Origin of the sequence: Streptomyces corchorusii (genome assembly GCF_001514055.1) — a bacterium.
GTDB lineage: Bacteria > Actinomycetota > Actinomycetes > Streptomycetales > Streptomycetaceae > Streptomyces > Streptomyces olivaceoviridis.
On sequence record NZ_KQ948369.1, the window covers coordinates 112,982 to 169,888 of the forward strand.

The 56,907-nt window shown below is 72.5% G+C and carries 52 protein-coding genes and 1 tRNA gene (2 of these 53 only partly in view); 25 read left to right on the forward strand and 28 right to left on the reverse strand.

Annotated elements, in window-relative coordinates; genetic code table 11:
* A protein-coding gene (locus AQJ11_RS36900; RefSeq protein WP_059266200.1) for a penicillin acylase family protein crosses the window boundary here: on the forward strand, positions 1-2,222 show its 3' portion. It extends 568 nt beyond the left edge of the window; only the last 2,222 of its 2,790 coding nucleotides appear in the window; its start codon lies off the left edge, out of view; it ends in the stop codon at positions 2,220-2,222.
* A gap of 18 nt (positions 2,223-2,240) precedes the next feature.
* Here AQJ11_RS36900 and AQJ11_RS36905 read toward each other — a convergent pair whose 3' ends face one another.
* Together AQJ11_RS36905 and AQJ11_RS36910 are read right to left on the reverse strand one after the other, a co-directional pair.
* Positions 2,241-3,542: a serine-threonine protein kinase gene (locus AQJ11_RS36905; RefSeq protein ID WP_208616707.1), complete on the reverse strand. Its 1,302-nt coding sequence runs from the start codon at positions 3,540-3,542 to the stop codon at positions 2,241-2,243.
* A 33-nt stretch (positions 3,543-3,575) separates the two neighbouring features.
* Entirely contained in the window at positions 3,576-4,796 is a 1,221-nt protein-coding gene (locus AQJ11_RS36910) for an exo-beta-N-acetylmuramidase NamZ family protein (protein WP_014671748.1), read from the reverse strand.
* Between the two features lie 166 nt (positions 4,797-4,962).
* Here AQJ11_RS36910 and AQJ11_RS36915 point away from each other — a divergent pair, with 166 nt between their 5' ends.
* Genes AQJ11_RS36915 through AQJ11_RS36925 form a run of 3 tightly spaced genes read left to right on the forward strand, consistent with a single transcriptional unit; the run spans position 4,963 to position 8,013 of the window.
* Positions 4,963-5,736, forward strand: coding sequence for an SDR family oxidoreductase (locus AQJ11_RS36915; protein WP_041665059.1), 774 nt, complete (start codon positions 4,963-4,965; stop codon positions 5,734-5,736).
* A complete protein-coding gene (locus tag AQJ11_RS36920) occupies positions 5,733-7,394 on the forward strand; it encodes a class I adenylate-forming enzyme family protein (RefSeq protein ID WP_059266230.1) in 1,662 nt (553 codons plus the stop codon). Before AQJ11_RS36915 ends, AQJ11_RS36920 begins: the two co-directional genes overlap by 4 nt.
* Before the next feature lie 25 nt (positions 7,395-7,419).
* Positions 7,420-8,013, forward strand: a complete 594-nt coding sequence (locus AQJ11_RS36925) for a TetR/AcrR family transcriptional regulator (protein ID WP_041665058.1) — start codon at positions 7,420-7,422, stop codon at positions 8,011-8,013.
* 43 nt (positions 8,014-8,056) lie between these two features.
* Here the strand turns inward: AQJ11_RS36925 and AQJ11_RS36930 are convergent, their stop codons facing one another.
* The 7 genes from AQJ11_RS36930 to AQJ11_RS36960 form a co-directional block, all read right to left on the reverse strand.
* Positions 8,057-9,271: an acyl-CoA dehydrogenase family protein gene (locus AQJ11_RS36930; protein ID WP_059266202.1), complete on the reverse strand. Its 1,215-nt coding sequence runs from the start codon at positions 9,269-9,271 to the stop codon at positions 8,057-8,059.
* A 5-nt stretch (positions 9,272-9,276) separates the two neighbouring features.
* Positions 9,277-10,299 carry a phosphotransferase family protein gene (locus AQJ11_RS36935; protein ID WP_058079946.1) on the reverse strand — a complete coding sequence of 341 codons (1,023 nt, stop codon included), beginning with the start codon at positions 10,297-10,299 and terminating at the stop codon, positions 9,277-9,279.
* 165 nt (positions 10,300-10,464) lie between these two features.
* Positions 10,465-10,764: a hypothetical protein gene (locus tag AQJ11_RS36940; protein ID WP_059266203.1), complete on the reverse strand. Its 300-nt coding sequence runs from the start codon at positions 10,762-10,764 to the stop codon at positions 10,465-10,467.
* A gap of 141 nt (positions 10,765-10,905) precedes the next feature.
* Positions 10,906-11,232: a DUF202 domain-containing protein gene (locus tag AQJ11_RS36945; protein WP_059266204.1), complete on the reverse strand. Its 327-nt coding sequence runs from the start codon at positions 11,230-11,232 to the stop codon at positions 10,906-10,908.
* Positions 11,229-11,621 carry a YidH family protein gene (locus AQJ11_RS36950; protein ID WP_014671740.1) on the reverse strand — a complete coding sequence of 131 codons (393 nt, stop codon included), beginning with the start codon at positions 11,619-11,621 and terminating at the stop codon, positions 11,229-11,231. Before AQJ11_RS36950 ends, AQJ11_RS36945 begins: the two co-directional genes overlap by 4 nt.
* Positions 11,622-11,642: 21 nt before the next feature.
* Entirely contained in the window at positions 11,643-12,158 is a 516-nt protein-coding gene (locus AQJ11_RS36955) for an NUDIX hydrolase (RefSeq protein ID WP_014671739.1), read from the reverse strand.
* A gap of 456 nt (positions 12,159-12,614) precedes the next feature.
* The gene (locus AQJ11_RS36960) at positions 12,615-13,511 is read right to left on the reverse strand and encodes a DMT family transporter (RefSeq protein ID WP_058083781.1); all 897 of its coding nucleotides are present in this window, start codon (positions 13,509-13,511) and stop codon (positions 12,615-12,617) included.
* A gap of 396 nt (positions 13,512-13,907) precedes the next feature.
* Between AQJ11_RS36960 and AQJ11_RS36965 the strand changes: the two genes are divergently transcribed.
* From AQJ11_RS36965 to AQJ11_RS36975, 3 genes are all read left to right on the forward strand, one after another.
* Complete coding sequence (locus tag AQJ11_RS36965) at positions 13,908-14,882, forward strand: hypothetical protein (protein ID WP_059266205.1); 975 nt, start codon at positions 13,908-13,910, stop codon at positions 14,880-14,882.
* Between the two features lie 116 nt (positions 14,883-14,998).
* A complete protein-coding gene (locus AQJ11_RS36970; protein WP_014671736.1) occupies positions 14,999-15,739 on the forward strand; it encodes a molybdopterin-dependent oxidoreductase in 741 nt (246 codons plus the stop codon).
* Positions 15,723-16,349, forward strand: coding sequence for a cytochrome b/b6 domain-containing protein (locus AQJ11_RS36975; protein WP_014671735.1), 627 nt, complete (start codon positions 15,723-15,725; stop codon positions 16,347-16,349). The genes AQJ11_RS36970 and AQJ11_RS36975 overlap by 17 nt, the downstream gene beginning before the upstream one ends.
* Positions 16,350-16,409: 60 nt before the next feature.
* Here AQJ11_RS36975 and AQJ11_RS36980 read toward each other — a convergent pair whose 3' ends face one another.
* Genes AQJ11_RS36980 through AQJ11_RS36995 form a run of 4 tightly spaced genes read right to left on the reverse strand, consistent with a single transcriptional unit; the run spans position 16,410 to position 20,178 of the window.
* On the reverse strand, positions 16,410-17,429 hold the full coding sequence (locus AQJ11_RS36980) for an L-idonate 5-dehydrogenase (RefSeq protein ID WP_059266206.1): 1,020 nt from the start codon (positions 17,427-17,429) through the stop codon (positions 16,410-16,412).
* A 14-nt stretch (positions 17,430-17,443) separates the two neighbouring features.
* Entirely contained in the window at positions 17,444-18,205 is a 762-nt protein-coding gene (locus tag AQJ11_RS36985; protein WP_059266207.1) for an SDR family oxidoreductase, read from the reverse strand.
* A 10-nt stretch (positions 18,206-18,215) separates the two neighbouring features.
* Positions 18,216-19,613 (reverse strand): GntP family permease, encoded by a 1,398-nt coding sequence (locus tag AQJ11_RS36990; protein ID WP_059266208.1) that lies wholly within the window; start codon positions 19,611-19,613, stop codon positions 18,216-18,218.
* 37 nt (positions 19,614-19,650) lie between these two features.
* Positions 19,651-20,178, reverse strand: coding sequence for a gluconokinase (locus AQJ11_RS36995; RefSeq protein WP_041665056.1), 528 nt, complete (start codon positions 20,176-20,178; stop codon positions 19,651-19,653).
* 139 nt (positions 20,179-20,317) lie between these two features.
* Here AQJ11_RS36995 and AQJ11_RS37000 point away from each other — a divergent pair, with 139 nt between their 5' ends.
* On the forward strand, positions 20,318-21,019 hold the full coding sequence (locus AQJ11_RS37000) for a FadR/GntR family transcriptional regulator (protein WP_014671730.1): 702 nt from the start codon (positions 20,318-20,320) through the stop codon (positions 21,017-21,019).
* Between the two features lie 6 nt (positions 21,020-21,025).
* Here the strand turns inward: AQJ11_RS37000 and AQJ11_RS37005 are convergent, their stop codons facing one another.
* Positions 21,026-21,403 (reverse strand): YchJ family protein, encoded by a 378-nt coding sequence (locus AQJ11_RS37005; RefSeq protein WP_079082574.1) that lies wholly within the window; start codon positions 21,401-21,403, stop codon positions 21,026-21,028.
* A gap of 174 nt (positions 21,404-21,577) precedes the next feature.
* On the opposite strand from AQJ11_RS37005, the gene AQJ11_RS37010 reads away from it, so the two are divergent.
* The 3 genes from AQJ11_RS37010 to AQJ11_RS37020 are packed head-to-tail and all read left to right on the forward strand — an operon-like array spanning position 21,578 to position 24,394.
* Positions 21,578-21,886, forward strand: a complete 309-nt coding sequence (locus AQJ11_RS37010; RefSeq protein ID WP_014671728.1) for a dsRBD fold-containing protein — start codon at positions 21,578-21,580, stop codon at positions 21,884-21,886.
* 11 nt (positions 21,887-21,897) lie between these two features.
* Complete coding sequence (locus AQJ11_RS37015) at positions 21,898-23,202, forward strand: phosphoribosyltransferase family protein (protein WP_059266210.1); 1,305 nt, start codon at positions 21,898-21,900, stop codon at positions 23,200-23,202.
* A gap of 31 nt (positions 23,203-23,233) precedes the next feature.
* Positions 23,234-24,394: a CapA family protein gene (locus AQJ11_RS37020; protein ID WP_059266231.1), complete on the forward strand. Its 1,161-nt coding sequence runs from the start codon at positions 23,234-23,236 to the stop codon at positions 24,392-24,394.
* Between the two features lie 10 nt (positions 24,395-24,404).
* On the opposite strand, the gene polX is transcribed toward AQJ11_RS37020, so the two are convergent.
* Positions 24,405-26,132: a DNA polymerase/3'-5' exonuclease PolX gene (polX, locus tag AQJ11_RS37025; RefSeq protein WP_059266211.1), complete on the reverse strand. Its 1,728-nt coding sequence runs from the start codon at positions 26,130-26,132 to the stop codon at positions 24,405-24,407.
* Positions 26,133-26,194: 62 nt separating this feature from the next.
* A tRNA-Leu gene (locus AQJ11_RS37030) sits at positions 26,195-26,282 on the reverse strand.
* A gap of 213 nt (positions 26,283-26,495) precedes the next feature.
* On the opposite strand from AQJ11_RS37030, the gene AQJ11_RS37035 reads away from it, so the two are divergent.
* From AQJ11_RS37035 to AQJ11_RS37045, 3 genes are all read left to right on the forward strand, one after another.
* Positions 26,496-27,821 (forward strand): M20/M25/M40 family metallo-hydrolase, encoded by a 1,326-nt coding sequence (locus AQJ11_RS37035; protein WP_014671724.1) that lies wholly within the window; start codon positions 26,496-26,498, stop codon positions 27,819-27,821.
* Positions 27,822-27,984: 163 nt separating this feature from the next.
* On the forward strand, positions 27,985-28,218 hold the full coding sequence (gene chpH / locus AQJ11_RS37040; RefSeq protein WP_014671723.1) for a chaplin ChpH: 234 nt from the start codon (positions 27,985-27,987) through the stop codon (positions 28,216-28,218).
* Between the two features lie 116 nt (positions 28,219-28,334).
* A complete protein-coding gene (locus tag AQJ11_RS37045; RefSeq protein WP_059266212.1) occupies positions 28,335-29,159 on the forward strand; it encodes a chaplin in 825 nt (274 codons plus the stop codon).
* Positions 29,160-29,235: 76 nt separating this feature from the next.
* Here the strand turns inward: AQJ11_RS37045 and AQJ11_RS47225 are convergent, their stop codons facing one another.
* Positions 29,236-29,424: a DUF5703 family protein gene (locus AQJ11_RS47225; RefSeq protein WP_014671721.1), complete on the reverse strand. Its 189-nt coding sequence runs from the start codon at positions 29,422-29,424 to the stop codon at positions 29,236-29,238.
* A 47-nt stretch (positions 29,425-29,471) separates the two neighbouring features.
* Here AQJ11_RS47225 and AQJ11_RS37050 point away from each other — a divergent pair, with 47 nt between their 5' ends.
* On the forward strand, positions 29,472-30,158 hold the full coding sequence (locus tag AQJ11_RS37050; protein WP_059266213.1) for a hypothetical protein: 687 nt from the start codon (positions 29,472-29,474) through the stop codon (positions 30,156-30,158).
* 144 nt (positions 30,159-30,302) lie between these two features.
* On the opposite strand, the gene AQJ11_RS37055 is transcribed toward AQJ11_RS37050, so the two are convergent.
* Positions 30,303-32,681: a helix-hairpin-helix domain-containing protein gene (locus tag AQJ11_RS37055; RefSeq protein WP_059266214.1), complete on the reverse strand. Its 2,379-nt coding sequence runs from the start codon at positions 32,679-32,681 to the stop codon at positions 30,303-30,305.
* Positions 32,678-33,661: an aldo/keto reductase gene (locus AQJ11_RS37060; protein ID WP_059266215.1), complete on the reverse strand. Its 984-nt coding sequence runs from the start codon at positions 33,659-33,661 to the stop codon at positions 32,678-32,680. Before AQJ11_RS37060 ends, AQJ11_RS37055 begins: the two co-directional genes overlap by 4 nt.
* A gap of 232 nt (positions 33,662-33,893) precedes the next feature.
* On the opposite strand from AQJ11_RS37060, the gene AQJ11_RS37065 reads away from it, so the two are divergent.
* Both AQJ11_RS37065 and AQJ11_RS37070 read left to right on the forward strand, forming a co-directional pair.
* Complete coding sequence (locus AQJ11_RS37065; RefSeq protein ID WP_059266216.1) at positions 33,894-34,949, forward strand: LLM class F420-dependent oxidoreductase; 1,056 nt, start codon at positions 33,894-33,896, stop codon at positions 34,947-34,949.
* Positions 34,950-35,227: 278 nt separating this feature from the next.
* The gene (locus AQJ11_RS37070; RefSeq protein ID WP_059266217.1) at positions 35,228-36,016 is read left to right on the forward strand and encodes a hypothetical protein; all 789 of its coding nucleotides are present in this window, start codon (positions 35,228-35,230) and stop codon (positions 36,014-36,016) included.
* 7 nt (positions 36,017-36,023) lie between these two features.
* Here the strand turns inward: AQJ11_RS37070 and corA are convergent, their stop codons facing one another.
* Complete coding sequence (gene corA / locus AQJ11_RS37075) at positions 36,024-37,019, reverse strand: magnesium/cobalt transporter CorA (protein ID WP_014671715.1); 996 nt, start codon at positions 37,017-37,019, stop codon at positions 36,024-36,026.
* A 62-nt stretch (positions 37,020-37,081) separates the two neighbouring features.
* On the opposite strand from corA, the gene AQJ11_RS37080 reads away from it, so the two are divergent.
* From AQJ11_RS37080 to mshC, 4 genes are all read left to right on the forward strand, one after another.
* A complete protein-coding gene (locus AQJ11_RS37080) occupies positions 37,082-37,768 on the forward strand; it encodes a histidine phosphatase family protein (RefSeq protein ID WP_014671714.1) in 687 nt (228 codons plus the stop codon).
* Between the two features lie 99 nt (positions 37,769-37,867).
* Positions 37,868-38,458 carry a DUF3090 domain-containing protein gene (locus tag AQJ11_RS37085; protein WP_014671713.1) on the forward strand — a complete coding sequence of 197 codons (591 nt, stop codon included), beginning with the start codon at positions 37,868-37,870 and terminating at the stop codon, positions 38,456-38,458.
* A complete protein-coding gene (locus AQJ11_RS37090; protein WP_014671712.1) occupies positions 38,422-39,246 on the forward strand; it encodes an SCO1664 family protein in 825 nt (274 codons plus the stop codon). Before AQJ11_RS37085 ends, AQJ11_RS37090 begins: the two co-directional genes overlap by 37 nt.
* Before the next feature lie 93 nt (positions 39,247-39,339).
* A complete protein-coding gene (mshC, locus tag AQJ11_RS37095) occupies positions 39,340-40,569 on the forward strand; it encodes a cysteine--1-D-myo-inosityl 2-amino-2-deoxy-alpha-D-glucopyranoside ligase (protein ID WP_059266232.1) in 1,230 nt (409 codons plus the stop codon).
* 83 nt (positions 40,570-40,652) lie between these two features.
* On the opposite strand, the gene AQJ11_RS37100 is transcribed toward mshC, so the two are convergent.
* The 6 genes from AQJ11_RS37100 to AQJ11_RS37125 form a co-directional block, all read right to left on the reverse strand.
* Positions 40,653-41,573 (reverse strand): PAC2 family protein, encoded by a 921-nt coding sequence (locus tag AQJ11_RS37100; protein WP_014671710.1) that lies wholly within the window; start codon positions 41,571-41,573, stop codon positions 40,653-40,655.
* Positions 41,574-41,714: 141 nt separating this feature from the next.
* Positions 41,715-42,386, reverse strand: a complete 672-nt coding sequence (locus tag AQJ11_RS37105; protein ID WP_014671709.1) for a FadR/GntR family transcriptional regulator — start codon at positions 42,384-42,386, stop codon at positions 41,715-41,717.
* Positions 42,387-42,546: 160 nt separating this feature from the next.
* A complete protein-coding gene (locus AQJ11_RS37110; RefSeq protein WP_058079928.1) occupies positions 42,547-44,163 on the reverse strand; it encodes a glycerol-3-phosphate dehydrogenase/oxidase in 1,617 nt (538 codons plus the stop codon).
* A gap of 47 nt (positions 44,164-44,210) precedes the next feature.
* Positions 44,211-45,749, reverse strand: coding sequence for a glycerol kinase GlpK (gene glpK / locus AQJ11_RS37115; RefSeq protein WP_014671707.1), 1,539 nt, complete (start codon positions 45,747-45,749; stop codon positions 44,211-44,213).
* 91 nt (positions 45,750-45,840) lie between these two features.
* Complete coding sequence (locus AQJ11_RS37120; protein ID WP_058079927.1) at positions 45,841-46,635, reverse strand: MIP/aquaporin family protein; 795 nt, start codon at positions 46,633-46,635, stop codon at positions 45,841-45,843.
* A gap of 359 nt (positions 46,636-46,994) precedes the next feature.
* Positions 46,995-47,759, reverse strand: a complete 765-nt coding sequence (locus AQJ11_RS37125) for an IclR family transcriptional regulator (protein ID WP_014671705.1) — start codon at positions 47,757-47,759, stop codon at positions 46,995-46,997.
* Between the two features lie 279 nt (positions 47,760-48,038).
* On the opposite strand from AQJ11_RS37125, the gene metH reads away from it, so the two are divergent.
* The 3 genes from metH (at position 48,039) to AQJ11_RS37140 (ending at position 54,401) form a co-directional block, all read left to right on the forward strand.
* Positions 48,039-51,551, forward strand: a complete 3,513-nt coding sequence (gene metH / locus AQJ11_RS37130) for a methionine synthase (RefSeq protein ID WP_059266218.1) — start codon at positions 48,039-48,041, stop codon at positions 51,549-51,551.
* A gap of 111 nt (positions 51,552-51,662) precedes the next feature.
* Positions 51,663-52,364, forward strand: a complete 702-nt coding sequence (locus tag AQJ11_RS37135) for an HAD family hydrolase (protein ID WP_059266219.1) — start codon at positions 51,663-51,665, stop codon at positions 52,362-52,364.
* Positions 52,365-52,796: 432 nt separating this feature from the next.
* Positions 52,797-54,401 carry an ABC transporter substrate-binding protein gene (locus tag AQJ11_RS37140; RefSeq protein ID WP_014671701.1) on the forward strand — a complete coding sequence of 535 codons (1,605 nt, stop codon included), beginning with the start codon at positions 52,797-52,799 and terminating at the stop codon, positions 54,399-54,401.
* Between the two features lie 123 nt (positions 54,402-54,524).
* On the opposite strand, the gene AQJ11_RS37145 is transcribed toward AQJ11_RS37140, so the two are convergent.
* The gene (locus tag AQJ11_RS37145; RefSeq protein WP_014671700.1) at positions 54,525-55,196 is read right to left on the reverse strand and encodes a response regulator; all 672 of its coding nucleotides are present in this window, start codon (positions 55,194-55,196) and stop codon (positions 54,525-54,527) included.
* 54 nt (positions 55,197-55,250) lie between these two features.
* On the reverse strand, positions 55,251-56,255 hold the full coding sequence (locus AQJ11_RS37150) for a RecB family exonuclease (RefSeq protein ID WP_079082575.1): 1,005 nt from the start codon (positions 56,253-56,255) through the stop codon (positions 55,251-55,253).
* Positions 56,256-56,445: 190 nt separating this feature from the next.
* Here AQJ11_RS37150 and AQJ11_RS37155 point away from each other — a divergent pair, with 190 nt between their 5' ends.
* Positions 56,446-56,907, forward strand: the beginning of a protein-coding gene (locus AQJ11_RS37155) for a site-2 protease family protein (RefSeq protein WP_059266220.1). The gene runs 1,131 nt beyond the window's last position; only the first 462 of its 1,593 coding nucleotides appear in the window; its start codon is at positions 56,446-56,448; its stop codon lies beyond the right edge, outside the window.

Sequence of the window (56,907 nt, forward strand, 5' to 3'; positions counted from 1 at the left end):
CCTTCGCCGGCGGCGCACCCGCCAACCAGGGCCTTGAGCAGCAGTTCTACCGCAACGCGCCCTACACCGAGGCCGACCTCCAGGCGCAGATCGACAACGCGGTCGCGAAGAACGGCGCCCGCGGCCAGCAGGCCCTCGCCGACGTCAAGGCCTACCTGGACGGCGTCAACGCCTACATCGACGCCTCCGACAGCGGCCGTTACTTCCCCGGCGAGTACGTCCTGACCGGCCACAAGGACTCGATCACCAACGCCGGCACCATAGAGCACTTCAAGGTCACCGACCTCGTGGCGCTCGCCTCCGTCATCGGCTCGCTGTTCGGCTCCGGCGGTGGCGGCGAGGTCGACAACGCCCTCTCGCTGCTCGCCGCCCAGGCCAAGTACGGCGTCGAGGAGGGCACCAAGGTCTGGGAGTCCTTCCGCGAACGCAACGACCCCGAGGCCGTCCTCACCGTCCACGACGGCCAGAGCTTCCCCTACGGCGCCAAGCCCGCCGACGCCCAGGGCCAGGCCCTGCCGGACGCCGGCTCGGTGACCCGGGAACCGCTGGTCCACGACCGCACCGGCAGCGCGGCCACCGCCGGCGCCACCAGCACCTCGGCCTCCGCCGCGAAGACCGCCCTCGGCTCCGCCCGGCGCGGCATGTCCAACGCCCTCGTGGTCAGCGGCAAGTACACCGCCAGCGGCCACCCCATCGCCGTCTTCGGGCCGCAGACCGGCTACTTCGCCCCGCAGCTGCTCATGCTCCAGGAGATCCAGGGCCCGGGCATCAGCGCCCGCGGCGCCTCCTTCGCGGGCCTGAGCATGTACGTCGAACTCGGCCGCGGCCAGGACTACTCCTGGAGCGCCACCACCTCCGGCCAGGACATCATCGACACCTACGCGGTCGAGCTGTGCCAGGACGACTACCACTACCTGTACCACGGCACCTGCACCGCCATGGAGAAGATCGAGCAGAAGAACGCCTGGAAGCCGACCACCGCCGACGGCACGGCCGCCGGGTCGTACACCCTGCGCGCCTGGCGGACCGCGTACGGCCCGGTGGAGTACCGCGCCACCGTGGGCGGCAAGAAGGTCGCCTACACCACCCTGCGCTCCTCCTACCTGCACGAGGCCGACTCGATCATCGGCTTCCAGATGCTCAACGACCCCGACTACGTCAAGGGGCCGAAGGACTTCCAGAGCGCGGCGCAGCACATCAACTTCACCTTCAACTGGTTCTACGCCGACTCCCAGCACACCGCCTACTACAACAGCGGTGACAACCCCGTCCGGGCGAGCGGCGTCGACAGCGAGTTCCCGGTGTGGGCGCGGCCGGCGTACGAGTGGCGGAACTGGGACCCGGCCACCAACACCGCCGACTACACCCCGCCCTCCGCGCACCCCAACTCCGTCGACCAGGACTACTACGTCTCCTGGAACAACAAGCAGGCCGAGGAGTACACGACCGCGTCCTGGGGCGACGGTTCGGTGCACCGCGGCAACCTGCTGGACGACCGGGTGAAGAAGCTGGTCGCGGCCGGCGGGGTCACCCGGACCAAGCTGGTGCAGGCCATGGCGGACGCGGGTCTCGCCGATCTGCGCGCCGAGGACGTGCTGCCCAAGCTGCTCAAGGTGGTCACCTCCTCGCCGGTGACCGACTCCACGGCCGCCGCGGCGGTGAGCAGGCTCCAGGCGTGGGTGGCCGCCGGCGCCAAGCGCACCGAGACGTCGGCCGGGTCCAAGAAGTACGCCGACGCCGACGCGATCCGCATCCTGGACGCCTGGTGGCCGCTGCTGGTCAAGGCCGAGTTCGAGCCCGGCCTCGGCAGCGACCTCTACACGGCGGTCACCGGCAACCTGCCGGTCGACGAGGCGCCGTCCGCCGGCCACGGCCCGACCGGTTCGCACGCCGGCAGCTCCTTCCAGTACGGCTGGTGGTCCTACGTCGACAAGGACATCCGGGCGGTGCTCGGGGAGTCCGTGCGGGGCGGCCTCGCCCGGAAGTACTGCGGCGGCGGCAGCCTCAGCGCCTGCCGGGACACCCTGATCAGCACCCTCAAGCAGGCCGCCGGCCTGACCGCCGCCCAGGTCTACCCGGGCGACGACCAGTGCTCGGCGGGCGACCAGTGGTGCGCCGACTCGATCGTCCAGCGCACCCTGGGCGGCATCAAGCACGGCAGGATCAGCTGGCAGAACCGGCCGACCTACCAGCAGGTCGTGGAGTACACCTCGCACCGCTGAGCCGCCACCGGCGGCGGGTCAGGCGATACGGCCCGCCGCCAGCACCACCCGCGCCAGTTCGGGGTGCACGATGTCGCTGTGCGCCCCGGACGGCGCGCCGCCGCGCCGGACCACGGCCGCCGCGTCCACGTTCACGCACCCCGACGCGGGCAGCCGGCCGCCGAGAGCCGCCGCCAGGTCGAGCCGCACGGTGCCCGGCACCGCCTGCGTCCCGTCGTGGCCCATGGCGCCCCAGCGGGGCCCGAGCACCGCCGCGATCTCGTCGCCCGCGCAGGCGCGGTCGTCCCCGGCGAGCCGGGAGGCCAGCGGATAGAACGTGCCGAGGGCCGCGTCGAAGTGCGAGTGGCAGCACACCAGTGGGCCGTCGACACGCCGTTGGAGGCCCTGGAGCGCGCCCGACCGGTCCGGGGCGTGCGGCAGCCGGGCCGCGAACGCGTAGTGCGAGAAGGCACCCTGGAGCAGGGTCACCGACTTCACCGCGTCCACCCCCGCAGGCAGCCCGCGCAGCGCGAACGCCACCAGCCGGCCGCCGAAGCTGTGCCCGACCAGGTGCACCCGCACCCCGGGCGCCGCCCCCGCCAACCGCCCCAGCAGCGGGCCGAGTCCCCGCTCGCCGACCGTCCCGGCCCGCCGCTTCATCTGGAGGTACGTCGCCTGCCGCAGCAGTTCCTTCGCGCCGTCCCACGGGTTCGGAAGGGTGAACCGGGGCGCGTCGCCGGACGCGTCGAGCGCGGCCAGGGCCTCGGCGAACTGCTCGCACACGGTCACCGGGTCGGCCCCGGACACGGCCGGTTCGCCGTCCTCGTCGGTGTCGGCCGCCACCCCCTGCCGGCCGTCGTCCGGCAGCAGCCGCACCAGCCGCACGAACTCGGTCAGACCCTCGGTGCCGCCCGGCCGTTCGTCCAGCATCCGGGCCAGCCGGTCCAGCACGGTCGTCCGGCCCGGGAACGCCTCCAGCAGGGCGCGCCGGGTGTCCTTGTCCAGCGCCGGGCGCGGTGCCGTCTGCGCCTCCACGGCCGCCACGGACCTCGGGAAGTCCGGGATCGGCTCGTCGCTGAACCGCATCGACGGCCAGATCACGCCGACGTACCCCAGCCGGGCCCTCGGGGCCAGCTTCGGGACCGGTGCGAAGAAGCGGCGGTACAGCGCGGTCGCGCCGGAGCGGTCGTTGTTCCAGCCGTGCGAGAAGACGATCAGGTCACGGACGCCGTGGTCCGTGACCTGCGCCGGCAGCCGGTCGCGCTGGGGGCCGTCCGCGTCCCCGTCCGCGTCGAAGGTCAGCTCCCAGTAGGGAGTCACACCCGTCCCAGGATCCGCCATGCCAGACCCCCAAGTTCCCGGAGGAGGAGCGCGCTACGTGTACAGGAGATACCCCTTGCGGACCCGCTGGAACGCGGCCAGCTCCTCCTGCCAGGCGCCCGTCACCTCGTCGGTGCCGGCGCCCGCGTCGATCATCGTGCGGACCTGGGCCGAACCGGTGAGCTTGTCGATCCAGTTGTCGGACCGCCAGGCGAAACCGCTCCACGCCTTCCGGGCGGTCACCAGCAGCGCGATCCCGGTGCGTACGGGGTCGTAGGCGGCCCGGTCGGTCACGTGGATCTGCACCCCGCCGACGGTCTTGCCCTGGAACTTGGAGAACGTGGGCGTGAAGTACGCCTCCCGGAACCGCACACCCGGCAGGCCGGCCTCGTTCGCGGCGGCGGCCCAGCGGCCGTCGAGGCCCTCGGCGCCGAGGAGTTCGAAGGGCCGGGTCGTGCCGCGCCCCTCGGAGAGGTTGGTGCCCTCGAACATGCAGGTCCCGGAGTACACCAACGCGGTGTCCGGCGTGGGCATGTTGGGGCTCGGCGGCACCCAGGGCAGACCGGAGGCGTCGTAGAACCCGGAGCGCTTCCAGCCCGACATGCGGACGGTCTCCAGCGGGACGGGCGTGGCCAGGAACTCGCCGTTGAACAGGCGGGCCAGCTCCGCCACGGTCATCCCGTGCGCCTGCGCGACCGGCTGCCGGCCGACGAAGGTGGCGAACTCCTTGTGCAGCACCGGGCCCCGCGCCTCGCGTCCGGTCACCGGGTTCGGGCGGTCCAGCACGACGAACCGCTTGCCGGCGAGCTGGGCCGCCTCCATGCAGTCGTAGAGGGTCCAGATGTACGTGTAGAAGCGGGCGCCGACGTCCTGGATGTCGAAGACGACGGTGTCGACGCCGGAGGCGGTGAAGACGTCGGCGAGCGGGCGGCCGCTCTTGAGGTACGTGTCGTACACCGGGAGGCCGGTCGCGGGGTCGTCGTAGCGGCCTTCGGAGCCGCCCGCCTGCGCGGTGCCCCGGAAGCCGTGCTCGGGGCCGAAGACCGCCGTGAGCCTGACGCGGGGGTCCCGGTGCATCACGTCGACGATGTGCTCGGTGTCCCTGGTGACGCCGGTGGGGTTGGTGACGACACCTACTCTCTGGCCGGAGAGGAGTGAGTAACCGTCGGCTTCGAGTCTTTCGAACCCGGTGCGCAGATGCTCGCGGTGCGGGGGCGTCGCTGGGAGGGCTGCCGTGGTTGCCGATGCGAGAAGGGTCCGTCGGGACAGGTGCATGGGACCTCCGGTGGGTGGGCACGTGCGGGCCGTCTGTGGTTGCTCGCGCAGTTCCCCGCGCCCCTTGAGGTTGGAGCAGTTCCCCTTCCTTCACACATACCGACCGGTTAGTCTGGCCCGACCAGAGCCGACGCGCGCCGCGCGAAAGTCGTGTCGAAGGAGACCGATGGTGGAAGCCGTGCAGGATGCGGGAGTGGTCGTCACCGGAGCCGGCGGGGGGATCGGGGCGGCGCTGGCCCGGCGGTTCGCCGCCGAGGGGGCGCGGGTCGTGGTGAACGACCTGGACGCCGGGAAGGCCGAGGCGGTGGCCGAGGAGATCGGCGGGACCGCCGTGCCCGGCGACGCCTCCGCGATCGTCGCCGAGGCCCGCGACGCGCTCGGCGGCACGGTGGACGTCTACTGCGCCAACGCGGGCGTCGCCTTCGAGGACGGCGACCTCGACGCCACCCTGGACGAGAAGACCTGGGCCGCGTCGTGGGACGTGAACCTGATGGCCCACGTCCGGGCCGTGCACGCGCTGCTGCCCGACTGGCTGGAGCGGGGCGGCGGACGGTTCGTCTCCACCGTCTCCGCCGCCGGGCTGCTCACCATGATCGGCGCGCCCTCCTACAGCGTCACCAAGCACGGCGCCTACGCCTTCGCCGAGTGGCTGTCGCTGACGTACCGGCACCGGGGGATCAAGGTCCACGCGATCTGTCCGCAGGGCGTCCGCACCGACATGCTGGCCGCCACCGGCAGCGCGGGCGACCTGGTGCTCCAGCCGACCGCGATCGCCCCCGAGGCCGTCGCCGACGCCCTGCTCCAGGGCATCGCGGAGGACCGCTTCCTGATCCTGCCGCACCCCGAGGTCGCCGGCTACTACCAGACGCGGGCCGGCGACCCCGACCGCTGGCTCACGCACATGAACCACCTCCAGCAGAAGTGGGAGGCCGCCCGATGACCGCCTCCCCGTACGCGGCCCGGCCCTGGCTCGCGCTGCTGACCGAGGGCCAGCGCGCCCCGGTCGACCCCGCCGACTCGCTCGTGCACGCCCTGCGCGACGCCGTCGCCGAGGCCCCCGACCGCACCTTCCTCGCCTACTTCGACGCCCGGCTCAGCTACCGGGAGGCCGACGAGCTGAGCGACGCCGTCGCCGCCCACCTCGCCGCGCGCGGCCTGGAACGCGGCGACCGGGTGGCCGTCGTCCTCCAGAACTCCCCGCACTTCGTGCTCGCCGTGCTCGGCGCCTGGAAGGCGGGCGCGACCGTCGTCCCGGTCAACCCCATGTACAAGTCGGGGGAGGTGGCGCACGTCCTGCGGGACGGCGAGGTGGCCGCGCTGATCTGCTCCGACCGGGCCTGGGAGGCGTACCTGCGGCAGACGGCCGCCGACTCGCCGGTGCGGATCGTGCTCACCGCCTGCGAACGGGACTTCCAGACCCGCGACGACCCGCGCGTGCTGGGCTTCGAGCGGCTGCCCCAGGCCCCGGACGCCGACGACCTGGTGGCCGTCGCCCGGCGGGGCGGCCGGGCCCCCGAGGGCCGCGCGCCGCGCCCGGACGAGATCGCGCTGATCAGCTACACCTCGGGCACCAGCGGCACGCCCAAGGGCGCCACCAACACGCACGCGAACGTCATGCACAACGCCGAGCGCCAGGCCACCGGGCTCGGCCTGCCCGAGGCGCCCGTCTACTACGCGCTCGCGCCGCTGTTCCACATCACCGGCATGGTCTGCCAGCTCGGCGCCTGTCTGAGCAGCGCCGGCACCCTCGTGCTCACCTACCGCTTCGAGGCCGGGGTCGTCCTGGACGCCTTCGCCGAGCACCGCCCGCACTACACCGTCGGACCCTCCACCGCCTACATGGCGCTCGCCGCCCGCCCCGACGCCACCCGCGAGCACTTCGCCTCGTTCGTGAACCTGTCGTCGGGCGGCGCCCCCGTGCCCCCGGCCCTGGTGGAGGCGTTCCGGGAGCGCTTCGGGCCGTACATCCGCGTCGGCTACGGCCTCACCGAGTGCACCGCCCCCTGCGCCTCCGTCCCGCCGCACCTGGAGGCGCCCGTGGACCCGGTCTCCGGGACGCTGTCCGTGGGCCTGCCCGGCGCCGACACGGTCGTGCGGATCCTGGACGAGCAGGGCGCGGAGGTGCCCTTCGGGCAGCACGGCGAGATCGTCGTCCGCGGGCCGCAGGTGGTGCCCGGGTACTGGCGGCGGCCGGACGCCACCGCCGAGACCTTCCCGGACGGCGAGCTGCGCACCGGCGACATCGGGTTCATGGACGAGCGGGGCTGGCTGTACGTCGTGGACCGCAAGAAGGACATGATCAACGCGTCCGGCTTCAAGGTGTGGCCGCGCGAGGTCGAGGACGTCCTCTACACCCACCCGGCGGTGCGCGAGGCGGCCGTCGTCGGCGTCCCCGACGGGTACCGTGGCGAGACCGTCAAGGCCTACATCAGCCTCCGTCCGGGGGCCGGGACGGACCCGGACGAACTCGCGGCGTACTGCAAGGAGAGACTGGCCGCCTACAAGTACCCGCGCCAGGTGGAGATCCTGCCCGACTTGCCGAAGACGGCGAGTGGGAAGATCCTCCGGCGGGAACTGCGTTCCCGCAGCAGCGAGTGACCTCATGGAAAGGCAGGTGGCGGCAGTGCCCAGGACGACGGACGGAGACGGGACGCCCGTCCCGCAGCGGCTGCTGGCCGCCGCCACCCGGCTCTTCGCCGAGCAGGGCTACGACCGCACCTCCGTGCAGGAGATCGTGGAGGCGGCCGGCGTCACCAAGGGGGCGCTGTACCACTACTTCGGCTCCAAGGACGACCTGCTGCACGAGGTGTACGCGCGCGTGCTGCGCCTCCAGCAGGAGCGGCTGGACACGTTCGCGAACGCCGACGAGCCGGTGGAGAAGCGGCTCAGGGACGCGGCGGCGGACGTCGTCGTCACCACGATCGAGAACCTCGACGACGCGATGATCTTCTTCCGGTCCATGCACCACCTGAGCCCGGAGAAGAACAAGCAGGTCCGCGCCGAGCGCCGGCGCTACCACGAGCGTTTCCGCGCGCTCGTGGAGGAGGGCCAGAAGGCGGGCGTCTTCTCCACGGCGACCCCGGCCGACCTGGTCGTGGACTACCACTTCGGCTCGGTCCACCACCTGTCGACGTGGTACCGGCCGGACGGCCCGATGGGCCCGCAGGAGGTGGCCGACCACCTGGCCGACCTGCTGCTGCGGGCCCTGCGGCCGTAGGGACCCCTGAGGTTCGACGACGGCCTCTGGGGTCCCCGCGGCCTCAGAGGTACTTCTTCAGCTCCCGGCGGGCCAGCGACCGCTGGTGGACCTCGTCCGGGCCGTCGGCGAGCATCAGCGTGCGGGCGCTCGCGTACAGCTCGGCCAGCGGGAAGTCCTGGCTCACCCCGCCCGCGCCGTGCAGCTGGATCGCCCGGTCCAGGATGCCGACCACCGCGCGCGGGGTGGCGATCTTGATGGCCTGGATCTCCGTGTGGGCGCCCTTGTTGCCGACCGTGTCCATCAGCCAGGCCGTCTTCAGCACCAGCAGCCGCAGTTGCTCGACGGTGACCCGGGCGTCGGCGATCCAGTTCTGGACCACTCCCTGCTGGGCCAGCGCCTTGCCGAACGCGGTACGGGTCACGGCCCGCCGGCACATCAACTCGATCGCCCGCTCGGCCATCCCGATCAGCCGCATGCAGTGGTGGATGCGGCCGGGGCCGAGCCGGGCCTGGGCGATGGCGAAGCCGCCGCCCTCCTCGCCGACGAGGTTCGACACGGGCACGCGCGCGTGGTCGAAGACGACTTCGGCGTGGCCGCCGTGCGAGTGGTCCTCGTAGCCGAAGACCCGCATCGCGCGCTTCACGGTGACGCCCGGCGTGTCGCGCGGGACCAGCACCATGGACTGCTGACGGCGGATGTCCGCCCCGTCCGGGTCCGTCTTGCCCATCACGATGAAGATCGCGCAGTCCGGGTTCATCGCCCCGGAGATGTACCACTTGCGGCCCGTGACGACGTACTCGTCGCCGTCCCGCTCGATGTGGGTGGTGATGTTGGTGGCGTCCGAGGACGCCACCTCCGGCTCGGTCATCGCGAACGCCGAGCGGATCTCACCGGCCAGCAGCGGCTCCAGCCACTGCTTCCTCTGCTCCTCGGTGCCGAACTGTGCCAGCACCTCCATGTTCCCGGTGTCGGGCGCGGCGCAGTTGGTCGCGGTCGGCGCGAGGTGCGGGGACCGGCCGGTGATCTCGGCGAGCGGCGCGTACTGGAGGTTGGTCAGCCCGGCGCCGTACCCGGCGTCGGGCAGGAAGAGGTTCCACAGCCCCTGCCTGCGGGCCTCGGCCTTCAGTTCCTCGACCACGGCCGGCGTGTCCCAGGGGGATGCCAGCCGCGCCCGCTGCTCCTCGGCGACCGCCTCGGCCGGGTAGACGTACTCGTCCATGAAGGCGAGGAGCCTGTCGCGCAGTTCCTCGGTGCGCGCGTCGAACGCGAAGTCCATGCCGGTCAGCCTTCCTGAAGGGTCGTGAGTCCGTGGTCGATGAAGACGGGCACGAGGTCGCCGATGCGGTCGAAGCCGCGGCCGACCGTCTGGCCGAGCGTGTACCGGTAGTGGATGCCCTCCAGGATCACGGCGAGCTTGAACCAGGCGAACGCCGTGTACCAGGAGACGGCCGAGACGTCCCGGCCGGAGCGGGCGGCGTACCGCTCGACCAGCTCCCGCGGGTCGGGGTGCCCCGGCGCCTCGGCGGTGGTGGACACGGGCGAGTCGGGCATGCCGAGCGGCAGGCTGTACATCACCAGCAGACCCAGGTCGGTGAGCGGGTCGCCGAGCGTGGACATCTCCCAGTCGAGGATGGCCTTGATCGTGTCGTCGTCCCCGATCAGGACGTTGTCCAGGCGGTAGTCGCCGTGGACGACCGCCGGGGCGGGGGAGACGGGCAGCCGGCGGCCGAGGGCGGCGTGCAGCTCGTCGATGCCCGCCAGCTCGCGGTTGCGGGAGGCGTCCAGCTGCTTGCCCCAGCGGCGCAGCTGCCGGTCCAGGAAGCCCTCCGGGCGGCCGAAGTCGGCGAGACCCACCTCGGCGGGGTCCACGGCGTGCAGCTCGACCAGCGTGTCCACCAGGGACAGCACCGCGTTCCGGGTGCGCTCGGCGCCGAGCGGGGCGAGCTGGTCGGCGGTGCGGTACGGCGTGCCCTCCACGAACTCCATGACGTAGAAGGGCGCCCCGAGCACCTCCTCGTCCTCGCACAGCAGCAGCGGGCGCGGGACCGGCACCCGGGTCGGGTGCAGCGCGCTGATCACCCGGTGCTCGCGCCTCATGTCGTGCGCGGTGGCCAGCACATGGCCGAGCGGCGGCCGGCGGACGACCCACTTCGAGGTGCCGTCCGAGAGCGCGTAGGTGAGGTTCGACCGTCCGCCCTCGATCAGCCGTCCGGTCAGGGGGCCGTTCACCAGACCGGGGCGCTCGCGGTCGAGCAGGGCGCGCAGCCGGTCCAGGTCGAGACCGGGCGGGTGGTCGGCGCTCATACATCACTCCTACGAACCGGCGAACAGGACTGCACTCATGATGCCGACCGGTCGGTATGCCGTCCAGTGCGCGCGGTGAAGATCGGGCGGAAACGTGACCGGGGCCACGACAGGCCGACGGCCCCCGGCGCGCCGCCCGGGAGCCGTCGCCTGCGCCTCCATCGGTCAGTGGTCGTCCCAGTGGTCCCCGTGCTCGGCGTGCCGGTGCCCGCCGTGCAGATAGTCCACGTGGTCGCCGTGCGGCACCTGCGCGTGGCCGCACTCGTCGTGGTGCACGTGCTCATGGCCCTCGTGGACGGCGTGCCCGGCCGGCTCGCACTCGTCCCAGTGGCCCTCGTGCTCCCGGTGCAGATGGCCGTCGTGGACGTAGTCGACATGGTCGCCGTGCGGCACGGCGTTGTGTCCGCAGTCCGGCCCGTGGCGGTGCGCCGCGTGCTCGGCGTGTTCCTGGTGAAGGGTGGTCATGGTGCTCACCTTCGGGAGGTACGGGGTGCCTGACGTCGGCAGGCTGTCATGCGAAAACCGCGTACCGGGACATCCCGGTCGCGTGGCGCACGAGTACCCCGGAGGGATGACGGCACCAGGGGCAGGGGAGCCGGACGGGTCCTAGAGCACCAGTACGGCCGCGCACACCGCCATCGCCACCGCGCACAGCACCGCCGCCGTCGCCTGGCGCGGGGCGAGAGCGGGCGGTGGGGTGCCGGCCGCGAGGGCGTGGATGCGCAGGTGGGCGACCCGGAGGAAGGCCAGGCACAGCCCGCAGCACAGCGCGCACACGACGATCCCGGTGGCCGAGGCGCCGCCGTGCAGCGCCGCCCTCACGGCCAGTACGGCGGCCACGGCGGCCGACAGGGTCGTACGCCGCCAGGCCAGCCGGGTGCGCTCCGGCTGGAGCCCGGGATCCCGCCCGGCGCCCGCCTCCCCGGCACTCACCCCTCCCCCCGCACCAGGACCACGAGCACCATCGCGACGGCCACCACCGCCACGACCAGGCTCAGCAGCGCGGGGAAGCGGGACGCGGGCAGGTCCTCGCCGCGGCGCATCGCGCGCTCGCAGCGCACCCAGTGGTTCACCGCGCGCAGGGAGCACAGGACCCCGGCCGCGAGCAGGGCCAGCGCGAGCCCGACCCGCCAGGCCCAGCGCAGGTCCGGGAGGAACTGGTCCACCGCGAATCCGCCGCCGATCAGCGCGAGCGCGGTGCGCAGCCAGGCGAGGAAGGTGCGCTCGTTGGCCAGCGAGAACCGGTAGTCGGGCGTCCCGCCCTCGTCCCGCACCCGCTCCGGCGCGAACCACAGCCGGATGTTCCGTACGAATTCGCTCACGCGGCCGACCCTACCCGGCGGTCACCGGCCCGCCCGGAACGCCCGCAGCCGCTCGTAGGCCGCCAGCCCGTCCGGCACCCACTCCCACGTGCCGAGCCGCCGTTCGACCTCCTCCTCGGGCAGGAAGGCGTGCCACTGGACCTCCTCCGCCTGCGGCCGGACCGGCAGCTCGCAGCGCACCTCGTACACCGCCGACCACCAGCTGTTCCCGGCGCCGTCCTCGTAGAGGAACTTGAAGAGGAACTCCGGCTGGGGCAGCCCGGTCACGCCCAGCTCCTCCTCGGCCTCCCGCAGCGCCGCCTCGTCGTAGGACTCGCCCGCGCCGACGACCCCGCCGACGAACAGGTCGTACAGGGAGGGGAACACCAGCTTGGTCGCCGTGCGCCGGTGCACGAAGAGCCGGCCGGCCGCGTCGCGGGCCTCGATGAACACACAGCGGTGGCGCAGCCCGCGGGCGTAGGCCTCGCCGCGCGGGTACCGGGCGACGACCCGGTCGTGCTCGTCGACGATGTCGAGGATCTCGTCAGCAGGATTCATACCCGTCATCCAAGCAGGGCCGTTGGGGGCGGCCCCGGCCGTCTGGTGTGGGCGGGGTCGTTTGGGGTGGGCCGGGCCGTCTGGTGTGGGCGGGGTCGTTTGGGGTGGGCCGGGCCGTCTGGTGTGGGCGGGTTTGTCTGAGGCGGGTCGCGCCGTCCGGGCGGGCTGCCGTCTGGGGCGGGCCGCGCCGTCTCGGGCGCGCACGGCCGTACGGCCGGGGCAGGGCCTGCTTGCCTGGGCAGGAGCGGATCACGCAGGCAGGAGCGGCTCATCCAGGCAGGGTCGGCTCGCCCAGGCGGATCGGCTCATGCAGGCGGGGTCGGCTCACCCGGGCAGGGTCGGCTCATCCGGGCAGGGTCGGCTCATCCGGGCAGGCGGCTCATCCAAGCAGGCGGCTCATCCAGGCAGGGCCGGCTCGCCCGGGCAGGACCGGCTCGCCCGGGCGAGCCGGTCGGCTCAGCGGCGCTGGAGGTCCCGGGCTTCCGGGTCCGTCTCCGCCGTGCCGCACGGCATCGCGGGATGCAGCCCGAGCAGCACGATGCCCGCCACCACCGCCGCGAGTCCGGCCGCCTCCCCGGCCAGCGCCCCGGTGTCGGTGCGCAGCCGGTCGCCCATGAAGCCCACGCCGCACAGGATCCCGGCGAGCGGCTCGGCCGCCGTGAGCGCGGGCAGCGACATGCGCAGCGGAGCGGTCTCGAACGCGCTCTGGACCAGCACGAGACCGGTGACCCCGCAGGCCACCACGCCGTACGGCTGCCAGCCGGCGAACAGCTCGGTGAGGCCGCCGTCGGAGAAGCGGGTGCCGCTCACCCGGGTCAGCGCGTCCTGGACGCCGTAGAGCAGCCCGGCCGCCAGGGCCAGCAGCACCGGGCCCCAGCTCAGCCGGGACCGCTTGGCGTACGTCGTCAGGACCAGGGCCGCGCCCACCACCGCGCCGATGATCAGCCAGTGCCGCAGCGGATCGGTGACCGCGGTGCCGCCGCGCGGCTCGCCCGCGACGATGAACGCGCTCACCCCGCCCGCGAGCAGCAGCAGCCCGGCCCAGCCCTGGCGGCCGAGCGGTTGTCCGGTCTGGTGCCGGGAGAGGGCGAGGGCGAACAGCAGGTTCGTCGCGAGCAGCGGCTCGACCAGGGAGATCTCGCCCTTGCCGAGGGCGATCGCGCCCAGCACCATGCCGGCCACCATCAGCCCGAGACCGCCCAGCCAGCGTGGTATCCGCATCAGGTCGAGGAGCAGGCGGAAGGAGAGGAAGTCGCTGAGCGGTGCCTTCTGCGCCGCGTTCTGCTGGAGCACGAATCCGAAACCCAGACAGCAGGCAGCGCTCACGGCGAGAAGGAGAACCAGAACCGACACGCTGTGTACCTCGATCATCCGGCCGTACCACGGGCGGTAGTGGCCGACTGTAGCGCTCCCAGGGCCGCATGCCCCGGAAGTACCCGGAAGCGGGCGGTTGACTCGTCGTGGTCCGGGGTCCGACTCGCCATGGTCCGGGGCCGACGGGCGCCGCGCCATGGCGTACGCCACAGAAGCCGGGGCGCACGACCCGGAAACGGGATGGCATACGCCACAGGAACGTTCCCGGGCCCGGGCGGCCGTGCCCCCGCCCACCTGCGCAGGGACGATCAGATTCCACTTCGGCCGAGGAAGTTGAAGCTCGCACCACCGCCGTTGCCGCTTGACGCAACCCTTGGCTGAGGGTTTGCTGTGCGTGATCGGTCGATGGCAGCCCGAGAAACAGGAAGTCCCGCGGTGCCTCCTCTTTCGCCTCTGCTCGGCGCTCGCCGGGCCCCCACGGAACCGTCCGGCGAGACCGCCGAGGACGCCTCCGGGGCCTTCGACGCCGCCCTCGACGACGCGGAACTCGGCGCCGCCCGAGCCGCGTTGGCCCAGGGGCGGCGGCAGGCCGCCCGCTCCCTGCTGGTGCACACCGGCGACGACTGGGACCGCCGCGGCCACCGCCTCACCGTGCTCGCCCAGGACGCCCGTGCCGCCGCCTGGGCGACCGACTGGCTGACCGCCGAACCCGGCTCCGCCGACGCCACCACGCTGCTCGCCCTGGCCCTGGTGCACCGCGCCTTACGCGGCGAGGAGGAACCCGGCCCGGCCCGCGAGGCCTGCGACACGGCCGCCGCGCTCGCCCCCGACGACCCCACCCCCTGGCTCGGCCGGCTGCTGCTCGCCCGCGCCCTCGCCCCGGAGCGCGAGGTGCTCGCGGCCTTCGCCGAAGTGCGCCGCCGCCACCCCGAGCACCACCACGCCCACCACCTGCTGATCGCCCGCCTGGCCGAACGGCCCGCCGGCGGCCGGGCCGAGGCCCACGAGGTGTACGACCTCGCCGAGCAGGCCGCCGCCGAGGCCCCCGCCGACTCCCCGCTGGCCGTCCTGCCGGTCGTCGCCTACGCCGAGCGCTACCGGGTCCTCGCCGCCGCCGGCCTCGCCCCCGCCGACCCCGCGGCCTGCGGGCACTGGTCCGGACCGCGGGCCCGGCGCATCCTGCGCGCCTGCTTCGACTGGTGGCTGGAGTGGGAGCACGACGAACACCCGCGCCGCCACGTCGACCTCAACCACCTCGCGTTCGCCCTCTCCCGCGCCGGCCGCCCGGCCGAGGCGGCGGCCCTCTTCCGGCGCATCGGCGCGCACGCCACCCCGGCGCCCTGGTCGTACGCGCACCCCGACCCCCTGGCGGCCTTCCGCGCGGCCCGCGCCCACGCGCTCGGGCACTGAGACACCGGGGCCAGGACGCCGTACCCGGAGGTGACGCGGGTGAGAAGTGGTTACGGAAATCTGACCGACGGCCCGATCATCTGGCCCCGCGCGGTCCCGAGTGCTCGAATGAATACGTGAACTCTGAACAATCCGAGGAGCACGCGGACGAGCGGGACGGCCGGCCCGTCGGCCGCCGCGTCTTCCTGGGCACCCTCGGTCTGGGCGCGCTCGGCGTGGTCGCGGCACCCGCCCTGCAACGTGGCGTCGAAGGCTTCCTCGGCGGCGTCGCCGGCAAGGACCCCACCGGTCTGACCGGTCTGCTGCCCAACGGCGGCGGCTTCCGCTACTACTCCGTCGCCGCGTCCGTGCCGCACAGGACCGCCGCGGACTACCGCCTCACCCTCGACGGCCTGGTCGACCACCCGCGCGGCTACACCCTGGACGAACTGCGTGCCCTGCCGCGGACCCGGCTGGTCAAGGACGTCCAGTGCGTCACCGGCTGGCGGGTCCCCGGCACTGCCTTCGAGGGCGTACGCCTGTCCCACCTGCTCGACGCGGCGGGCGTCCGCCCCTCCGCCAAGGCCCTCCGCTTCACCTGCTTCGACGGCACCTACACCGAGAGCCTCACCCTGGACCAGGCGCGCCGCCCGGACGTGCTGGTCGCCCTGCGCATGCAGGACAAGGACATCGGCCACGACCACGGCGGCCCGGTCCGCCTCTACGTCGCCCCCATGTACTTCTACAAGTCCGCCAAGTGGCTCTCCGGCATCACCGTCACCGACCGGGTGGAGCCGGGCTACTGGGAGAACCTCGGCTACGACGTCGACGCCTGGGTCGGCCGCTCGAACGGACGCGACGATGAGCCTACGAGCTGAGACCCCGGCCCCGCCGAGCGCCCGCGTGCACCGCTTCACCCGCGCCGAACGCTGGGTGCACCGCGCGACGGCCGCGCTGATGGGCGTGTGCGTGATGACCGCGGCCGTCCTCTACATCCCGCAACTGGCGGTCCTGGTCGGCCGCCGGGAACTGGTCGTCCGGGTGCACGAGTGCGCGGGGCTCGCGCTGCCGGTGCCGGTCCTGCTGGGCCTGGCCTCCCGCGCCTTCCGCGCCGACCTGCGCTTCCTCAACCGCTTCGGCCCGCACGACCGGGTCTGGCTGCGCGCCGCGTTGCGCCGCGACCGGCGCCACGGCTCACGCCCCGCGGGCAAGTTCAACGCCGGCCAGAAGGTCTACGCCGCGTGGATCGCCGGCGCGACCCTGGTCATGCTCGGCACCGGCCTGATGATGTGGTTCACCCGTCTCACCCCGCTGATGTGGCGCACCTCGGCGACCTTCGTCCACGACTGGCTGGCCCTGACCATCGGCGTGGTCCTGGCCGGCCACATCGGCATGGCCCTCGGTGACCCGGAGGCGAGACGGGGGCTGCGGACGGGATCGGTGAGCGAGGAGTGGGCGAACCGGGAGCACCCGCTCTGGCGCCCGTAGCCCTTGTCCCGCCCGGAACTGCACCCGCTCGGCACTCCACCCGCCGGGAACTCCACCCGCTCAGAACTCCAGCAGCACCTTGCAGGACCGTTCCCGGTCGGCGGCCAGCGCGAACGCGGAGCCGGCCGCTGTCACGGGAAGCACGGAGCTGATCAGCCCGTCGAACTCGCCCCGGTCGGCGAGCAGGTGCAGCGCGTCGTCGAACTCGGCGTCGAACCGGAACGCGCCCCGCAGCTCGATCTCCCGGCTCACCACCAGGTTCCCGGCGAACGGCGTCCGCCCGGCGGGCAGCATCCCGAGCTGGACGACCACACCGCCGCGCCGCACCCGCCGCAGGCAGGTGTCCAGCCCGGCGGCCACCCCCGAGGCCTCCACGGCCACGTCCACCTCCGCCGGCCACCCGGGATCGTCCGGATCGTCGGCCCGTACGAGCGTGTCGGCACCGGCGACGGCCGCGTACCCCAGCGCCTCGGGCACCAGGTCGGTGACCGTCACCCGCGCCGCGCCCGCCGCCTTCGCCGCCGCGACGACCAGGCACCCGATCGGCCCGGCCCCGGTGACCAGCACATGGCGTCCGGCCACCTCCCCGGCCCGCCGCACCGCGTGCAGCGCCACCGACAGCGGCTCGGCCAGCGCGGCCCGGCGCAGCCCGAGACCGTCCGGCAGCGCCCTCAACTGGCCTGCGGGAACGGCCACTCGGCCGGCGAAGCCGCCCTGCACATGCGGAAATCGCGCCGCACTGCCCAGATAGCGCGTGTCGCGGCACACGTTCGCCCGTCCCTCGGCGCACTCCGGGCACACCCCGCACGGCGTGGCCGGGTGCACGGCGACCGCCGTACCGGGGGCGGGACCGGTGGCCCCGGGGCCGTAGGACACCACGGTGCCGACCACCTCGTGGCCGAGCACCATCGGCTCGCGGAGGCGGAAGTCCCCGACCCCGCCGTGCCGCCAGTAGTGCAGATCGGACCCGCACACCCCGCCGTAGCGGACCGCCACCAGCGCCTCGCCGGAGCCGGGCCGAGGGGGCGGCAGCTCCTCCACCCGCAAATCGCCGGCCCCGTGGATCACACACCCCAGCACGCCCGCCGCCCCTCTCACAGCACGCTCGTCATGCCGCCGTCGACGTACAGCACCTGCCCGCCGACGAAGTCCGCCGCGGGCGAGGCCAGGAAGAGCAGCCCGCCCACCAGGTCCTCGGTACGGCCCCAGCGCCCGGCCGGGGTGCGGCGGCGCACCCACGCGCTGAACTCCTCGTCCTCCACCAGGGGCCGGGTCAACTCGGTCTCGATGTAGCCGGGGCCGAGGCCGTTGACCTGGACGCCGTACGGCCCCCAGTCGGCGCACATGCCCTTGGTGAGCATCTTCAGCGCGCCCTTGGTCGCCGCGTACGGCGCGATGCCCGGGCGGACCACCTCGCTCTGCAACGAGCAGATGTTGATGATCTTGCCGTGCCCGCGTGCCGTCATCCGCCGGGCGGCCTCCCGGCCGACGAGGAACGCGCTGGTGAGGTTGGTGTCCAGGATGCGGTGCCAGTCGGCGTCCGCGAACTCCAGCAGCGGGGCGCGCAGTTGCATGCCCGCGTTGTTGACCAGGATGTCGAGCGGGCCCACCCGCTCCTCGACGTCCGCGATCCCGGCGGCCACGGCCGGACCGTCGGTCACGTCGAACACCGCCGTACGCACCTCGCCGGGAAGGTCCGCCGCGGCCTTTGCCAGCCGGCCGGCGTCGCGCCCGTTGAGGACCACCGTGCAGCCGGCCTCGGCCAGGCCCCGGGCCAGGGCGACGCCGATGCCCCGGCTGGACCCGGTGACCAGGGCCGTGCGGCCGCTGATGTCGAAGAGGGGGTGAGCCGTCATCGCCGTACCCCTAGATGATCAGGGAGAGGAGCAGGACCAGGCCGCCGGCGACCACCGAGATGATCGTCTCCATCACCGACCAGGTCTTCACGGTCTGCCCGACGCTCAGCCCGAAGTACTCCTTCACCAGCCAGAAACCGGCGTCGTTGACATGGCTGAAGAACAGCGAGCCCGCGCCGACGGCCAGGACGAGCAGGGCCGCGTGCGTGGTCGACATGTCGGCCGCGAGCGGCGCGACCAGGCCGGCCGCCGAGACCGTCGCCACCGTCGCCGAGCCGGTCGCCAGCCGGATCGCCACCGCGATCAGCCAGGCCAGCAGCAGCGCCGGGATCGACCAGTCCTTGGAGATGTCCAGGATCATCTGGCCCACGCCCGAGTCGATCAGCGTCTGCTTGAAGCCGCCGCCCGCGCCCACGATCAGCAGGATGCCTGCGATGGGCATGAGGCCCTTCTCGACGGTCTGCTGGAGCCGGTCCTTGGTGAACCCGGCGGGCCGGCCCAGCGTGAAGAAGCCGACGATCACGGCGGCGAGCAGCGCGATCAGCGGGGAGCCGACGACGTCGAAGACGCGCTGGGTCGTGTCCGTGGCGTCGTCGACGACGATGTCCACCAGCGCCTTGGCCAGCATCAGCACCACAGGCAGCAGCACGGTGGCGAGCGTCGCGCCGAAGCCCGGACGGCGCTCCAGCTCCTCCGAGGCGCGCTGCGGCAGCATCCGGTCGGGCGCCGGCACGTCCACCCAGCGGGCCGCGACCTTCGAGAACAGCGGACCGGCGATGATCACCGTCGGGATGGCGACCACGATGCCGAGCGCCAGGGTCACGCCCAGGTTGGCCTTGACCGCGTCGATGGCGACCAGCGGGCCGGGGTGCGGCGGGATCAGGCCGTGCATCACGGACAGACCGGCGAGCGCCGGGATGCCGATGCGCATCAGGGAGTAGTTGCCGCGCTTGGCGACCATCAGCACGACCGGGATCAGCAGCACGATGCCGACCTCGAAGAACAGCGGCAGGCCGATCACGGAGGCGATCAGCACCATCGCCCAGGGCATGGCGCGCCCGCCGGCCTTGGCGAGGATCGTGTCCACGATCTCGTCGGCACCGCCGGAGTCGGCGAGCAGCTTGCCCAGGATCGCCCCGAGCGCGATCAGGACGCCGACGCCGGCCACGGTGGAGCCGAGTCCGGTGGTGAAGCTGGTGATGGCCTTGTCGAGCGGCGCCCCGGCGACCGCCCCGAGCGCCAGTGACCCGATGGTCAGCGCCAGGAAGGCATGGAGCTTGAACTTGGTGATGAGCAGGACGATGAGCGCGATGCCCACCAGGACGGCTATGCCCAGCTGGGCGTGTCCGGCGGAGGTGATCGGCGCAGGCGCGTCCGCTGCCAGCATCTCGACGCTGAGTCTGGTCACGGGGGTTCCCTTGCGGTTACGGGTGTTCTGACGGGCGCTACTGAGCGCTGCCCGCGGTGTCGGGAAGCAGGTCGAGTGCCTGTACGGCGCGCTCGGTGATCTCCTGCGGGCTGCCGCTGACGTCCACGGCGACCCCCGCCTCGTCCGGCTCCAGGGGCTGGAGCGTCGCGAACTGGGAGTCCAGCAGCGCGGTCGGCATGAAGTGCCCCTGGCGCTGCGACATCCGCTCCTCGATCAGCTGCCGGTCGCCCGTCAGGTGCAGGAACACGACCCCGGGGGCCACGGCCCGCAGCCGGTCGCGGTACGACCGCTTCAGCGCCGAGCTGCTGACCACCCCGCCCAGTCCGGCCCGGCCGTGCGCCCAGTGCCCGATGGCCTCCAGCCACGGCCACCGGTCGGCGTCGTCGAGCGGGATCCCGGCCGACATCTTGTCGATGTTGGCCTGGGGGTGGAAGTCGTCGCCCTCGGCGTACGGGACGCCCAGCCGCGCGGCGAGCAAGGGACCGATCGTGGTCTTGCCCGTCCCCGCGACGCCCATCACGACGACGACCTGGGGGGTTCGCATCACTGCCTCGCTGTCTTCCTCGACATCGACGCCACTGCGGCGTCGCCACACTGAAACCCATTAGGTACGACGAATTCAAGAGTCTGTGACATATAAGTCTGACTTTTTGTCGCTGTGATCCACGCCGTACGCTGAGTGCATGACCACACCGGGCCGGGGGCTGCACGGCCATGTACTGGACACCCTCGGCCCCGCGATCACCGCGGGCGAGTACCCGCCGGGCAGCGTCCTGCGCACCGACGAGCTGGCACAGCACTTCGAGGTGTCGCGCTCCGTGATGCGCGAGGCGGTCCGCGTGCTCGAATCCATGCACCTGGTCGAGTCCCGCCGCCGGGTGGGCGTCACGGTCCGCCCCAAGGCCGAGTGGAACGTCTACGACCCGCAGGTCATCCGCTGGCGCCTGGCGGGCGCCGACCGCCCGCACCAACTGCGCTCCCTCACCGTGCTGCGCTCCGCGATCGAACCCGTCGCGGCCGGCCTGGCCGCGCAGCACGCCACGGCCGAGCAGTGCGCCGAACTCACCGAGTGCGCGCTCGGCATGGTGGCCAACTCACGCGGCCACAAGCTGGACAAGTACCTCGTCCACGACATCGCCTTCCACCGGGTCGTGCTCACCGCCTCGGGCAACGAGATGTTCGCCCGCCTCGGCGACGTCGTCGCGGAGGTGCTGGCCGGCCGCACCCATCACGAGGTCATGTTCGAGGACCCCGACCCGGCGGCCGTCACCCTGCACGTAGGGGTGGCCGAGGCGGTCCGCGCGGGCGACGCGCCCCGCGCGGAGGAACTCACCCGCCAGATCACCGTGGGCGCCCTCCAGGAACTGGACATCCTGGCGCCCTAGCCGGGGCTACTCGCCCGGGAAGTCCCCGTCCACGTACACCCACGCCCCGTCCACCCGCTCGAACCGGCTCCGCTCGTGCAGCGAGCCGCCCCGGTAGGAGGCGCGGAACGTCACCGTGCCGGTGCTGTGGAAGGCGGATCCGTCGGCGGTGTCCAGGATCTCCAGCCCCGTCCACCGCATCCGCGGATCGAGGTCCAGCCGCGCGGGCCGGGTCCGGGGATGCCAGGTGCGCAGCAGATACCCGGCGTTGCCCTTGACGAACGCGCTGTACCGCGAGCGCATCAACAGCTCTGCCGTCGGCGCGGCCACCGCTCCGGTGTGGAAACGGCCACAGCAGGCTTCGTAGGGCTGGGGGAGCCCGCAGGGGCAGGTGCGCGAGGTCATGGCCCACATTCTCCCCGCAGCAGGAGAGGCGTCCGCCGCGGGTCGGGTGCACAGTGGAAGTGCCGGACTGGAGCGCCCCTCAGGGGGCGCGGGGAACTGCGCGACCAGCCACGATGGACCGGCGGACGGCCGGCGGCCCGTCGCGGCGCGATCCGCGGAACGAGGTGGCGGACGATGACCGGACCCCTGAACAGCCGTCCCGCCGTCAAGGAATGGCGGCTGAACCTGTACCTGTCCGAGCACGACCCGGACACCACGGCCCGGATCATCCTGGACACCGGCGACAACGTCCTGGAGAGCCACGCGGAGGCCCGCCGCAACCCCTACGACCAGGCGATGCCGGAGATCGGCGACGAACTCGCCGCCGGACGCGCGCTCATCGCCATGGGCCGCATGCTGCTGCGCGCCGCCGACGGCGACATGAAGGCGACCGGAGCCGCCGACACGGACGCCCCGGCGCCGCTCTGGCAGCCACGGGAGTGAAGGAGCCCGCCGTGCACTTCACGAACCGCCTCGAAGCGGGACGCAGACTGGGCGAACGCCTGGAGTACCTCAGGGGCCAGGACGTCGTGGTGCTCGGGCTCCCACGAGGAGGGGTGCCGGTCGCCGCCGAGGTCGCCGAGGCGCTCGACGCGCCCCTGGACGTCTGCCTGGTGCGGAAACTGGGCGTGCCGTACCAGCCCGAGCTGGGCATGGGGGCGATCGGCGAGGACGGCGTCCGCGTGATCAACCAGGAGGTGCTGCGCGGCACCGGGGTCTCCACCGAGGACCTCGCCCGGGTCGAGGAACGCGAACGCCGGGTGCTGGAGCAGCGGGCCGCGCGCTACCGGGGCGCCGCATCCCCCGTCTCCGTCGCCGGCCGGACCGCCGTCGTGGTGGACGACGGCGTGGCCACCGGCTCCACCGCGCGGGCCGCCTGCCGGATCGCCCGCGCCCGGGACGCCGCACGCATCGTGCTGGCCGTCCCCGTGGCCCCGCGGGACTTCGCCCGGCGCCTCGGCGGGGACGCCGACGAACTGGTCTGCCTGGACACCCCGTGGCACTTCGCCGCGGTCGGCCAGTTCTACGCCGACTTCGCCCAGGTCGGCGACGAGGAGGTCACCGCCTGTCTGCGCCGGGCCGCGAGCCGGCACCGGCACACCGCGGGCGCCGGCTCCACCGACCGGGAGGTGACGGTGACCGCCGGCGGCACCCGGCTGGGCGGGCGGCTCACCCTGCCCGAGGACGCCACCGGCGTCGTGGCCTTCGCGCACGGCAGCGGCAGCAGCCGGCACAGCCCGCGCAACCGGTTCGTGGCCGAGGGGCTGCACCGGGCCGGCCTCGGCACCCTGCTGTTCGACCTGCTCACCGACGCGGAGGAGGCCGACCGGGGCAACGTGTTCGACATCGCCCTGCTGGCCGGACGGCTGCTGGACGCCACCCGCTGGCTGCGCGAGGAACCCGGCGCCGAAGGGCTCGCCATCGGCTTCTTCGGCGCCAGCACCGGCGCCGCCGCCGCGCTGTGGGCCGCCGCCGACCCCGACGCGCACCCCGCCGCCGTCGTCTCCCGCGGCGGCCGGCCCGACCTCGCCGGACCCCGGCTGGCCGCGGTGACGGCACCCACCCTGCTCGTCGTGGGCGGCGCCGACCAGCAGGTCCTCGCCCTCAACCGGGACGCACAGGCCCGACTCCGGTGCGAGAACCGGCTGGAGGTGGTCCCCGGCGCCACCCACCTGTTCGAGGAGCCCGGCACGCTGGAACGGGTGACCGAACTGGCACGTGACTGGTTCACGGACCACATGGCACCCGCGCACGTGTAGTCCCGCGGCCATGGGCGAGGAGGCGTTCGCCATGGGCGAGGAGGCGTTCGCCATGGGCGAGGAGGCCGCTGCCGTGGGCGAGAAGCCCGTCACCCTGTTCCTCGCCGGTGACGTCATGCTCGGCCGGGGCGTCGACCAGATCCTCCCGCACCCCGGCGACCCGGCCCTGCGCGAGGACCACATCCACGACGCCCGCGACTACGTCGCCCTGGCGGAGACCGTGAGCGGACCGGTACCCCGGCCCGTGGACCCCGCCTGGCCCTGGGGCGAGGCCCTGTCCGTCCTGGAGCGCGCCGCCCCGGACGTACGGGTGGTCAACCTGGAGACCGCCGTCACCCGGGACGGCGACTTCGCCCCCGGCAAGGCCGTCCACTACCGGATGCATCCGGCCAACCTGCCCTGCCTCACCGCGGTCCGCCCCGACGTCTGCGTCCTGGCCAACAACCACGTGCTCGACTTCGGTCCGTCCGGCCTCGCGGAGACCCTCGACTGCCTCGCCGCCGCGGGACTGCGCACCGCCGGGGCGGGCCGGGACGCGGACGCCGCCTGGCGCCCGGCGACCGTCCCGCTGCGGCCGGGCGGACGCGTCCTGGTCTTCGCCTTCGGCATGCCGTCCAGCGGCATCCCGCACAGCTGGGCCGCCACCGCCGAACGCCCCGGCGTGGCCCTCGTCACCGCACCGACCACCGCCGCCGCGAAGGACTTCGCCGACCGCCTGCGACGCACCGGGCGGCGGCCCGGCGACCTCGTCGTCGCCTCCGTCCACTGGGGCCCCAACTGGGGCTACCCGGCCTCCCGCGACGAGGTCCGCTTCGCCCGCGCGCTGATCGACGCGGGCGTCGACGTCGTCCACGGCCACTCCTCCCACCATCCGCGCCCACCGGAGGTCTACCGGGACCGGCTCGTCCTGTACGGCTGCGGCGACCTCGTCGACGACTACGAGGGCATCGGCGGCTACGAGCGCTACCGCGACGACCTGCGCCTGCTGTACCTGGTCTCGGTCGAGCGCGGCACCGGCCGGCTGACCGGTCTGCGGCTGGTGCCCCTCCAGGCGCGCCGACTGCGCCTGGAGCACGCCTCGGCCGAGGACACCGCCTGGCTGCGCACGGTCCTCGACGGCTACGCCCGCGCCCTCGGCACCCGCGTCGAGCACGGCGACGGCGGCACGCTCACGGTACGGGCGCTGCGCTGACCCCGGACGCTCAGGCGCGCCCGCCCTTGCGCAGGAACCTCCGCAGCCGGGTCAGCGTCCAGGTGTTGATCACGTCCTCCCCGGTGAGCCAGCCGCGCTGCGCGGTGGCCACGCCGTAGCGCAACTGCGCGAGGTGCGGGACGGAGTGCGCGTCGGTGTTCACGGCGAACTTCACCCCGTGCTCCCTGGCCCGCAGGATGTCCGCGTCCCGCAGGTCCAGCCGGTCCGGCTGGGCGTTGACCTCCAGCGCGGTGCCGGTGCGCGCGCAGGCCGCGAACACCTCGTCCCAGTCGGCGTCGACCCCCGGCCGCTTGCCGATCAGCCGGGTCGTGGGGTGCCCGATGATGTTGACGTACGGATGCTCACAGGCCCGCACCAGCCGCCGCGTCATCGCCGCCCGGTCCAGGTCGAAGTGGGAGTGCAGCGAGGCCACGCACAGATCGAAGCCGGCCAGGAACTCCGCCGGCCAGTCCACCTCCCCGTCCGGACCGATGTTCAGCTCGGTGCCGTGCAGCAGCCGCATCCGGCGCCGGGTGCCGTCCAGCTCCCGCAGCCGCTCCCGCTGGGCGAGGATCTTCTCGTCCGTCATGCGCTGCATGTACAGGTTGGGCGCGTGGTCGGTGACCGCGTAGTACGCGTGACCCCGCTCGGCGGCGGCCTCCACCATCGCCTCCAGCGAGGCCAGACCGTCCGTGAGATCGGTGTGCGTGTGCAGGTCGCCGCGGATGTCCCGCTCGGTCACCACCTCGGGCAGGCCGTCGCCCAGCGCCGCCTCGATCTCCCCGCGGTCCTCGCGCAGCGTCGGCGGGATCCACGGCAGGCCGAGCCGCGCGTACACCTCCTCCTCGGTGCGGGACGCCACCGACTCCCCGCTCCCGGTGTCGAACACGCCGTACTCGGAGAGCTTCAGCCCCAGGTGCACGGCGATGGTCCGGGTGCGGATGTTGTGCGCCTTGGACCCGGTGAAGTACTGCAACGCGGCGCCCCACGACTCCGGCGGCACCACCCGAAGATCCAGCTGGAGCCCCTTGCCGGTGCGCACCGACGTCTTCTTGGCGCCCCGCGCGATCACCTCCGCGGTGACCGGCAGCTCGCACAGCGCGTCCATGAACGGCGCCGACCGCCGCGCCGAGACCAGCACGTCCAGGTCGCCGACGGTCTCCCGCATCCGGCGCAGCGAACCGGCGTACGCGCAGCGCTCGCAGCCCGTCACCGCCGACAGCTCGGCGGTGATCTCCTCGGCGGTGTCCAGCGCCAGCGCCAGCGGCACCCGCGAGCCCGCCCGCTGGAGCAGTTCGATCCCGTGCCGGATGTTCTCCTGCGTCTTCTCGCCGAAGCCCTTCAGATCGGCCAGCGCGTCCGCCTCGATGGCCGCGGCCAGCTCGCTCACCGAGGAGATGTGCAGGTCCTCGTAGAGCCGCAGCGCCTTCTTCGGCCCCAGGGTCGGGATCGTGATCAGCTCCCGCACCCCCGCCGGGATCTTCGCCCGGCGCTCCTCCACCACGGCCATCGTGCCCGTGCGCAGATACTCGGCCACCTTCTCGGCGATCGACCGGCCCACGTTCGGGATCTCCCGCAGTCCGTCGGCGTCCAGCGTCGAGACGTCCACCGGATACCCGCCGATCGCCCGCGCCGCCTTCTCGTAGGCGCGCGCCTTGAACGCGTCGCCTCCGGTGATCGCGATGAGATCGGCGTACTCCTGGAGGAGCGCCTCGACCTCGTCGTTGCGACGGGCCACCCCTCAAGTCTAGGAAGCGGCACCGGGGTACGCGAAAGGCCCCTGCCGAGCAGGGGCCTCACTGGTGTCCGAGGGGGGACTTGAACCCCCACGCCCGATAAAGGGCACTAGCACCTCAAGCTAGCGCGTCTGCCATTCCGCCACCCGGACAAGGTGTCTGTCGTGCGAGGTTTCCCCGGCGGGGTTTCCCTCGCGGCGACGAAGGAAACATTACCAGGCTTTCGAGGGTGGCTGATCACCCCCCGGTTCCGGGGCCCGTCGCGCGTGAACGGCGTGTGACGGGCCGGGACCGGTCTTGGGCCCGGGGCGGCGCCGGAGAGAGGATGGCAGGGACCACCAGCAGTGACAGTGGGAGGAAGCAGCGTGAGCGAGACGGACACGGCCAGGAGCGTCACCGGCGAGGACGAGGTCGTGGACCTCTGCCGCGAGCTGATCCGGTTCGACACCAGCAACTACGGCGACCACTCCGGCCCCGGCGAGCGCAAGGCCGCCGAGTGGGTCGCCGAGAAGCTCGCCGAGGTCGGGCTGGAGCCGAAGATCTACGAGTCCCACCCCGGCCGCGCCTCCACGGTGGCCCGCATCGAGGGCGAGGACCCGTCCCGGCCCGCGCTGCTCATCCACGGCCACCTGGACGTCGTACCGGCCAACGCGGTCGACTGGACCCACCATCCGTTCTCCGGCGAGATCGCCGACGGCTGCGTGTGGGGACGCGGGGCCGTCGACATGAAGGACATGGACGCCATGACGCTGGCGGTCGTCCGCGACCGGCTGCGCAGCGGGCGCCGGCCGCCGCGCGACATCGTCGTCGCCTTCCTCGCCGACGAGGAGGCCGGCGGCACGTACGGCGCCCGGTACCTGGTCGACCACCACCCCGAGCTGTTCGAGGGCGTGACCGAGGCGATCAGCGAGGTCGGCGGCTTCTCCTTCACCGTGGACGAGCAGCGGCGGCTCTACCTGATCCAGACGGCCGAGAAGGGCATGCACTGGATGAAGCTGACCGTGGCCGGGACCGCCGGGCACGGCTCGATGATCCACCGCGACAACGCCATCACCGAGCTGTCCGAGGCCGTCGCCCGGGTCGGCCGGCACAAGTTCCCGGTCCGGGTCACCAAGACCACCCGGGCCTTCCTCGACGAACTCGGCGACGCGCTCGGCACCGAGCTGGACCCGGAGGACATGGAGTCCACCCTCGCCAAGCTCGGCGGCATCGCCAAGCTCATCGGCGCGACCCTGAGCAACACCGCCAACCCCACCCAGCTGACCGCCGGCTACAAGGTCAACGTCATCCCGGGCGAGGCCACCGCGCACATCGACGGACGGTTCCTGCCCGGCCACGAGGAGGAGTTCCTCGCCGACCTCGACCGGCTGCTCGGCCCGCGGGTCCGCCGCGAGGACGTGCACGCGGACAAGGCCGTCGAGACCACCTTCGACGGCGCCCTGGTCGAGGCCATGCAGGCCGCGCTGCTCGCCGAGGACCCGACGGCCAAGGCGATCCCGTACATGCTCTCCGGCGGCACCGACGCCAAGTCCTTCGACGACCTCGGCATCCGCGGCTTCGGCTTCGCGCCGCTGAAGCTGCCGCCGGAGCTGGACTTCGCCGGCATGTTCCACGGCGTGGACGAGCGGGTGCCGGTGGACGGCCTCCAGTTCGGCGTCCGCGTGCTCGACCGGTTCATCGACGCGTCGTGAGTCCGGGCCCCCGCCCGGGGCGCGCACCGCGGTAATCGGGCAGCCGTACGAGATCGACTGGGAAGGGTGAATGCGACGATAGGCTCGTAGCTTCATCAGCCCCTCCTCGTTGCCTCTGATGTGACCCCGCGCCTTGGGGTCGCATTGCCAACTAGGAGGAAGAATGATCAAGAAGGTCGTCGCTGCTGCGGCTGCCACCGGTGGGCTGGTTCTCGCGGGCGCGGGCCTGGCCGTCGCCGACTCCGGTGCCCAGGGTGCCGCCGTGCACTCCCCGGGCGTCGTCTCCGGCAACGTCATCCAGGTGCCCGTGCACGTCCCGGTGAACGTGTGCGGCAACACGATCAACGTGATCGGGCTCCTGAACCCCGCCTTCGGCAACGCCTGCGTCAACAAGTGACGCCGGCTCCCTGAGGGGCGTCTTTTACGGGCCGTCGGCCCCGGAGCGCGCGCCATGCGCTCCGGGGCCGACCGGTCTTCGAGGATCGAAGACATGGAAGGCAGGGGGGAATCAGCATGCGACAAGGCACGCGCAAGGGCCTGATGACCATGGCCGCAGCGACCGGTGTCATCGCCGCCGCGGGCGGCTACGCGCACGCCGACTCGGGGGCGGCGGGCTCCGCCGGGGGCTCGCCCGGCGTACTGTCCGGCAACACAGTGCAGGCGCCCGTGCACGCGCCGGTGAACATCTGCGGCAACACCGTGAACGTCGTCGGGCTCCTGAACCCGTCGGTGGGCAACACGTGCGCCCACCACCACGGCGACGCCCCGGGGGGTCACCACGGCGGCTCCGGCGGCTCGCACGCGGGCGGCCACACCGGCGGGTCGCCGGGCGTCGGCTCCGGCAACACCGTGCAGGTGCCGGTCGACGTCCCGGTGAACGTGTGCGGCAACAGCGTCGACGTCATCGGGGCGGGCAACGCCGCGGTGGGGAACGACTGCGCCGACGAGGGCGGATACGGCAATCCGCCCGGGAAGCCGGGCCACCCCGGTCATCCGGGCCACCCCGGTCACCCGGGCCACCCGGGGAAGCCGGGAGCGCCTGGGCATCCGGGGAAGCCCGGTGAGCCCGAGCAACCGGGTCATCCCGGGCAGCCCGCTGAGCCCGGCAATCCGGGCCACCCCGGCACCGGCACCGGCTCCCAGACCGGCGCGGGCGGCTCCGGGACGCACGGTACGTCCCAGGTCAAGGCCCAGGTGGGCCGCTCCGGCCAGCCCCTGGGCACCGCCCAGCTCGCCCACACGGGCAGTGAGGTGCCGCTCGGCATCGCCCTGCCGGCCGGCGCGGGCGCGCTGCTCGCGGGCGCGGTGCTCTACCGCAAGGCGCGCGCCGGGGCGTGAGGCGGGACGGAGCGGGCCCTGCCGAGCCGGCGGGGCCCGCTCCGTTCATCCGTCCGCGTTCATCCTGTGATCACGCTCACCATGTCGCGCGCACCTGGCGGATGATCCGTCGGCGCAACCGCACCCTGCGACTGCCGTCGCGCAACAGGCTCAGTCGGTCCAACTCCCAGTGTCCGTACTCGGCATGGTCCGTCAGCAGACGTGTGGCCTCCTTGCGGGACACCCCGCGAGGTACGTACACGTCGACAAATTCGTATTCCGGCATCGCATCTATTGTGCGGGCTGGTGCCCGGTACGGATAGCGTCTGCACTATGTCTGATGCTGCGCAGCCCACCGCTGCCGAGGTACGCGCCGCCGCCGAGGCCGTCAAGACCGCGCTCGACCGTCATCTCGCCGCGGTCGAACGCAGGTCGGGGGAGGACGACCCGGCCGTGTCCGAGGCGTTCAACCAGCTGGCCGCTGCCGCCGAGGCGTACGACGAACTGCTCTACGACCGCTACGACGAGGTCACGCCCTTCGAGATCCCCAGCGCGGAGGAAGCGCTGCCGCCGTACGCGGGCCCGGAGGAGCCGAACGCGATCAGTGTGCTGATCCGCCGCGACTACACCGTGGCGGAACCCCAGCGGCTGCTGGCGCAGGCCCAGCGGGTCGAGGCGGCGGAGTACGACGACGTCGTGGACGACGATGCCGCCGGGACGGTCCCGGGGGCGCTGGGCATCCTCTTCGGCGAATTCGAACCGGACGAGATCGCCTCCCGGCACAAGGAGTTCGGCCTGGAGGAGGGCGACTCCACGCTCTGGGTCACCGCGGCCGAGGAGCCGCCCGAGGCCGGGGAGTGGCTGGAGGCGCCCTTCGAACACATCGATCCACAGCAGGTGGTGTGCCGGTTCGATGTGAGCGCGGTGTTCGACGACGAGGTCTCCGACGACGAGGACGACATCGACTTCGTCGACGAGGACGAGGACGGGGAGCTGGAGCCGGTCAACGCCGAGAAGTGACAGGGGCGGACGGGACGGGGGCGGCGGTGCCGTGGGCCTGGGGCCTACGGCACCGCCGGACTCCGCCGCCGTGACGGGATCGCCGGTCGCGACGGAGGAGGACGTGCGCAGGAGCCCTGCCGGGGAAGACGCGCGGACGACGACTCAGGTCGCCGGGACCTGCGTGCGCAGCAGTGTCTGAAGGCGGGTCGTGCGCGGCTTGGGCGGAACCTCCGCCACCGCCTTCGGCAGGGCCTGCTCCACGCCGTGCACGACGGACAGGTGCCGTTCCGCCCGGCCGAACGCCGTGTACACCCAGGGGCGGCTCAGGGCCTGCGCGGCATCGCCGGGCAGCACGACGACCGCCGCCGGCCAGCGGGTGCCCACCGCCTGGTGCGCGGTCAGCGCCCAGCCGTGCCGGACACTGCCCTCCACCCGCTCGCGCGGTACGGCGACGGGGGCGCCGGCGCACGACAGGTGCAGTCCGCCGGCGTCGGCCTTCACCACCACACCCGGCACCGTGCGCCCCGGGGCGGGGGAGTAGGCGATCCGGTCGCCGGGGTCGAAGCCGCCGAACCGGCCGGGGCCGGGGTTGAGGCGCTCCTTCAGGGCGGAGTTGAGGGCGCGCGTGCCCGCGGCGCCGCCGTGGCCCGGGGTGATCACCACGGTCTGGTCGGCCGGGACGCCGATCGCCCGCGGCACCGAGTCCGCGACCAGCTGCACCGTCCGGTGCACGGCCTCGCCCGCGTCCCGCACCGGCACGATGACGATCTCCTTGCCCGGCGCGGCGACCTGGTTCAGCTCACCGACGCCGATGCCGGAGACCAGCTCGCCGAGCGGACCGGGGTCGGGCACGCGGGAGGCGACCTGCGGGCAGGCACGGGCCGCGAGCAGGTCGGCGAAGACCCGCCCCGGACCGGCCGACCACAGCACCCCGGGGTCGCCGCCGAGCAGCAGCCGGGCCCCGTCGGGCAGCGACTCCACCAGCATCGCGGCGCTCTCCACGTCGAGCTGGGGCGCGTCCGGCACGATCAGCAGGTCGAGCTCCAGGGCGCCGTCCGCGTCGCGGCCCGGACCCTCGGCACCGGACAGCAGCCCCGCGACCGTGCCCACGCCGTGCTCCGCCGCCTCCCCGCCCAGCCGCTCGGCCAGACGCCGGCGCCCGTCCGGGGTGTGGCAGGCGGCGAAGGCCCGCAGGCCCGCCGCACGGGCGGCACCGAGCAGGGCGGCCGGTTCGGCGCGGGCCGCCTCCCCGCCGGTGTGCAGCACCAGGCCGTGCCCGGCGACCGCGCGGGCCAGCTCGGCCGCACCGCCGGACAACCCGGCCGCCGTGGCCTCCCAGGCCTGCCCGGCCTCCTTGGCCAGGGAGTTGACCAGCCGGGCCAGGCCGTCCGCGAGGCTCTCCTCGGCCAGCGCGTACCGCTCCAGGCCGACGAGGACCCGGACCGGCCGCTCCCGCTCCTCGTCGGTGTCCTCGTCGCCTGCCTGAGGCGCGGCGGCGCCGGGCTCCTCCAGGGCGTCCTGGAACACCAGAGCCTCGCCCTCGGCGAGCGCGCCCTGCACCGCCGCGTCCGGGTCCGGCACGCCCTGCTTGCCGAGCGCCGCGGTGAGCGTGGGCAGCTCCAGCGCGGTGTGCCCGGCCACGGCCGCCTGCTCCAGCAGCCAGACGGTCAGCGCCCGGCCCCGCCGCTCGTCGTCCGGGCCGCAGGCCGCGCCGAGCAGCGCGCGGGCGAAGCCGTCGGCCTGGTCCGGCCGTACGCCGCCGACCCGGAGCAACTGCCAGGGATCCTCTCGCAGCGCGCTGTCGGCGCCCTCGCCGAGGGCCGCGGCGACCTGGGGGGCCAGCGCGTCCGGCGCGCCGCCCTCGGTCAGCACGCGGCGCACGGCGTCGACGGTCTCCGGCGCGGGGCCGCTGGGCGCGACCGGGGCGGGGGCCGGCTGGGGCCTGCGCACCGGTTCCGGGGCGGGGCGGCGCGGGGCCGGTGCGGGCTCCGCGAACACCGCGGCCACCGGCTTCTCGCCGCTCTCCACGGCCCGGACCGCCGCGAGCAGGTCGGCCGCCTTGCCGCTGAGCTTGGCGCCGCTGTCGATCGGGCCCCTCTTCTCGGCCTTGCGCCGCTCGATCCGCTCCCGCTCGACCCGCTGCGCGGCCAACTCGGCCTCGGCCTCGGACAACTCGGCAGCGCCGGAGCCGTCGACGGCTCCCGCCTCGGCCGAGTCCCCGACGGCGTCCTCCGCCCCCGAGTCGCCGGTGGCCTCGGCATCGCCGATGCCGTCAACGGCATCCGAGCCGCCGGAGCCGCCAACGGCATCCGCGCCGTCCGACCCGCCGCGGGCTTCGGCGCTGGCCGAGCCGCCCGTGGCCCCGGCATCGTCCGCGTCGCCGCCGGTGTCCGCCGCGCCCGAGTCACCCGCGGCACCCGCGCCGCCGGTGTCGGTCGTGCCCTCGGCCGTGGCGGCCCCGTCGGTGCCGTGCTCCGTGGTCCCCGGTGTGTCCGGCGTCCCCGGCCCGGCTTCCTCCGTGGTCTCCGGCTCCGTGCTCACAGCGTGCTCCAGTCGTGATCGGGATAGCGGTGCACGGGCGCCGACACATCGTCCAGCGCCCGGCAGATCTCGTCAGGAAGACTAAGGGCCTCCACTGACAACGCCGCCGTGAGCTGCTGTGCGTTGCGCGCGCCGACGATCGGCGCGGCCACCCCGGGCCGGTCCCGCACCCAGGCGAGGGCCACCTGGAGAGGGGTGACCGCGAGCCCGTCGGCGGCCGTCGTCACCGCGTCCACGATGCGGGTCGCCGTGTCGTCCAGATACGGCTCCACGAACAGCGCCAGATGCTCGGAGGCGCCGCGCGAGTCCGGGGGAGTGGTGTGCCGGTACTTGCCGGTCAGCACGCCTCGGCCGAGCGGCGAGGAGGGCAGCAGGCCCACTCCGAGGTCGAGCGCGGCGGGCAGCACCTCGCGCTCCACGCCCCGCTGGAGCAGCGAGTACTCCATCTGCGTGCTGGCGAGCCGGGTCCGGACGCCCGGCGCGGCGAGCTGCCAGGTGGCCGCCTTGGCCAGCTGCCAGCCGCAGAAATTGGACACTCCCGCGTACCGGGCCCGGCCGCTGCCGACCGCGAGGTCGAGGGCGTGGAGCGTCTCCTCCAGCGGGGTGTCGGGGTCGTAGGCGTGGATGTGCCACAGGTCGACGTAGTCCGTGCCCAGGCGGGCCAGGGAGGCGTCGAGGGCGGCGAGCAGATGGCCGCGGGAGCCGTCGAAGCGGCGGTCGGGGTCGGGCACGCTGCCTGCCTTGGTGGAGATGACCAGGTCACGGCGCGGCACCAGCCCGTCCATGAGCTGCCCCAGCAGATACTCCGCCTCCCCGTCGCCGTACACGTCCGCGGTGTCGACCAGGGTGCCGCCGGCTTCCCAGAACGCCTTCAGCATGTCCGCGGCGTCGTGCTCGTCGGTGTCCCGGCCCCAGGTGAGGGTGCCGAGTCCGATCCGGGACACGCGCAGGCCGGTCCGGCCGAGATGCCTCTGCTCCATGACCGCGAGATTACTGGCCAGAACCGGTGCGGTGGGTGGCCTGTGGACAACCTGTGCGGAGTGCCCCGAAGGGGCCGGGGACCTGCGCGGCCGGCCCCGTCGGCCCGCGGCCGGGGAACCACCGGCGCACTGCCGGGGGAATCGCCGGAGCCGGGCACCCTGCCCCCGGCACCCACCCCCGCGCTAAGGTCTGCCGCACAGGGACGTTACTCATGGGTAAGGGGATTCGGCCATGCAGCTCGGGATCAACCTCGGCTACTGGGGTGCCGGAATGGACGGCGACAACCTGGCCGTGGCGCAGGAGGCCGACCGGCTGGGCTACGCGGTGTGCTGGGCCGCCGAGGCCTACGGCTCCGACGCCGCCACCGTGCTCAGCTGGGTCGCCGCGCAGACCGAGCGCATCGACGTCGGCTCGGCCATCTTCCAGATTCCGGCCCGGCAGCCCGCGATGACCGCGATGACCGCGGCCACGCTCGACTCGCTCTCCGGCGGCCGGTTCCGGCTCGGCCTCGGCGTCTCGGGCCCGCAGGTCTCCGAGGGCTGGTACGGCGTCAAGTTCGACAAGCCGCTCGCCCGCACCCGCGAGTACGTGGAGATCGTCCGCAGGGCGATGACCCGGGAGCGGCTGACGTACGAGGGCGAGCACTGGACGCTGCCGCTGCCGGGCGGCCCGGGCAAGCCGATCAAGCTGACCGTGCACCCGCAGCGCGAGCACATCCCGCTCTACATCGCCGCGATCGGCCCGAAGAACCTGGAGCAGACCGGCGAGATCGCCGACGGCGCGCTGCTGATCTTCCCCTCCGCCGAGCACCTGGAGGAGACCACGATCACCCACCTGCGCGCCGGCCGCGAGAAGGCGGGCCTGACCCTCGACGGCTTCGACGTGTGCCCGACCCTGCCGCTCGCGGTCGGCGACGACACCGACGTGCCCCGGCTCGCGGACACCTTCAGGCTGTACACCGCGCTCTACGTGGGCGGCATGGGCAGTGCCAAGCAGAACTTCTACAACAAGCTCGCGCAGCGCATGGGGTACGAGAAGGAGGCCGCCGAGATCCAGCGGAAGTACCTGTCCGGGGACAAGCAGGGCGCCGCCGCCGCGATCCCGCACGACCTCATCGACAAGACCACGCTGCTGGGTTCGGTGGACCGCATCGCCGACCGGATGAAGGCGTACGCCGCCGCCGGGGTCACCACCCTCAACCTGGCCCCGGCCGGCTTCACGCTGGAGGAGCGGATCGCCTCCCTGCGGGCCGGCAGCGAGGCCCTGGAGCGCGCCGGGCTCGCGTAAGGGTCGTCAGCGGCCGTGGTGGGGGCTCGGGGGTCTTCCCCGCCACGGCCGTCACCGGGAACAACGCGCGCGCCACCGCCCGGTTACGACCGCGCCCCTTCTTTCCCGACTCCAGCGGCACCCACCCGGTCCCGACGCCGGCGGCAGGCCCTGCCCGCCCCCCGTTCGGGCCAGTGCGCCCGCACCCCTGTTGCGGCCCCCTCCCCGCCGCACTTGACTCGTGCTTCGCGGGATCCGTTTCTCGCGGAGTCCGGCGGAGCTGCGGAGAGGGGCCTGCCATGCTGTCGGCCAAGAGCCTGTTCCAGGAGATCCTCGACAACGACGAGTCCTTCCGGCTCTTCTGCTCCATCGCCGCCAGCGGGGAGGCCCAGGGCGGCTGGGAGAACGGGCGGATCGCCGCGCTGGTGCCGGAGGGCGAACGCGCGCTGGCCCCGAAGATCGCCCGGCACGGCGCCGACGAGGACAAGCACGGGCGCATCTTCACCGCCCTGCTGAGGAAGCGCGGCCTCACCCCCGTCCCCGTCCCGCCCGGGACCGACTACACGATGCTCCTGGAGCGGCACGGCATCGGCCTCGCCCACGACAAGCTCCGCCGGGACGAGCCGCTGACCGTGCGGGACGTCATCGTCTACCTCGCGCACAGCCGGGTCACCGAACAGCGCGCCGCCGAACAGCTGGGGCTGCTCCGGACGCACTTCGCCGACCACCCGGAGATCGGCAGGGCCGTCCGCGTGATCTCCGACGACGAGGACAAGCACCTCGCCTACACCCACGAGGAACTGCTGCGCCTCGCCGCCGCCGGGCACGGCCGGCTGATCCAGCGCACCCTGCGCGCGTGCGCGCTCACCGAGATCCGCGTCCACCGGGACGTCAGCCTCGCCGTCATGGCCCACATGGGCCGCATCCTGCGCTGGCCGAAGGCCAGGTCCGCGCTGCTCGCGGCCGGCATCCACGCCCTGTACGCCTACGAGCGCCTCGCCGGCTGGCACCGCATGGTCACCCTCGCCATGCCCGAGCGCCGCGACGCCCTCGGCGGACCGGCGGCACCCGCCCCCGAGTTCGCCTGAGCCGCGCTCACAGCCAGCCGCGCCGCTTGAACTGCCGGTACAGCAGCACCTCCAGCACGGCCATCACCACGATCACCGCCGGATACGACCACAGCCAGTGCAGCTCGGGCATGTGGTCGAAGTTCATGCCGTAGATGCCCGCGATCATCGTGGGGACCGCTGCCATCGCCGCCCACGCGGAGATCTTCCGCATGTCGTCGTTCTGCCGCACGCTCATCTGCGCCAGGTGGGCGGAGAGGATGTCCGACACCAGCCGGTCCAGGGCCTCCACGGACTCGTTCACGCGCGTGAGGTGGTCGCCCACGTCCCGGAAGAACGGCCGCGACGTGTCGTGCACGAAGGGCACCGAGCCGCCCATCGGCCCGTTGCCCGCCAGCCGGGCCAGCGGCAGCGCCAGCGGCCCGGTGGCCCGGCGGAACTCCAGGACCTGCCGCTTGAAGGTGTAGATCCGGGACGCGGTGTTGCGGGAACCGCCGGTCTCCGGCTGGAACACCTCCGCCTCCAGCTCGTCCAGGTCGGTCTGGAGCTCCGTCGCCACCTCCAGGTAGTGGTCGACGGTGGCGTCCGCGATGGCGTACAGCACGGCGGTGGGGCCCTTGTCGAGCATCTCCGGCTCCTCCTCCAGCCGGTGCCGCACCGCCGCCAGCGGCGAGCACTCGCCGTGCCGGACGGTCACCACGAAGCAGTCGCCGATGAAGACCATCACCTCACCGGCGGAGACCGCGTCGCTCTCGGGCTCGTACACGACCGGTTTCAGCACCATGAACAGCGAGTCGTCGTACACCTCCAGCTTGGGCCGCTGATGTGCCTTGAGGGCGTCCTCCACGGCCAGCGGGTGCAGTCCGAACTCCTGGGTGACCAGGTCGAACTCCTGCTCGGACGGCTCGTGCAGCCCGATCCACACGAAGCCGCCGGCCGCCCGCGCCTCGGCGAGCGCGTCGGACAGGTCCTCCGGCCCCTCGGTGCGGTGCCCGTGCCGATAGATGGCGCAGTCCACGATCACGCCGCGCATTCTCCCTTCGCCCAGCCGCCGGCGCACACCTCCGTGCGCCTACCCTGGTCCGCATGCCCACGCTGATCCTCGTCAGGCACGGACGTTCCACCGCCAACACCTCGGGTGTGCTCGCCGGGCGGACGCCCGGCGTCGCCCTGGACGAGCGCGGCGCCGCGCAGGCCGCCGCACTTCCCGCACGGCTCGCGGGCCTGCCGCTCGCCGAGGTCGTCACCAGCCCGCTCCAACGCTGCCAGGAGACCGTACAACCCCTGCTGGAGGCCCGTCCCGGCCTGTCCGCCCACACCGAGGAGCGGATCGGGGAGTGCGACTACGGCGACTGGTCCGGCCGCAAGCTCGCCGAGCTGAAGGACGAGCCGCTGATGGAGGTCGTCCAGGCCCACCCGTCCGCCGCCGCCTTCCCCGGCGGGGAGTCCATGCGGGCCATGCAGACCCGCGCCGCCGAGGCCGTACGCGAGTGGAACGCGCGCGTGGAGCGCGAGCACGGCGCCGACGCCGTCTACCTGATGTGCTCCCACGGCGACATCATCAAGGCGCTCGTCGCCGACGCCCTCGGTCTCCACCTCGACCTCTTCCAGCGGATCTCCGTGGAGCCCTGTTCCGTCACCGCCATCCGCTACACCCGCCTGCGGCCCTTCCTCGTCCGCCTCGGCGACACCGGCGACTTCGCTTCGCTCGCCCCGCGCGAGGAACCCGGCGAGGGCGACGCACCGGTCGGGGGTGGTGCGGGCGCACCGTGATCGTCGGCCGCAGTAGGGTGAAGCGACTCACCCCCACGCGTGTCCGCACGGCCCGCACCGCTGAAACGCTCGAAACCACGACATCAATGGAGACAGGACGTGTCCCGTCAGGTGTTCCTCTACGACCAGCCGGACCGCTTCGTGGCCGGCACGGTCGGACTGCCCGGGCGCCGTACCTTCTTCCTCCAGGCCACCGCAGGCCCCCGGGTGACCAGCGTGGTCCTGGAGAAGACCCAGGTCGCCGCGCTCGCCGAGCGCATGGACGAACTGCTCGACGAGGTCGTACGCCGTAGTGGCGGCAGTGCCGCGGTCCCCGCCGTGGCCCCCTCCGAGATCGCCGACACCGCGCCGCTGGAGACCCCCATCGAGGAGGAGTTCCGCGTCGGCACCATGGCCCTGGCCTGGGACGGCGAGGAACAGCGCATGGTCGTCGAGGCGCAGGCCCTGGTGGAGCTGGAGGCCGACACCGAGGAGGACCTGGCCGAGGCCGAGGAGCGGTTGCTCCAGGACGAGGAGAACGGACCCCCGATGCTGCGGGTCCGGCTGACCGGCGCGCAGGCCCGGGCCTTCGCCAAGCGCGCCCTCGACATCGTCAACGCCGGGCGGCCACCGTGCCCGCTGTGCAGCCTCCCGCTCGATCCGGAAGGACATGTATGTCCGCGCCAGAACGGATACCGCCGCGGAGCGTGACGGCCGATCCGAACCCCGCCGAGCTGCTCGCGCGGGGTGAGCTGACCGTACGCGGCCGGATCCGCGAGGCGTCCAACGCGGCGCTGTTCTGCACGGTCGCCCTGGACGGCCGGGAAGCCTCCTGCGTGTACAAGCCGGTGGCCGGGGAGCGCCCCCTGTGGGACTTCCCCGACGGCACCCTCGCCGGCCGCGAGGTGGCCGCCTACGAGGTCTCCGAGGCCACCGGCTGGGGTCTCGTGCCGCCCACCGTGCTGCGCGACGGGCCGTACGGCGAGGGCATGTGCCAGCTGTGGATCGACGTCCACCCCGAGGCGGAGCTGCTCGCCCTGGTCGACGGCGAGGAGCCGGAGCCGGGCTGGAAGGCGATCGGGTTCGCCGAGGTCGGCGAGGACCGCACCGCCCTGCTGGTGCACGCCGACGACGAGCGGCTGCGCCGGCTCGCCGTCCTGGACGCGGTGATCAACAACGCCGACCGCAAGGGCGGCCACCTGCTGCCCACCGCCGAGGGCCGGCTGTACGGCATCGACCACGGCGTCACCTTCAACGTCGAGAACAAGCTGCGCACCCTGCTGTGGGGCTGGGCCGGGGAACCCCTGACCCCGGAGGCCGTCGACGTCCTGAAGGGGCTGCGGGACGGGCTGGAGGGCGGACTGGGCCGCCGGCTGGCCGCACTGATCACGGCGGCCGAGATCGACGCCACGCGCGCGCGTGTCGACGCGCTGCTCACCTCGGGCCTGCACCCGGAGCCGAGCGGGGAGTGGCCCGCCATTCCCTGGCCGCCCGTGTGAGCACATCCGGCGCCGAGGTACAAGACCGCGTAACCGGCCATCCAGCCCGATCCCGTTCGTATACGCAGCTCGGCGCCGGTTAGGCTCATGTACATGCATGCCTGGCCCGCTTCCGAGGTCCCCGCCCTGCCTGGTCAGGGCCGCGACCTGAGGATCCACGACACCGCGACCGGCGGCCTGGTCACCCTCGACCCCGGTCCCGTCGCCCGCATCTACGTCTGCGGCATCACGCCGTACGACGCGACCCACATGGGTCATGCGGCGACCTACAACGCGTTCGACCTGGTTCAGCGCGTGTGGCTCGACACCAAGCGGCAGGTCCACTACGTCCAGAACGTCACCGACGTCGACGATCCGCTGCTGGAGCGGGCGGACCGGGACGGCGTCGACTGGGTCGCCCTCGCCGAGAAGGAGACCGCCCTCTTCCGCGAGGACATGACCGCCCTGCGGATGCTCCCGCCGCGGCACTACATAGGCGCCGTCGAGGCGATACCCGGCATCGTCCCGCTCGTGGAGCGGCTGCGCGACCTCGGCGCGGCCTACGAGCTGGAGGGTGACATCTACTTCTCCGTCGAGTCCGACCCGAACTTCGGCAAGGTCTCGAACCTGGACGCCGCCGCCATGCGGCTGCTGTCCGCCGAGCGCGGCGGCGACCCGGACCGCCCGGGCAAGAAGAACCCGGTCGACCCGATGCTGTGGATGGCGGCCCGGCCCGGCGAGCCCAGCTGGGACGGCGGCTCCCTCGGCCGGGGCCGGCCCGGCTGGCACATCGAGTGCGTGGCCATCGCCCTCGACCACCTCGGCATGGGCTTCGACGTCCAGGGCGGCGGCTCCGACCTCGCCTTCCCGCACCACGAGATGGGCGCCTCGCACGCCCAGGTGCTCACCGGCGAGTTCCCCATGGCCAAGGCATACGTGCACGCCGGCATGGTCGCCCTGGACGGCGAGAAGATGTCGAAGTCCAAGGGCAACCTGGTCTTCGTCTCCACGCTGCGCCGTGACGGCGTCGACCCCGCCGCCGTCCGCCTCGCGCTGCTGGCCCACCACTACCGCGCCGACTGGGAGTGGACCGACCAGGTCCTCCAGGACGCCGTCGACCGCCTCGCCCGCTGGCGCGCGGCCGTCTCCCGCCCCGACGGCCCCTCCGCCGACGCGCTGGTGGAGGAGGTCCGCGAGGCCCTGGCGAACGACCTGGACGCCCCCGCCGCACTCGCCGCCGTCGACCGCTGGGCGGCCCGCCAGGAGCAGGAGGGCGGCACCGACACCGGCGCCCCCGGCCTGGTGACGCGGGCGGTGGACGCGCTGCTGGGGGTGGCTCTCTAGGCACCGCGAGCGGCAGCGCCTGAGGCGTCGGCACCACGAAGAAGGGGCGCTTCCCGTGAGGGAACCGCCCCTTCGCCGTGCTCTCAGTCCTCCGGGTTGTCCTCGTCCTCGTCCTTGGGCATGCCCCCGGCCGCCGGGGGCCTCGGCTTCCCGCCCGGAGGGCCCACGTCCCGGCGCCGCAGGTACCGTTCGAACTCCCGGGCGATCGCCTCACCGGACGCCTCCGGAAGCTCCGCGGTGTCCCGGGCCTCCTCCAGCGTCTGCACGTACTCGGCGACCTCGCTGTCCTCGGCGGCGAGCTGGTCCACGCCCACCTGCCAGGCCCGCGCGTCCTCGGGCAGTTCGCCCTGCGGGATGCGCAGGTCGAGCAGGTCCTCCAGGCGGTTGAGCAGCGCCAGCGTCGCCTTCGGGTTGGGCGGCTGGGAGACGTAGTGCGGTACGGCCGCCCACAGCGAGACCGCCGGGACGCCCGCGTGCGTGCACGCCTCCTGAAGGACACCGACGATGCCCGTCGGCCCCTCGTACTTGGTCTCCTCCAGGTCCATCCGGCGGGCCAGGTCCGGGTCGGACGTGACCCCGCTGACCGGCACTGGACGCGTGTGCGGGGTGTCCCCGAGCAGGGCGCCCAGGATCACCACCAGCTCCACTCCGAGCTCGTGCGCGAAGCCCAGCAGCTCGTTGCAGAACGAACGCCAGCGCATGGACGGTTCGATGCCCCGGACCAGCACCAGGTCGCGCGGTTTCTCACCGCCGACGCGGACCACCGACAACCTCGTGGTCGGCCACGTGATCTTGCGCACACCGCCGTCCATGAACACCGTGGGGCGGTTCACCTGGAAGTCGTAGTAGTCCTCGGCGTCCAGCGCCGCGAACACCTCGCCCTTCCATTCGCGTTCCAGATGCGCGACCGCCGTGGAGGCGGCGTCGCCGGCATCGTTCCAGCCCTCGAACGCGGCCACCATGACTGGGTCGATCAGCTCGGGAACCCCCTCCAGCTCGATCACCCAGTGCCTCCTTCCGACGTGCCCTCGCTTGACTCACCAACCTTACGGCGTCCCGCGGGGGCGCCCGCAGCCCCCTTGCGTGGGGGAGTGAACGGATCACTGCCCCGTTCACCACCGCGGAACACGCGCGAGCAGCCGAACTCACAGAGTGGACCGCAGCCACTGCTCCACGCTCGCGATGTGCACCGTCGCCCAGGAGCGCGCCGCCTCCGCGTCCCGGTCGCGCAGCGCGCCCAGGATCGCCCGGTGCTCGCGCAGGGTGCGGCCGACGGCGTCCTCCTGGGTGAGCCCCCGCCAGATCCGGGCCCGGGTGGTGGGCCCCGACAGCCCGTCCAGCAGCGAGCACAGCACCGAGTTCCCGGCGCTCTGCACGATGCCCCGGTGGAACTCCAGGTCGGCCGCGACCAGTTGCTCCACCGACGGCTCCGCGCCCAGCGCGTCCAACTGGGCCTCCAGCGCGTCCAGTTGCCCGGGCTCGATCCGGGGGGCCGCCAGCGCGGTCGCGGCCGGCTCCAGGATGCGGCGCACGGCCAGGAACTCCAGCACGGTGTCGTCGCGGTGGAAGTCCACGACGAAGCTCATCGCCTCCAGCAGCAGCTGAGGGTCGAGGCTGGTGACATAGGTGCCGTCGCCCTGCCGTACGTCGAGGATGCGGATCAGCGACAGGGCGCGCACGGCCTCCCGCAGGGAGTTGCGGGACAGGCCCAGCTCGGCGGCCAGCTCACTCTCCTTGGGCAGCCGGTCGCCCGGGCGCAGCGCACCGGAGACGATCATGCCCTTGATCTTCTCGATCGCCTCGTCGGTGACTGCCACGGCCGGCCTCCTGTCGCCCCAGACATCGGATGTCAGCACATTATGCGGCGGCGCCGCCGGGCCGCGGAGGGCGTTCCGGCGCACGGGGATGTGGGAAGGGGCGGCCCCATCGGCGTGGGGCCGCCCCTCAGGTGTCCTGGACCGTTGTGCGAGCCCGCTGCTACTTCTTGTCCAGCAGGTCCTGGACCTTGCCGCGGACCTCGTCCGTGTCCAGGCCCCGGATGGTCAGCGTGGTGCGGCGGCGCAGCACGTCGTCCGCCGTCTCGGCCCACTCGTGGTCACGGGCCCAGACGACCTGCGCCCAGATCTCCGGGGCGTCGGGGTGGACACGCCCGGCCAGCTCCGGGTTCTCGTTCGCCAGCCGGGCGATGTCGAAGGCCAGGGAGCCGTAGTGGGTGGCCAGGTGCCTGGCGGTGTCGGCGCCCATGCGCGGACCCGGGGCCGGACCGTCCACCAGCAGCCGGTGGGCGACCGCGCGCGGGTTGGCGACACCGGGCAGCGGCAGCTTCTTCGGCAGCGAGGAGATCGGCTCGAAGTCGTCGCCGAGCGGGTGACCCGGCAGCGCCTCCAGCTTCTTCATGATCGTCCGGCCGATGTGGCGGAACGTCGTCCACTTGCCGCCCGCGACGGACAGCATGCCGCCCCTGCCCTCGGTCACCACGGTCTCGCGCTTGGCCTTGGCGGTGTCGCCGGGGCCGCCCGGCAGCACCCGCAGACCGGCGAACGCGTAGGTGATGAGGTCGCGCTGGAGCTGCTGGTCCCGGACGGAGAACGCGGCCTCGTCCAGGATCTGGGTTATGTCCTTCTCGGTGACCCCGACGTCCGCGGGGTCGCCCTCGTACTCCTCGTCGGTGGTGCCGAGCAGCAGCATGTCCTCCCAGGGGAGGGCGAAGGTGATGCGGTACTTGTCGATGGGGGTCGCGAGCGCGGCCTTCCACGGAGACGTCCGCTTCAGGACCAGGTGCGCGCCCTTGGACAGACGGATGGACGGCGCCGCGTTCGGGTCCTCCATCCGGCGCAGGTGGTCGACCCAGGGGCCGGTCGCGTTCAGCACCAGCCGGGCGTTGACGCCGAACTCCTCGCCGGACAGCCGGTCCCTGAGGTCGGCGCCGGTGACCCGGCCCCTGGTGAAGCGCAGCCCGGTGACCTCGGCGTGGTTGAGGACGACCGCGCCCGCCTCGACGGCCGCGCGGACCGTCATCAGCGCCATGCGGGCGTCGTTCATCTGGTCGTCGCCGTAGACGGCCACGGCCTTGAGGTTCTCGGTGCGCAGCTCGGGCACGTCCTGCGCCGCCTTGGCGGGGGAGAGCAGGTGGCCGACGCCGTCGCCGAACGCGGAGAGCGCGGAGTAGGCGAAGACGCCCGCGCCGAGCTTCGCCGCGCCGTGCGGGCCGCCCTTGTACACGGGGAGGTAGAAGGTGAGCGGGTTCGCCAGGTGGGGGGCCACCTGGCGGGAGACCGCACGGCGTTCGAAGTGGTTCTCCGCCACCAGCTTCACCGCGCCGGTCTGGAGGTAGCGCAGACCGCCGTGGAGCAGCTTGGAGGAGGCGGAGGAGGTGGCGCCGGCGAAGTCGCCGGCGTCGACCAGCGCCACCCTGAGGCCGGACTGCGCGGCGTGCCAGGCGGTGGAGATGCCCAGGATGCCGCCGCCGATCACAAGAAGGTCGTACGACGCCTTGGCGAGCTGCTCCCTGGTCTCGGCCCGGCTCGGGTTGGAGCCGGAAGCCGGGTGCGTTCCCAGGGCAGGCACGGTCTGCAGGGTGGACTGACTGGTCATGTCGGGTACTTACTCCTCGTCAGAGATGGCTGAGCCGGAAGGGCCGCTCAGCTCTCGTCTTCGAGCCAGCCCATGGTCCGGTCGACGGCCTTGAGCCAGTTCTTGTACTCACGGGCGCGGGTCTCCGCGTCCATGCGGGGGGTCCACTCGGCGGCCCGGCGCCAGTTGGCGCGCAGGTCGTCGGTGCTGTTCCAGAAGCCGACGGCGAGACCGGCGGCGTAGGCGGCGCCGAGGCAGGTGGTCTCGGCGACCATCGGGCGCACCACCGGTGCGTCGAGGACGTCGGCGAGGGTCTGCATCAGCAGGTTGTTGGCGGTCATGCCGCCGTCGACCTTCAGGGTCACCAGCTCGTCGCCGGAGTCCTTGACCATGGCGTCGGCGATCTCCCGGGTCTGCCAGGCGGTGGCCTCCAGGACGGCGCGCGCGAGGTGCGCCTTGGTGACGTACCGGGTCAGGCCGGCGATCACACCGCGGGCGTCGGAGCGCCAGTGCGGGGCGAACAGGCCGGAGAAGGCCGGCACGAAGTAGGCGCCGCCGTTGTCCTCGACCGAGAGCGCGAGCGTCTCGATCTCGGCCGCGGTGGAGATCAGGCCCATCTGGTCGCGCATCCACTGCACCAGCGAGCCGGTGACGGCGATGGAGCCCTCCAGGGCGTAGACCGTCGGCTGGTCGCCGATCTTGTAGCCGACGGTGGTCAGCAGACCGGCGTAGGAGTTGATGATCTTGCTGCCGGTGTTCATCACCATGAAGGTGCCGGTGCCGTAGGTCGACTTGGTCTCGCCCTCGGAGAAGCAGGTCTGGCCGAACAGGGCCGCCTGCTGGTCGCCGAGCGCGGAGGCGACCGGGATGCCGCCGAGCAGGTCGCCCAGCTTGCCGCCCGTGATCTCGCCGTAGACCTCGGCGGAGGAGCGGATCTCGGGCAGGATCTGCAGCGGCACGCCGATGGACTCGCAGATCTTCTCGTCCCACTGCATCGTGTGCAGGTTCATGAGGAGGGTGCGGGAGGCGTTGGTGACGTCGGTGACGTGCTTGCCGCCGTTGACACCGCCGGTCAGGTTCCAGATGACCCAGGTGTCCATGGTGCCGAAGAGGATGTCACCGGCCTCGGCGCGCTCCTTCAGGCCCTCGACGTTGTCGAGCAGCCAGCGGGCCTTGGGTCCGGCGAAGTAGGAGGCCAGCGGCAGGCCCGTCTCGCGGCGGAAGCGGTCCTGGCCGACGTTGCGGCCCAGCTCCTTGCAGAGCGCGTCGGTGCGGGTGTCCTGCCAGACGATGGCGTTGTGGACGGGCTCACCGGTGTTCTTGTCCCACAGCACGGTGGTCTCGCGCTGGTTGGTGATGCCGATGGCCTTGATGTCGTCGCGGGTGATGCCGGCCTTGGCGATGGCGCCGGCGACGACTTCCTGGACGTTGGTCCAGATCTCGTTGGCGTTGTGCTCGACCCAGCCCGGCTTCGGGAAGATCTGCTCGTGCTCCTTCTGGTCGACGGAGACGATGCGGCCGTCCCGGTCGAAGACGATGCAGCGCGAGGAGGTCGTGCCCTGGTCGATCGCCGCGATGAAGGGGCCTGCGGTGTGGGCGTCGGTCACTGTGTGCTCCTGGAAGATCCGTGGTGATGGGGCTGTACGTACGGCGCGTGCTCGAAGACTCGGTGCTTCGTCAGGCTTCTCAAGAGGCTTCTCAAGCAAAGGCGACGTTGTAGATGCCTGCACCGATGGCACCGCCGATCAGCGGACCGACCACCGGGATCCAGGCGTAGCTCCAGTCGGAACCGCCCTTGTTGGGCAGGGGCAGCAGGGCGTGCACGATGCGCGGGCCCAGGTCGCGGGCCGGGTTGATCGCGTAGCCCGTCGGGCCGCCGAGCGACAGACCGATCGACACGACCACGAGCGCGGTGATCAGACCGCCGAGGACGCCGAGGCCGTTGCCCTTGTCGTTCAGGCCCTGGGTGAGGACCGCGAGGATCAGCACCACCGTGCCGATGATCTCCGTGGCGAGGTTCTGCACCGCGTTGCGGATCTCCGGGCCGGTGGAGAAGATGCCGAGGACCGGGCCGGCGCCCTGCTCCTCGGCCTCGACCGCCTTGGCCGCCGTGTCCTGCGCGCCCGGCCCGCCGACGATCTCCTTGTCGGTCAGGTGCGCGTAGAACTGGCCGTAGTAGGCGACCCACACCAGAGCCGCGCCGATCATCGCGCCGAGCAGCTGGCCGGCGAAGTAGGTCGGAACGTTGCTCCAGTCGCCGTCCTTGATGGCCAGGGCGACGGTGACGGCCGGGTTGAGGTGGGCGCCGGACAGCGGTCCGGAGATGTACACGGCCGTCATGACGGCGAAGCCCCACCCGAAGGCGATGGCGAGCCAACCGGCGTTACGGGCCTTGGAGGCCTTCAGCGTCACGGCGGCGCAGACACCGCCGCCGAGCAGGATGAGTATGGCGGTACCGATGGTCTCGCCGATGAAGATGTCGGAGCTGGACACCCGCGACTCCTTTGTCCTTCGTCCAGGGGAAAGCCGAACCCCGGTCCCAGCGGGGGTTCTGGCGCCCTCGGGGGTGAGAGCGATGCCGGCCCTTGGCGTTGTCACACTCTAGCGCGTATTGCCGGAAGGTGTTCGACAATGCCGACCGATGGACGGGAGTCTCGCTTCGGCGTTACACGTGAGTCAAGAGTTCTGTTATCGAAAACAGGATCGTTATTGATCGCTGCGGCTTATCAACGTTCGTACACGGACATACGATCTACCCGTTTTTGCCGATTTCAGGGTAGATCGACGACCGGAACGCCGCCTGGCGTCCCGGTCGTACCGGCTCTTCCGTTCGTCCCCGCCCGCGCCCTCGGTCAGAACCGCCCGGCGCCCAGATCACGGGAGACCGCGCGGGCGCAGTCGCGCACCGCGGCGATCAGCTCCGGGCGCAGCTCGCCCTCCCGGCACAGCCGCTCCACCGCGCCGGTGATGCCGACCGCGCCCACCGGCATCCGGCGCCGGTCGTGGATGGGCGCGGCGATCGACGCCACGCCCTCCCAGGTCTCCTCCACGTCGGCCGCGTACCCACGCGCGCGCGTGAGGTCGAGGAGGTGCTCGAAGTCGCCGGGGTCGCACACCGTGCGGTCCGTGAAGGCCTTCCGCTCGGTGTCCAGCGCCTCGCTGTGCGCGACCGGGTCGTAGGCGGACAGCACCTTGCCCAGGGCCGTGGAGTGCAGCGGCTGCATGGCCCCGATCTCCAGCACCTGCCGGCTGTCGTCGGGCCGGAAGACGTGGTGCACGATCAGGACGCCCTGCTGGTGCAGGACGCCCAGGTACACGCTCTCCCCGCTGGACCTGGCCAGGTCGTCGGTCCACACCAGCGCCCGCGCGCGCAGCTCGTGCACGTCGAGATAGGTCGTGCCGAGGCGCAGCAGCTCCGCGCCGAGCTGGTAGCGCCCGGAGGCGTCGTCCTGCTCCACGAACCCCTCCTGCTGGAGGGTGCGCAGGATGCCGTGGGCGGTGCCCTTGGCGAGGCCCAGTGACGAGGCGATGTCCGACAGGCCGAGCCGCCGCTCGCCGCCCGCGAGCAGCCGCAGCATCGCCGCCGCCCGTTCGAGCGACTGGATGTTCCGTGCCATCGCCGTCCTGCCTCCGTCCCCTTCGACTGCCGCGGTGCGGTGAGAAATCACCGTTCGGCAATGTCGAACACTACCGGTCCATGCCGACCTCCCGCTAATGGTCGGACGGCACCTGTTACATCACACGGGACCCGTGCGTGGCACACGGGCCGTTCGCGTCCGTCTCGTGGACGCCGCTGCCCATCCAAGCCCACTCCGGTTACTCTGGCGCCGTGCGGCAGTCCGGCCGGTCCGGGCAGCCGCATAGCCGACAGCCGTCGCATCCCAGGGAGCCCTTACATGGCCTCGTCGCCAACGTCCCCTTCCGCCGACAGCCGGACCCGTGTGTCCGCGCTCCGTGAGGCACTCGCCACCCGTGTGGTGGTCGCCGACGGAGCCATGGGCACGATGCTCCAAGCCCAGGAGCCCACCCTTGAGGACTTCCAGAACCTCGAAGGCTGCAACGAGGTCCTCAACATCACCCGCCCCGACATCGTCCGCTCCGTCCACGAGGCGTACTTCGCCGTGGGCGTCGACTGCGTCGAGACCAACACCTTCGGGGCCAACCACGCGGCCATGGCGGAGTACGACATCGCCGACCGGGTCCACGAACTCTCCGAGGCCGGCGCCCGCATCGCCCGGGAGACCGCGGACGAGTTCTCCGCCCGCGACGGCCGGCCCCGCTGGGTCCTCGGCTCCATCGGCCCCGGCACCAAGCTGCCCACCCTCGGACACATCGGGTTCACCACCATCCGGGACGGCTTCCAGGCGAACGCCGAGGGCCTGCTCACCGGCGGCGCCGACGCCCTGATCGTCGAGACCACCCAGGACCTGCTCCAGACCAAGGCGTCCGTCCTGGGCGCCCGGCGCGCCATGGAGCGCCTCGGCACCGAGGTCCCGCTGCTCTGCTCGATGGCCTTCGAGACCACCGGCACCATGCTGCTCGGCTCCGAGATCGGCGCCGCGCTCACCGCGCTGGAGCCGCTCGGCATCGACATGATCGGCCTGAACTGCTCGACCGGCCCGGCCGAGATGAGCGAGCACCTGCGCTACCTCACCCGGCACTCCCGCATCCCGCTGCTGTGCATGCCGAACGCGGGCCTGCCCATCCTCACCAAGGACGGTGCCCACTTCCCGCTCGACGCCGAGGGCCTGGCGGACGCCCAGGAGAACTTCGTACGCGATTACGGCCTCTCCCTCGTCGGCGGCTGCTGCGGCACCACCCCCGAGCACCTGCGCCAGGTCGTGGAGCGAGTGCGGGATCTCACCCCGCCCGAGCGCGCCCCGCGCCCCGAGCCGGGCGCCGCCTCCCTCTACCAGTCGGTGCCGTTCCGCCAGGACACCTCCTACCTGGCCATCGGCGAGCGCACCAACGCCAACGGCTCCAAGAAGTTCCGCGAGGCCATGCTGGAGGGCCGCTGGGACGACTGTGTGGAGATGGCCCGGGAGCAGATCCGCGAGGGCGCCCACCTGCTCGACCTGTGCGTGGACTACGTCGGCCGGGACGGCGTCGCCGACATGGAGGAACTGGCCGGCCGCTTCGCCACCGCCTCCACCCTGCCGATCGTCCTGGACTCCACCGAGGTCGACGTCATCAAGGCAGGCCTGGAGAAGCTGGGCGGCCGCGCGGTGATCAACTCGGTGAACTACGAGGACGGCGACGGCCCCGACTCCCGGTTCGCCAAGGTCACGCGGCTGGCGCGGGAGCACGGCGCCGCGCTCATCGCGCTCACCATCGACGAGGAGGGCCAGGCCCGCACCCCGGAGAAGAAGGTCGAGATCGCCGAACGGCTGATCGCCGACCTGACCGGGAACTGGGGCATCCGTGAGGAGGACATCCTCATCGACACCCTGACCTTCACCATCTGCACCGGTCAGGAGGAGTCCCGCAAGGACGGCATCGCCACCATCGAGGCGATCCGCGAGCTGAAGCGGCGCCATCCGGCGGTGCAGACCACCCTGGGCCTGTCGAACATCTCCTTCGGCCTCAACCCGGCCGCCCGCATCCTGCTGAACTCCGTCTTCCTGGACGAGTGCGTCAAGGCCGGCCTGGACTCGGCGATCGTGCACGCCTCCAAGATCCTGCCGATCGCCCGGTTCAGCGAGGAAGAGGTCGCCACCGCCCTCGACCTGATCCACGACCGCCGCGCCGAGGGCTACGACCCCCTCCAGAAGCTCATGCAGCTCTTCGAGGGCGCCACGGCGAAGTCCCTGAAGGCCGGCAAGGCCGAGGAACTGGCCGCGCTGCCCCTGGAGGAGCGGCTCAAGCGCCGCATCATCGACGGCGAGCGCAACGGCCTGGAAGCCGACCTGGACCAGGCGCTCCAGGACCGCCCGGCGCTCGACATCGTCAACGAGACCCTGCTGGACGGCATGAAGGTCGTCGGCGAGCTGTTCGGCTCCGGCCAGATGCAGCTGCCCTTCGTCCTCCAGTCCGCCGAGGTCATGAAGGCGGCCGTCGCCTACCTCGAACCGCACATGGAGAAGTCGGACGCCGAGGGCAAGGGCACGATCGTGCTCGCGACCGTGCGCGGCGACGTGCACGACATCGGCAAGAACCTCGTCGACATCATCCTGTCCAACAACGGCTACAACGTCGTCAACCTGGGCATCAAGCAGCCGGTCTCCGCGATCCTGGAGGCGGCCGAGGAACACCGGGCCGACGTCATCGGCATGTCTGGGCTCCTGGTGAAGTCCACGGTGATCATGAAGGAGAACCTGGAGGAGCTGAACCAGCGCGGCCTCGCCGCCCGCTTCCCGGTCATCCTCGGCGGCGCCGCCCTCACCCGGGCCTATGTCGAACAGGACCTGCACGAGATCTACGAGGGCGAGGTCCGCTACGCCCGCGACGCCTTCGAGGGCCTGCGCCTGATGGACGCCCTCATCGGCGTCAAGCGGGGCGTGCCCGGGGCGAAGCTGCCCGAGCTGAGGCAGCGCCGGGTGCGGGCCGCCGCCGTGGAGGTCGAGGAGCGCCCGGAGGAGGGCCACGTCCGCTCCGACGTCGCCACCGACAACCCGATCCCCGAGCCGCCGTTCTGGGGCACCCGGGTCGTCAAGGGCATCCAGCTCAAGGAGTACGCGAGCTGGCTGGACGAGGGCGCGCTGTTCAAGGGGCAGTGGGGCCTGAAGCAGGCCCGCACCGGCGAGGGCCCGACGTACGAGGAACTGGTCGAGACCGAGGGCCGGCCCCGGCTGCGCGGCCTGCTCGACCGGCTCCAGACCGAGAACCTCCTGGAAGCGGCCGTCGTCCACGGCTACTTCCCCTGCGTGTCCAAGGACGACGACCTGATCATCCTGGACGAACAGGGCAACGAGCGCACCCGTTTCACCTTCCCGCGCCAGCGCCGCGGCCGGCGCCTGTGCCTGGCCGACTTCTTCCGCCCGGAGGAGTCGGGCGAGACGGACGTCGTCGGCCTCCAGGTCGTCACCATCGGCTCGCGCATCGGCGCCGAGACCGCGAAGCTCTTCGAGGCCAACGCCTACCGCGACTACCTCGAACTGCACGGTCTGTCGGTCCAGTTGGCCGAGGCCCTCGCCGAGTACTGGCACGCCCGCGTGCGCGCCGAACTCGGCTTCGGCGGCGAGGACCCGGCCGCCATCGAGGACATGTTCGACCTGAAGTACCGGGGGGCCCGCTTCTCCCTCGGCTACGGCGCCTGTCCCGATCTGGAGGACCGCGCCAAGATCGCGGAACTGCTCAAGCCGGAGCGGATCGGTGTCCACCTGTCCGAGGAGTTCCAGCTCCACCCCGAGCAGTCCACGGACGCGATCGTGATCCACCACCCGGAGGCGAAGTACTTCAACGCACGGTGAGGCGTGTCCACCCAGCAGACTGATCGGACACGTCGTAGACTGGTCGGTCCACTGCAGGCCGGTTCCCCGCCCGGGAACCGGCCTGGTCGTCCCTCAAGGAGGTGCGCCCGGATGACCAGTACGGTCCCCGCGCTCGGAACCCGTACAGCCGAAGGCTCCGCCCTTCAGGCGGTACTGCTCGACATGGACGGCACCCTGGTGGACACGGAGGGCTTCTGGTGGGACGTCGAGGTGGAGGTCTTCGCCACCCTCGGCCACACCCTGGACGAGTCCTGGCGGCACGTCGTGGTCGGCGGCCCCATGACCCGCAGCGCCGGCTTCCTCATCGAGGCGACCGGCGCCGACATCACCCTCGCGGAACTCAGCGTGCTGCTCAACGAGGGCTTCGAGGACCGGATCGGCCGCACGCTGCCGCTGATGCCGGGCGCCTCCCGGCTGCTCGGCGAACTGCACCTGCACGGCGTCCCCACGGCGCTGGTCTCCGCCTCCCACCGGCGCATCATCGACCGTGTGCTGTCCGTGCTCGGGCCGCACCACTTCTCCCTCTCCATCGCCGGGGACGAGGTCTCCCGCACCAAGCCCTTCCCGGACCCGTACCTGCTCGCCGCCGCCGGACTCGGTGCGGATCCGGCCAGATGCGCCGTGATCGAGGACACCGCCACCGGCGTCGCCGCCGCCGAGGCCGCGGGCTGCCGGGTGGTCGCCGTCCCCTCCGTGGCCCCCATCGGCCCGGCCGAGAGGCGCACCGTCGTCTCGTCTCTGGAAGAGGTCGACCTGGCATTTCTGCGGGGTCTGATGACGGAAATGCGCTAGCCGTTCACCCAGCGTGTTAACGTCATTGGCGGCGCCGGACACATTTCCGGGGAAGTGCGCCCGAGGGAATTCGCCGGGAGCGGCGCGGCCGAATTCCGCTGACTGGCCGCACAGTTGGATGTGTGACGTTCCTCACGTCGACAGGGCTCGACAGCGTCGGCCAAGTGTGCTGACCGTCCCTGCCCGGGGTGCTGCCGCGCGACCTTGTGTCCCGATTGATGGGAAGCTGCACTAATCCTGCCGCTGTCGGGTTTTCGGTGTGTCCGCGGCCGGTTCCACTGCGTGATGGGGGGTCAACTCACGCGGCTGTGAACCCGGCTGCGGGCGCGGACTAATCTCATCGCGAGAACATCGCCGAGAACCCCCGTGATCCGCCGCGTCACCCCTGCATGCCGGATACACGGACCCGAACAGCTCTGGAGAAACTCCCGCATGAACCGCAAGACTTTGGTGCTGCCGGCGGTGGCCGGCCTGCTCACCCCGGTTCTCGCCGCGTGCGGCGGAACCGACAGCGGGAGCAAGAGCGGTGACGCCATCGTCGTCGGTACCACGGACCAGTTCACGGCCACCAAGGAAGCTCCGGCGCCCCTCGACCCGGCCTTCGCCTACGACGTCGGCACCTGGAACATCCTGCGCCAGTCCGTGCAGACCCTGATGGCCCAGCCCAAGGGCGAGGGCGACCCCGTGCCGGACGCCGCCGAGAGCTGCTCCTTCACCGACAGCGGCAGCGAGCGCTACGCCTGCAAGCTGCGGGAGGGCCTGAAGTTCGCGAGCGGTGACCCGGTGACCGCCGAGGACGTCAAGTACTCCATCGAGCGTGCGCTGCGCATCAACGTCCCCGGCGGTCCGGCCGCCCTGCTGAACACCGTCGACACCGTCGAGACGCAGGGCGAGCGCGAGGTCATCTTCCACCTCAAGACGGCCGACGCCACCTTCCCGTACAAGCTGTCCACCCCGGTCGCGGGCATCGTCAACCCGAAGGACTACGCGAAGGACAAGCTGCGGGACGGCTTCGAGATCGACGGCTCCGGCCCGTACACCTTCAAGGCCGACGTCAAGGACAACGCGATCGTCGACGCGACCTTCACCAAGAACCCCAACTACAAGGGCAGCGTGACGGTCAACAACGACCAGGTCCAGCTGCGCTCCTTCGCCGACGCCGACGCCATGGGCGCCGCGATCGACAAGGGCGACATCGACGTCATGACCCGCACCATGTCGCCCGCGCAGATCCAGAAGCTGGACTCCGGCGCCGACGAGAACGTCGACCTGGTCGACATGCCCGGCCTGGAGATCCGGTACCTGGCCTTCAACACCGACGCCCCCAGCGTCAAGTCCAAGGCCGTGCGCCAGGCCATGGCCCAGCTCATCAACCGCGGCGAGCTGGTCTCCAAGGTCTACGGCACCCAGGCCGAGCCGCTGTACTCGCTCGTCCCGGCCACCGTCACCGGCCACTCCAACTCGTTCTTCAACAAGTACGGCAACCCCAGCGTCGACAAGGCCAAGTCGCTGCTCACCAAGGCCGGCATCACCACCCCGGTCAAGCTGACCCTGCACTACACCACCGACCACTACGGTTCGGCCACCAAGCAGGAGTTCGAGGTGCTGCAGAAGCAGCTCAACGACAGCGGCCTGTTCGACGCCTCGATCCAGGGCCACCCCTGGAAGACCTTCCGGCCCGCCGAGCAGAAGGGCCAGTACGACGTCTACGGCATGGGCTGGTTCCCGGACTTCCCGGACGCCGACAGCTTCATCGCGCCCTTCCTGGACAAGGACAACACCCTCGGCTCGCCGTACAACAACAACACCATCCAGCACACGCTGATCCCGCAGTCCCGCCGCGAGGCCGACCGGCTCAGCGCCTCCAAGAGCCTGAACCAGATCCAGGACATGGTCGCCGATGACGTCCCGCTCCTGCCGCTGTGGCAGGGCAAGCAGTACGTCGCCGCACGGGACGACGTCACGGGCGTGGCCTACGCCCTGACCTCCTCCTCGACGCTCCAGCTGTGGGAGCTCAGCCGCGGTGTGAGCGGCTGACGGTCTCCGGGAACCCGGTGAGAGGGCTTCCGGGAACCAGGTGAGCACTGACGCCCGGTACGGCGAAGGCGCCCTTCCCCAGCAGGGGGAGGGCGCCTTCGCCGTCGTACCGTGCTGCCCGTCCTACTGCGCGCCGGGGCGCACCAGACCGCTCTCGTACGCGTACACCGCGGCCTGCACCCGGTCCCTGAGCCCCAGCTTGGTCAGCACATGGCCCACATGCGTCTTCACCGTCGTCTCGCTGACGAACAGATCGGCCGCGATCTCGGCGTTGGACAGCCCGCGCGCCACCAGCTTCAGGACCTCCACCTCGCGGTCGGTGAGCGTGTGCAGGGTGTCCGGCACCGGCTCCTCACCGGAGGGCAGATGCGTGGCGTACTTGTCGAGCAGCCGCCGGGTGATGCTCGGCGCGAGCATCGCCTCGCCGGCCGCGACCACCCGGATCGCCTGCACCAGCTCGTTGGCGGGCGCGTCCTTGAGCAGGAAGCCGCTGGCCCCGGCGCGCAGCGCCTCCACCACGTACTCGTCCAGGTCGAACGTGGTCAGCACCAGCACCTTGGCCGGGCCGTCCCGGCCGGGACCGGTGATCTGCCGAGTGGCCTCCACGCCGTCCATCCGCGGCATCCGGATGTCCATGAGCACGACATCGGGCTGCAACGCGCGCACCTGGTCGAGGGCCTGCAGGCCGTCACCGGCCTCGCCGACGACCGCGATGTCCTGCTCGGCCTCCAGGATCATCCGGAAACCGGTACGCAGCAGGGGCTGGTCGTCGACCAGTAGGACACGGATGGCCACGTGAGACTCCTTCGCTAGTCCGGCCCCATTCTGCCCTGCCGGCGTTCTCCCCCTTCACACGGTCCCGGGGCCGGGCGCCGTGACCGGCAGCGGGTAGGGCGGGGGAGTGCCGCCGAACTCCGGGCAGTGCGCCTGGTGGTCGCACCAGCCGCACAGCTTGGTGGGGCGGGGCCGCCAGTTACCGGTCTCCGTGGCCTGTCTGATGGCCTCCCACAGCGCGTGCAGCTTGCGCTCCACCCGCTCCAGGTCGGCGAGGACGGGGTCGTACGTCAGCACGTCCCCGCTGCCCAGGTAGACGAGCTGGAGCCGGCGCGGGACGACCCGCTTCAGCCGCCACACCACCAGGGCGTAGAACTTCATCTGGAACAGCGCGCCCTCGGCGTACTCGGGGCGGGGGGCCTTGCCCGTCTTGTAGTCGACGATCCGCACCTCGCCGGTCGGCGCCACGTCCACCCGGTCGATGATCCCGCGCAGCCGCAGACCCGACTCCAGCTCGGCCTCCACGAACAGCTCGCGCTCGGCCGGCTCCAGCCGCGTCGGGTCCTCCAGCGTGAACCAGCGCTCCACGAGCCGCTCGGCCTCGGCGAGCCATCCGGCCAGCCGCTGCCCCTCGGGGTCGTCGGCGAACAGCTCGGTCACCTCCGGGCGGCTCTCGCGCAGCCGGTCCCACTGCCCCGGAATCAGCGCCTTGGCGCGCGGCGCGGTCCGCTCCCCGGCGGGCGCGTCGAACAGCCGCTCCAGCACGGCGTGCACCAGCGTGCCCCGCGTCGCCGCCTCGCTCGGCTTCTCCGGCAGCCGGTCGATCACGCGGAACCGGTACAGCAGCGGGCACTGCATGAAGTCACTGGCCCGGGAGGGCGACAAGGAGGTCGGCGCGGCGGCGCTCCGCTCCTCGCCCGTGCCGCCCGCGGCCGGGGCCGGGGCCGTCTGCGGCGCCGCTTCCCCGGCCGGTTCCGTGGCCGCGGGCATCGCGGGGTCCGGCGTCCGGGGTGGGGTGGCCGGGGGCGTCCGCACGGCGCCGCCCGGCTGGGCCGCCGCCTCGTCGATGCTGCTGTCCATGTCCACAGACCTTACGGCCCACCACTGACAGTGACCCAGCCGCCGCCCGCGTCCACCGCGCGTCCACCGCACGTCCTGGGGGCGAACACAGGGGGTGCCGGGGCGAAACGTGCCACCAGGGCCGCATACCATCGACAGGAGACCCTTCCGTCCGGCAGGTGCGGAAGGACGCTTCGAACGAGGGGACACCGTGGACGCGAGCGGCGGGAGCGGGCAGCCGCGGTCCGGCAACGACGAGCCGGCCGAGCACTCCGCTGACCCTACGGCCCCGGCGACCGGACCCACCGACCCCCCGGGCCCGGAGCCCGGACCCCCACGCCCCGCCGACCGGGCCGGGAACGGCACCGAGGGCAGTCCCGGCAGGGACGGCACGGATGAGCCGAACAGTACGGATGAGCCGAACAGTACGGACGACCGTACGAGCGGCAGCACCATCGGCACGGCCGCGGCTCCCACGCCCGACGCGGAGAGCGCGCCCGGTGCCCCCGCCCCGACCGAGCCGCACCACCGGACCCCGGACCACCGCGCGCCTGACCACCCCACCCCCACGCGCCACGCCGCCGCCCCCGAGCACCGTTCCCTCGCCCACTCCGGCATCGCCAAGGGCGAGCCGCCCGAGCCGCGGCCCAAGGAACCCGGTGGCGGCATCCTC

Bases quoted from the DNA above. Each gene is read 5' to 3' on its own strand.
- AQJ11_RS36985 (WP_059266207.1), bottom strand. From the start codon at position 18,205: ATGACGGCTCACCCCCTCTTCGACATCAGCGGCCGCACGGCCCTGGTC.
- AQJ11_RS36975 (WP_014671735.1), top strand. From the start codon at position 15,723: ATGAGCCTACGAGCTGAGACCCCGGCCCCGCCGAGCGCCCGCGTGCAC.
- AQJ11_RS37065 (WP_059266216.1), top strand. From the start codon at position 33,894: ATGCAGCTCGGGATCAACCTCGGCTACTGGGGTGCCGGAATGGACGGC.
- AQJ11_RS37135 (WP_059266219.1), top strand. From the start codon at position 51,663: ATGACCAGTACGGTCCCCGCGCTCGGAACCCGTACAGCCGAAGGCTCC.
- AQJ11_RS37060 (WP_059266215.1), bottom strand. From the start codon at position 33,661: ATGGAGCAGAGGCATCTCGGCCGGACCGGCCTGCGCGTGTCCCGGATC.
- AQJ11_RS36940 (WP_059266203.1), bottom strand. From the start codon at position 10,764: ATGACCACCCTTCACCAGGAACACGCCGAGCACGCGGCGCACCGCCAC.
- AQJ11_RS37140 (WP_014671701.1), top strand. From the start codon at position 52,797: ATGAACCGCAAGACTTTGGTGCTGCCGGCGGTGGCCGGCCTGCTCACC.
- AQJ11_RS36930 (WP_059266202.1), bottom strand. From the start codon at position 9,271: ATGGACTTCGCGTTCGACGCGCGCACCGAGGAACTGCGCGACAGGCTC.
- mshC (WP_059266232.1), top strand. From the start codon at position 39,340: ATGCATGCCTGGCCCGCTTCCGAGGTCCCCGCCCTGCCTGGTCAGGGC.
- AQJ11_RS37080 (WP_014671714.1), top strand. From the start codon at position 37,082: ATGCCCACGCTGATCCTCGTCAGGCACGGACGTTCCACCGCCAACACC.
- AQJ11_RS37090 (WP_014671712.1), top strand. From the start codon at position 38,422: ATGTCCGCGCCAGAACGGATACCGCCGCGGAGCGTGACGGCCGATCCG.
- AQJ11_RS37010 (WP_014671728.1), top strand. From the start codon at position 21,578: ATGACCGGACCCCTGAACAGCCGTCCCGCCGTCAAGGAATGGCGGCTG.
- chpH (WP_014671723.1), top strand. From the start codon at position 27,985: ATGATCAAGAAGGTCGTCGCTGCTGCGGCTGCCACCGGTGGGCTGGTT.
- AQJ11_RS47225 (WP_014671721.1), bottom strand. From the start codon at position 29,424: ATGCCGGAATACGAATTTGTCGACGTGTACGTACCTCGCGGGGTGTCC.
- AQJ11_RS37005 (WP_079082574.1), bottom strand. From the start codon at position 21,403: ATGACCTCGCGCACCTGCCCCTGCGGGCTCCCCCAGCCCTACGAAGCC.
- AQJ11_RS36955 (WP_014671739.1), bottom strand. From the start codon at position 12,158: ATGAATCCTGCTGACGAGATCCTCGACATCGTCGACGAGCACGACCGG.
- AQJ11_RS37020 (WP_059266231.1), top strand. From the start codon at position 23,234: ATGGGCGAGGAGGCGTTCGCCATGGGCGAGGAGGCCGCTGCCGTGGGC.
- AQJ11_RS36935 (WP_058079946.1), bottom strand. From the start codon at position 10,299: ATGAGCGCCGACCACCCGCCCGGTCTCGACCTGGACCGGCTGCGCGCC.
- AQJ11_RS36995 (WP_041665056.1), bottom strand. From the start codon at position 20,178: ATGCGAACCCCCCAGGTCGTCGTCGTGATGGGCGTCGCGGGGACGGGC.
- AQJ11_RS37000 (WP_014671730.1), top strand. From the start codon at position 20,318: ATGACCACACCGGGCCGGGGGCTGCACGGCCATGTACTGGACACCCTC.
- AQJ11_RS36905 (WP_208616707.1), bottom strand. From the start codon at position 3,542: ATGGCGGATCCTGGGACGGGTGTGACTCCCTACTGGGAGCTGACCTTC.
- AQJ11_RS37045 (WP_059266212.1), top strand. From the start codon at position 28,335: ATGCGACAAGGCACGCGCAAGGGCCTGATGACCATGGCCGCAGCGACC.
- AQJ11_RS36910 (WP_014671748.1), bottom strand. From the start codon at position 4,796: ATGCACCTGTCCCGACGGACCCTTCTCGCATCGGCAACCACGGCAGCC.
- AQJ11_RS37150 (WP_079082575.1), bottom strand. From the start codon at position 56,255: ATGGACAGCAGCATCGACGAGGCGGCGGCCCAGCCGGGCGGCGCCGTG.
- AQJ11_RS36915 (WP_041665059.1), top strand. From the start codon at position 4,963: ATGGTGGAAGCCGTGCAGGATGCGGGAGTGGTCGTCACCGGAGCCGGC.
- AQJ11_RS37070 (WP_059266217.1), top strand. From the start codon at position 35,228: ATGCTGTCGGCCAAGAGCCTGTTCCAGGAGATCCTCGACAACGACGAG.
- AQJ11_RS37050 (WP_059266213.1), top strand. From the start codon at position 29,472: ATGTCTGATGCTGCGCAGCCCACCGCTGCCGAGGTACGCGCCGCCGCC.
- AQJ11_RS36920 (WP_059266230.1), top strand. From the start codon at position 5,733: ATGACCGCCTCCCCGTACGCGGCCCGGCCCTGGCTCGCGCTGCTGACC.
- metH (WP_059266218.1), top strand. From the start codon at position 48,039: ATGGCCTCGTCGCCAACGTCCCCTTCCGCCGACAGCCGGACCCGTGTG.
- AQJ11_RS37125 (WP_014671705.1), bottom strand. From the start codon at position 47,759: ATGGCACGGAACATCCAGTCGCTCGAACGGGCGGCGGCGATGCTGCGG.
- AQJ11_RS37110 (WP_058079928.1), bottom strand. From the start codon at position 44,163: ATGACCAGTCAGTCCACCCTGCAGACCGTGCCTGCCCTGGGAACGCAC.